The organism is Xanthomonas sp. JL1 (genome assembly GCF_038405005.1).
This window is the reverse complement of sequence record NZ_JBBYGR010000053.1, coordinates 1-55,673: the sequence shown is the minus strand read 5'-3', so window position 1 is coordinate 55,673 and position 55,673 is coordinate 1. Positions and strand designations below refer to the sequence as shown.

Annotated in this window: 52 protein-coding genes, 3 other RNA genes and 6 pseudogenes (1 of these 61 running past the window's edge); 37 read left to right on the top strand and 24 right to left on the bottom strand. The window is 65.2% G+C overall.

Annotated features, from left to right (window positions below; translation table 11 throughout):
* Window positions 1-1,869 carry the 5' portion of a S8 family peptidase gene (locus tag WJW29_RS12710; protein ID WP_011257578.1) on the bottom strand. Its footprint begins 39 nt before the window's first position, so the window shows 1,869 of its 1,908 coding nt (coding positions 1-1,869); it begins with the start codon at window positions 1,867-1,869; the stop codon falls past the left edge of the window.
* Window positions 1,870-1,915: 46 nt separating this feature from the next.
* Window positions 1,916-4,885: a YadA-like family protein gene (locus tag WJW29_RS12705; RefSeq protein WP_041181958.1), complete on the bottom strand. Its 2,970-nt coding sequence runs from the start codon at window positions 4,883-4,885 to the stop codon at window positions 1,916-1,918.
* Between the two features lie 205 nt (window positions 4,886-5,090).
* Here WJW29_RS12705 and WJW29_RS12700 point away from each other — a divergent pair, with 205 nt between their 5' ends.
* Window positions 5,091-6,464: an ATP-binding protein gene (locus WJW29_RS12700; protein ID WP_027703247.1), complete on the top strand. Its 1,374-nt coding sequence runs from the start codon at window positions 5,091-5,093 to the stop codon at window positions 6,462-6,464.
* Here WJW29_RS12700 and WJW29_RS12695 read toward each other — a convergent pair.
* From WJW29_RS12695 to WJW29_RS12685, 3 genes are all read right to left on the bottom strand, one after another.
* The gene (locus WJW29_RS12695) at window positions 6,446-7,174 is read right to left on the bottom strand and encodes a response regulator transcription factor (RefSeq protein WP_011257581.1); all 729 of its coding nucleotides are present in this window, start codon (window positions 7,172-7,174) and stop codon (window positions 6,446-6,448) included. The two genes, WJW29_RS12700 and WJW29_RS12695, sit on opposite strands and share 19 nt — an antisense overlap.
* Before the next feature lie 175 nt (window positions 7,175-7,349).
* Entirely contained in the window at window positions 7,350-7,634 is a 285-nt protein-coding gene (locus WJW29_RS12690; RefSeq protein ID WP_011257582.1) for a DUF4031 domain-containing protein, read from the bottom strand.
* 8 nt (window positions 7,635-7,642) lie between these two features.
* Window positions 7,643-8,209, bottom strand: coding sequence for a hypothetical protein (locus WJW29_RS12685; RefSeq protein WP_011257583.1), 567 nt, complete (start codon window positions 8,207-8,209; stop codon window positions 7,643-7,645).
* A 191-nt stretch (window positions 8,210-8,400) separates the two neighbouring features.
* On the opposite strand from WJW29_RS12685, the gene WJW29_RS12680 reads away from it, so the two are divergent.
* Window positions 8,401-8,478, top strand: a non-coding RNA gene (locus WJW29_RS12680) — sX9 sRNA.
* A 117-nt stretch (window positions 8,479-8,595) separates the two neighbouring features.
* On the opposite strand, the gene motB is transcribed toward WJW29_RS12680, so the two are convergent.
* From motB to msrB, 4 genes are all read right to left on the bottom strand, one after another.
* Window positions 8,596-9,729, bottom strand: coding sequence for a flagellar motor protein MotB (motB, locus tag WJW29_RS12675; RefSeq protein ID WP_011257584.1), 1,134 nt, complete (start codon window positions 9,727-9,729; stop codon window positions 8,596-8,598).
* Between the two features lie 10 nt (window positions 9,730-9,739).
* Window positions 9,740-10,594 (bottom strand): flagellar motor stator protein MotA, encoded by an 855-nt coding sequence (gene motA / locus WJW29_RS12670; protein ID WP_008573335.1) that lies wholly within the window; start codon window positions 10,592-10,594, stop codon window positions 9,740-9,742.
* A 97-nt stretch (window positions 10,595-10,691) separates the two neighbouring features.
* Window positions 10,692-11,183, bottom strand: a complete 492-nt coding sequence (locus WJW29_RS12665; RefSeq protein ID WP_027703249.1) for an MliC family protein — start codon at window positions 11,181-11,183, stop codon at window positions 10,692-10,694.
* A 305-nt stretch (window positions 11,184-11,488) separates the two neighbouring features.
* Window positions 11,489-11,953: a peptide-methionine (R)-S-oxide reductase MsrB gene (gene msrB / locus WJW29_RS12660; protein WP_011257586.1), complete on the bottom strand. Its 465-nt coding sequence runs from the start codon at window positions 11,951-11,953 to the stop codon at window positions 11,489-11,491.
* Window positions 11,954-12,233: 280 nt separating this feature from the next.
* Between msrB and WJW29_RS12655 the strand changes: the two genes are divergently transcribed.
* Entirely contained in the window at window positions 12,234-12,659 is a 426-nt protein-coding gene (locus tag WJW29_RS12655; protein WP_012446162.1) for a hypothetical protein, read from the top strand.
* Between the two features lie 51 nt (window positions 12,660-12,710).
* On the opposite strand, the gene WJW29_RS12650 is transcribed toward WJW29_RS12655, so the two are convergent.
* Window positions 12,711-13,190, bottom strand: a complete 480-nt coding sequence (locus tag WJW29_RS12650) for an Lrp/AsnC ligand binding domain-containing protein (protein ID WP_011257588.1) — start codon at window positions 13,188-13,190, stop codon at window positions 12,711-12,713.
* Between the two features lie 148 nt (window positions 13,191-13,338).
* On the opposite strand from WJW29_RS12650, the gene WJW29_RS12645 reads away from it, so the two are divergent.
* Both WJW29_RS12645 and alr read left to right on the top strand, forming a co-directional pair.
* Window positions 13,339-14,628 carry a D-amino acid dehydrogenase gene (locus WJW29_RS12645; protein ID WP_011257589.1) on the top strand — a complete coding sequence of 430 codons (1,290 nt, stop codon included), beginning with the start codon at window positions 13,339-13,341 and terminating at the stop codon, window positions 14,626-14,628.
* On the top strand, window positions 14,628-15,728 hold the full coding sequence (gene alr / locus WJW29_RS12640) for an alanine racemase (protein ID WP_011257590.1): 1,101 nt from the start codon (window positions 14,628-14,630) through the stop codon (window positions 15,726-15,728). Before WJW29_RS12645 ends, alr begins: the two co-directional genes overlap by 1 nt.
* 402 nt (window positions 15,729-16,130) lie before the next feature.
* On the opposite strand, the pseudogene WJW29_RS12635 reads toward alr, so the two are convergent.
* Window positions 16,131-16,702 (bottom strand): annotated as a pseudogene (locus WJW29_RS12635) (DUF3016 domain-containing protein).
* A gap of 248 nt (window positions 16,703-16,950) precedes the next feature.
* Here WJW29_RS12635 and WJW29_RS12630 point away from each other — a divergent pair.
* The 6 genes from WJW29_RS12630 (at window position 16,951) to WJW29_RS12605 (ending at window position 22,034) form a co-directional block, all read left to right on the top strand.
* On the top strand, window positions 16,951-17,397 hold the full coding sequence (locus WJW29_RS12630) for a hypothetical protein (RefSeq protein ID WP_027703251.1): 447 nt from the start codon (window positions 16,951-16,953) through the stop codon (window positions 17,395-17,397).
* Entirely contained in the window at window positions 17,384-17,692 is a 309-nt protein-coding gene (locus WJW29_RS12625; protein WP_011407559.1) for a hypothetical protein, read from the top strand. Before WJW29_RS12630 ends, WJW29_RS12625 begins: the two co-directional genes overlap by 14 nt.
* A gap of 86 nt (window positions 17,693-17,778) precedes the next feature.
* Window positions 17,779-19,815: a PAS domain-containing sensor histidine kinase gene (locus WJW29_RS12620; RefSeq protein WP_113084372.1), complete on the top strand. Its 2,037-nt coding sequence runs from the start codon at window positions 17,779-17,781 to the stop codon at window positions 19,813-19,815.
* A 280-nt stretch (window positions 19,816-20,095) separates the two neighbouring features.
* Window positions 20,096-20,170, top strand: a non-coding RNA gene (locus WJW29_RS12615) — sX9 sRNA.
* A gap of 129 nt (window positions 20,171-20,299) precedes the next feature.
* Window positions 20,300-20,608: a DUF3247 family protein gene (locus WJW29_RS12610; RefSeq protein WP_011407561.1), complete on the top strand. Its 309-nt coding sequence runs from the start codon at window positions 20,300-20,302 to the stop codon at window positions 20,606-20,608.
* Between the two features lie 88 nt (window positions 20,609-20,696).
* The gene (locus WJW29_RS12605) at window positions 20,697-22,034 is read left to right on the top strand and encodes a sorbosone dehydrogenase family protein (RefSeq protein WP_011257596.1); all 1,338 of its coding nucleotides are present in this window, start codon (window positions 20,697-20,699) and stop codon (window positions 22,032-22,034) included.
* Window positions 22,035-22,038: 4 nt separating this feature from the next.
* Here the strand turns inward: WJW29_RS12605 and WJW29_RS12600 are convergent.
* Together WJW29_RS12600 and WJW29_RS12595 are read right to left on the bottom strand one after the other, a co-directional pair.
* A non-coding RNA gene (locus WJW29_RS12600) (sX9 sRNA) lies at window positions 22,039-22,115 on the bottom strand.
* A 479-nt stretch (window positions 22,116-22,594) separates the two neighbouring features.
* Complete coding sequence (locus WJW29_RS12595; RefSeq protein WP_099051306.1) at window positions 22,595-22,882, bottom strand: hypothetical protein; 288 nt, start codon at window positions 22,880-22,882, stop codon at window positions 22,595-22,597.
* Window positions 22,883-23,027: 145 nt separating this feature from the next.
* On the opposite strand from WJW29_RS12595, the gene WJW29_RS12590 reads away from it, so the two are divergent.
* Genes WJW29_RS12590 through WJW29_RS12580 form a run of 3 tightly spaced genes read left to right on the top strand, consistent with a single transcriptional unit; the run spans window position 23,028 to window position 25,482 of the window.
* Window positions 23,028-24,095 carry a class I SAM-dependent methyltransferase gene (locus tag WJW29_RS12590; RefSeq protein ID WP_041181960.1) on the top strand — a complete coding sequence of 356 codons (1,068 nt, stop codon included), beginning with the start codon at window positions 23,028-23,030 and terminating at the stop codon, window positions 24,093-24,095.
* Complete coding sequence (locus WJW29_RS12585; RefSeq protein WP_011257599.1) at window positions 24,092-24,805, top strand: pseudouridine synthase; 714 nt, start codon at window positions 24,092-24,094, stop codon at window positions 24,803-24,805. Before WJW29_RS12590 ends, WJW29_RS12585 begins: the two co-directional genes overlap by 4 nt.
* Window positions 24,802-25,482, top strand: coding sequence for an HAD family phosphatase (locus tag WJW29_RS12580; protein WP_011257600.1), 681 nt, complete (start codon window positions 24,802-24,804; stop codon window positions 25,480-25,482). Before WJW29_RS12585 ends, WJW29_RS12580 begins: the two co-directional genes overlap by 4 nt.
* Before the next feature lie 135 nt (window positions 25,483-25,617).
* Here WJW29_RS12580 and WJW29_RS12575 read toward each other — a convergent pair whose 3' ends face one another.
* The 6 genes and pseudogenes from WJW29_RS12575 to WJW29_RS12550 all read right to left on the bottom strand — a co-directional run bounded on the left by WJW29_RS12575 (window position 25,618) and on the right by WJW29_RS12550 (window position 30,625).
* Window positions 25,618-26,424: an SDR family oxidoreductase gene (locus WJW29_RS12575; RefSeq protein WP_011407568.1), complete on the bottom strand. Its 807-nt coding sequence runs from the start codon at window positions 26,422-26,424 to the stop codon at window positions 25,618-25,620.
* A gap of 421 nt (window positions 26,425-26,845) precedes the next feature.
* Window positions 26,846-27,406: a DUF1415 domain-containing protein gene (locus tag WJW29_RS12570; RefSeq protein WP_041181961.1), complete on the bottom strand. Its 561-nt coding sequence runs from the start codon at window positions 27,404-27,406 to the stop codon at window positions 26,846-26,848.
* A 158-nt stretch (window positions 27,407-27,564) separates the two neighbouring features.
* Entirely contained in the window at window positions 27,565-28,416 is an 852-nt protein-coding gene (locus tag WJW29_RS12565) for a lysophospholipase (protein ID WP_075250901.1), read from the bottom strand.
* Window positions 28,403-29,540: pseudogene (locus tag WJW29_RS12560) on the bottom strand (response regulator). Before WJW29_RS12560 ends, WJW29_RS12565 begins: the two are co-directional and overlap by 14 nt.
* Window positions 29,536-29,994, bottom strand: a pseudogene (locus WJW29_RS12555) (hypothetical protein); the annotation flags it as partial. The pseudogenes WJW29_RS12555 and WJW29_RS12560, both read right to left, overlap by 5 nt.
* A gap of 145 nt (window positions 29,995-30,139) precedes the next feature.
* On the bottom strand, window positions 30,140-30,625 hold the full coding sequence (locus WJW29_RS12550) for a YajQ family cyclic di-GMP-binding protein (RefSeq protein ID WP_011257604.1): 486 nt from the start codon (window positions 30,623-30,625) through the stop codon (window positions 30,140-30,142).
* A 107-nt stretch (window positions 30,626-30,732) separates the two neighbouring features.
* On the opposite strand from WJW29_RS12550, the gene WJW29_RS12545 reads away from it, so the two are divergent.
* The 5 genes from WJW29_RS12545 (at window position 30,733) to WJW29_RS12525 (ending at window position 35,276) form a co-directional block, all read left to right on the top strand.
* Window positions 30,733-31,629, top strand: coding sequence for a DMT family transporter (locus WJW29_RS12545; RefSeq protein WP_011257605.1), 897 nt, complete (start codon window positions 30,733-30,735; stop codon window positions 31,627-31,629).
* Window positions 31,630-31,747: 118 nt separating this feature from the next.
* Complete coding sequence (locus WJW29_RS12540) at window positions 31,748-32,755, top strand: methionine ABC transporter ATP-binding protein (protein ID WP_113084373.1); 1,008 nt, start codon at window positions 31,748-31,750, stop codon at window positions 32,753-32,755.
* A complete protein-coding gene (locus tag WJW29_RS12535; RefSeq protein WP_011257607.1) occupies window positions 32,752-33,447 on the top strand; it encodes a methionine ABC transporter permease in 696 nt (231 codons plus the stop codon). Before WJW29_RS12540 ends, WJW29_RS12535 begins: the two co-directional genes overlap by 4 nt.
* Window positions 33,448-33,541: 94 nt before the next feature.
* Window positions 33,542-34,342: a MetQ/NlpA family ABC transporter substrate-binding protein gene (locus WJW29_RS12530; protein WP_011257608.1), complete on the top strand. Its 801-nt coding sequence runs from the start codon at window positions 33,542-33,544 to the stop codon at window positions 34,340-34,342.
* A gap of 376 nt (window positions 34,343-34,718) precedes the next feature.
* Window positions 34,719-35,276, top strand: coding sequence for a CcdC protein domain-containing protein (locus WJW29_RS12525; protein WP_011257609.1), 558 nt, complete (start codon window positions 34,719-34,721; stop codon window positions 35,274-35,276).
* A 284-nt stretch (window positions 35,277-35,560) separates the two neighbouring features.
* On the opposite strand, the gene WJW29_RS12520 is transcribed toward WJW29_RS12525, so the two are convergent.
* Window positions 35,561-36,247 carry an OmpW family outer membrane protein gene (locus tag WJW29_RS12520; RefSeq protein WP_011257610.1) on the bottom strand — a complete coding sequence of 229 codons (687 nt, stop codon included), beginning with the start codon at window positions 36,245-36,247 and terminating at the stop codon, window positions 35,561-35,563.
* A gap of 141 nt (window positions 36,248-36,388) precedes the next feature.
* Here WJW29_RS12520 and WJW29_RS12515 point away from each other — a divergent pair, with 141 nt between their 5' ends.
* The 6 genes from WJW29_RS12515 to WJW29_RS12490 all read left to right on the top strand — a co-directional run bounded on the left by WJW29_RS12515 (window position 36,389) and on the right by WJW29_RS12490 (window position 42,648).
* On the top strand, window positions 36,389-36,949 hold the full coding sequence (locus WJW29_RS12515; protein ID WP_011257611.1) for a DNA-deoxyinosine glycosylase: 561 nt from the start codon (window positions 36,389-36,391) through the stop codon (window positions 36,947-36,949).
* Window positions 36,950-37,130: 181 nt separating this feature from the next.
* On the top strand, window positions 37,131-37,889 hold the full coding sequence (locus WJW29_RS12510; protein ID WP_011257612.1) for a DUF2884 family protein: 759 nt from the start codon (window positions 37,131-37,133) through the stop codon (window positions 37,887-37,889).
* Window positions 37,890-38,018: 129 nt separating this feature from the next.
* Window positions 38,019-39,812 (top strand): dihydrolipoyllysine-residue acetyltransferase, encoded by a 1,794-nt coding sequence (locus WJW29_RS12505; RefSeq protein ID WP_011257613.1) that lies wholly within the window; start codon window positions 38,019-38,021, stop codon window positions 39,810-39,812.
* A complete protein-coding gene (locus tag WJW29_RS12500; RefSeq protein ID WP_011257614.1) occupies window positions 39,809-40,456 on the top strand; it encodes a hypothetical protein in 648 nt (215 codons plus the stop codon). Before WJW29_RS12505 ends, WJW29_RS12500 begins: the two co-directional genes overlap by 4 nt.
* Before the next feature lie 16 nt (window positions 40,457-40,472).
* Complete coding sequence (lpdA, locus tag WJW29_RS12495) at window positions 40,473-42,296, top strand: dihydrolipoyl dehydrogenase (RefSeq protein ID WP_011257615.1); 1,824 nt, start codon at window positions 40,473-40,475, stop codon at window positions 42,294-42,296.
* Window positions 42,297-42,357: 61 nt separating this feature from the next.
* A complete protein-coding gene (locus WJW29_RS12490; protein ID WP_011257616.1) occupies window positions 42,358-42,648 on the top strand; it encodes a hypothetical protein in 291 nt (96 codons plus the stop codon).
* A gap of 138 nt (window positions 42,649-42,786) precedes the next feature.
* Here the strand turns inward: WJW29_RS12490 and WJW29_RS12485 are convergent, their stop codons facing one another.
* The gene (locus WJW29_RS12485) at window positions 42,787-43,599 is read right to left on the bottom strand and encodes a hypothetical protein (protein WP_011257617.1); all 813 of its coding nucleotides are present in this window, start codon (window positions 43,597-43,599) and stop codon (window positions 42,787-42,789) included.
* A gap of 532 nt (window positions 43,600-44,131) precedes the next feature.
* Here WJW29_RS12485 and WJW29_RS12480 point away from each other — a divergent pair.
* The 10 genes from WJW29_RS12480 (at window position 44,132) to WJW29_RS12435 (ending at window position 52,387) form a co-directional block, all read left to right on the top strand.
* Entirely contained in the window at window positions 44,132-44,497 is a 366-nt protein-coding gene (locus WJW29_RS12480) for a hypothetical protein (RefSeq protein WP_011407576.1), read from the top strand.
* Between the two features lie 25 nt (window positions 44,498-44,522).
* Window positions 44,523-45,323, top strand: a complete 801-nt coding sequence (gene atpB, locus WJW29_RS12475; protein WP_011257619.1) for a F0F1 ATP synthase subunit A — start codon at window positions 44,523-44,525, stop codon at window positions 45,321-45,323.
* Between the two features lie 72 nt (window positions 45,324-45,395).
* Window positions 45,396-45,698, top strand: a complete 303-nt coding sequence (gene atpE / locus WJW29_RS12470; protein ID WP_011257620.1) for a F0F1 ATP synthase subunit C — start codon at window positions 45,396-45,398, stop codon at window positions 45,696-45,698.
* 114 nt (window positions 45,699-45,812) lie between these two features.
* The gene (locus WJW29_RS12465) at window positions 45,813-46,283 is read left to right on the top strand and encodes a F0F1 ATP synthase subunit B (RefSeq protein ID WP_011257621.1); all 471 of its coding nucleotides are present in this window, start codon (window positions 45,813-45,815) and stop codon (window positions 46,281-46,283) included.
* A 3-nt stretch (window positions 46,284-46,286) separates the two neighbouring features.
* Window positions 46,287-46,814 (top strand): F0F1 ATP synthase subunit delta, encoded by a 528-nt coding sequence (locus WJW29_RS12460; protein WP_011257622.1) that lies wholly within the window; start codon window positions 46,287-46,289, stop codon window positions 46,812-46,814.
* A 47-nt stretch (window positions 46,815-46,861) separates the two neighbouring features.
* On the top strand, window positions 46,862-48,409 hold the full coding sequence (gene atpA, locus WJW29_RS12455; RefSeq protein WP_011257623.1) for a F0F1 ATP synthase subunit alpha: 1,548 nt from the start codon (window positions 46,862-46,864) through the stop codon (window positions 48,407-48,409).
* Between the two features lie 193 nt (window positions 48,410-48,602).
* Entirely contained in the window at window positions 48,603-49,466 is an 864-nt protein-coding gene (atpG, locus tag WJW29_RS12450; protein WP_011257624.1) for a F0F1 ATP synthase subunit gamma, read from the top strand.
* Between the two features lie 144 nt (window positions 49,467-49,610).
* Window positions 49,611-51,017, top strand: coding sequence for a F0F1 ATP synthase subunit beta (atpD, locus tag WJW29_RS12445; RefSeq protein WP_011257625.1), 1,407 nt, complete (start codon window positions 49,611-49,613; stop codon window positions 51,015-51,017).
* 143 nt (window positions 51,018-51,160) lie between these two features.
* Entirely contained in the window at window positions 51,161-51,583 is a 423-nt protein-coding gene (locus WJW29_RS12440) for a F0F1 ATP synthase subunit epsilon (protein ID WP_011257626.1), read from the top strand.
* Window positions 51,584-51,814: 231 nt separating this feature from the next.
* Complete coding sequence (locus WJW29_RS12435) at window positions 51,815-52,387, top strand: chorismate mutase (RefSeq protein WP_011257627.1); 573 nt, start codon at window positions 51,815-51,817, stop codon at window positions 52,385-52,387.
* A 522-nt stretch (window positions 52,388-52,909) separates the two neighbouring features.
* On the opposite strand, the gene WJW29_RS12430 is transcribed toward WJW29_RS12435, so the two are convergent.
* Window positions 52,910-53,293, bottom strand: a complete 384-nt coding sequence (locus tag WJW29_RS12430) for a GtrA family protein (protein WP_011257628.1) — start codon at window positions 53,291-53,293, stop codon at window positions 52,910-52,912.
* A 144-nt stretch (window positions 53,294-53,437) separates the two neighbouring features.
* Here WJW29_RS12430 and glmU point away from each other — a divergent pair, with 144 nt between their 5' ends.
* Complete coding sequence (glmU, locus tag WJW29_RS12425) at window positions 53,438-54,802, top strand: bifunctional UDP-N-acetylglucosamine diphosphorylase/glucosamine-1-phosphate N-acetyltransferase GlmU (protein ID WP_027703258.1); 1,365 nt, start codon at window positions 53,438-53,440, stop codon at window positions 54,800-54,802.
* A 327-nt stretch (window positions 54,803-55,129) separates the two neighbouring features.
* On the opposite strand, the pseudogene WJW29_RS12420 reads toward glmU, so the two are convergent.
* Window positions 55,130-55,288, bottom strand: a pseudogene (locus WJW29_RS12420) (ATP-binding protein); the annotation flags it as partial.
* Between the two features lie 48 nt (window positions 55,289-55,336).
* On the opposite strand from WJW29_RS12420, the pseudogene WJW29_RS12415 reads away from it, so the two are divergent.
* Window positions 55,337-55,510, top strand: a pseudogene (locus WJW29_RS12415) (transposase); the annotation flags it as partial.
* Window positions 55,511-55,527: 17 nt separating this feature from the next.
* Here the strand turns inward: WJW29_RS12415 and WJW29_RS12410 are convergent.
* Window positions 55,528-55,673 (bottom strand): annotated as a pseudogene (locus tag WJW29_RS12410) (IS1595 family transposase); the annotation flags it as partial.

Sequence of the window (55,673 nt, the reverse complement as noted above, 5' to 3'; positions counted from 1 at the left end):
GTCTCCGCCGACCAGCTTGATGAAGTAGGTGCCGGCCTGTGGCGAGGGCAGTCGCAGGGTCTGCGTATTGCCGGGACGGACCGAACGCAGGTCGTAGCTACGGGTGGTGGGCTCGGCGCCGAACGTCAGGTACAGGGCGACATTGCCGCTGCCGCCGTAGGACAGCACGTTCAACGGCGTCCCCGCGGTGGCGGTGAAGCTATACAAATGCTCCTCGTCGACGCCGGCACTTTGCGCGGTGACCGGCGTGCGGTTGCTCAGTGCGGTGCTCACCGGCTTGCAGCTGCTGCCGCTGCAATTGGTGCGGACATAGTCCATCGCCGCCGTCGCATCAACGATGCCGGTACCGATCGGTGTCGCCGTCGGCGGTGGCACCGGGAAGGCGCGCGCGGTCTGTTTCAAGACCGCCTGCAGTTGCGATGGGTTGAGCGGTGTCTTGCCAGTGCTCGCCAGCGAGCTTTGCACCAACGCAGCCACGGCCGCGACGTGCGGCGAGGCCATCGAGGTGCCGGCATAGCCGAGGTACTTATATTGACCGGAGGTCGGCGTGGTCTTGCCGCTATAGCCGGTCGACAGCACCAACCCGTCCCAACCGCCGTTACCGGTGTCCTGGTCCTGGCCGCCGCCGGGTCCTGACAGGTCGACGACCGAGCCGAAGTTGGAATAGAACGCGATGCCGCCGGTGATGCGGGTGGCACCCACGGTGATCACGTTGCTGCAGCTGGCCGGGGTGAATTGCGCCGCATCGATGGCATCGTTGCCGGCGGCCACCACCACCGTGCTGCCGTTGGCGACGGCCGTATTGATCGCCTGCTGCGTATTGCTGTCGCAGCTGCCAAAGCCGCCCAAGCTCATGCTGATCACTTCGGCCGGATGGGTATTGTCCGGCACGCCATCGACGTGCCCGCCCGATGCCCACACGATCGCATCGGCGATATCCGAACTCATGCCGCCGCAGTGCCCGAGCGCGCGGATCGGCAGGATCTGGGCGTCGTGTGCGGCACCAACGCCGCCAATCCCGTTGTTGGTCAGTTCGCCGATCGTGCCGGCCGTGTGGGTGCCGTGCCAGCTACTGGCGCGCGCGCGCTGCAGGCAGGTATTGTCGTCGTCTATCCAATCGCCGTAGTCGAGCGCGCCGGGTACGCGGCCGTCGGTGGCGCGACGGGACACACTTGCGTTGGTGATGAAGTCGTAGCCCTGCAGGATGTGGTCGTTGTTCTTCAGATCCGGGTGGTCGGGCAGGATGCCGGTGTCGATCACCGCCACCACCACGCCGCCGCCGGTGGAGGTCTCCCAGGCCTTGGGCGCGCGGATCCCGCCTGCGCTGTCCTGCATATGCCATTGATATTTCGCGTAGAACTTGTCGTTGGGCACTGCCGGATCGGTGTGCTGCGCTGTTGCACGCGCCTGTGCCGGCAGTGCGGCCGACCCGACCAGGTCGAGCACCGGCTGCATCATCCGATCCAATTGCGCGTATTCGACGGCGGGGTCGGCGCGCAGTTCGGTCAGCAGCCTGGTTTGCTCGGCAGTAGTCAGATGACCGGTCAGGCGCAGCACGCTGGCACCGGTGCCGCTGGTGCGCAGGACGCGCGCGGCCATCGGCGCGCTACGGGCGGCGTTGCTGCTGGGAGGCAACAGGTTGGCGCGGCGTGCGGCCGACGACAGGATGGACGCGCGCAGCGCGTCGGAGCCGATGCTGGGCCTGTATTTGACGATGAGCCTGCCGGCCGCGGGCGAGCCGTCAGGCACCGGGCTGTCGACCAGACCACGCTGTTCCAGCGGATCGTTGGCCGCATGCAGTTGGAAGGGGGCAGTGGCGAGCACAGCGCTCAACAACAGGGTCCGGAGTGGCGGAGAGGCGGTGTTCATGGGCGCAATTCCAAGAAGAAGGGGATGGCGGTGCGTGCGGGCAGGCTCACAAGTCCACACCGAAGCCCAGGCCGGCGGAGGAGTCGTTGCCGCTGAAGGCGCCGCCCAGGCTGAAGGAGGCGCGCTCGCCGATCTTGCGGGCGTAGCCGATCGACAGCGCATGCTCGCTGCTCTGGAAGCCGGCGCCGACGGAGATACGCCCACGTTCGCTTTGTGTGCCGGCCGCATTGATGGCCATGTTGAGCATCGCCGCGCTCATCGCACCGAGGCGGTCGATGCGACGATCCATGTTCTGGAAGCGGCGCATGCTGTCGTCGTGCAGTTGGCTGAAACTGTCGCTCAGGGCCGAGACGCGGCTGTCGGTGTAGCGAGTGGCCGAACTCAAGGTCCGTGCGTCGCCCGCAGAGACCTGGGCGAGGTTGGCCGCGTCGGTATCGGAACGGCCGGCGGCCACGTTGGTGATCTGCCGCTCGGCGCCGACGCTACCCACCGAGACCGTGTTGGCGCGGTCTGCCACCGCGCCTTGGCCCACTGCGACGGCGCCTTGCGCGGTGGCACGCGCGCCCTGCCCGATGGCCGTGGCTGACGCCGCGCTGACCTGTGCGCCTTCGCCCATCGCCACCGCATTGGTCGCCACTGCAGCAATCTGCGTGTTGGCGCCGACTGCGGTGCTGCCATCGGCATTGACGCGCGCATTGCTGCCGATCGCGGTGTCGTTGGGGCCGTGCGCGTACGCGCTGCCACCGATCGCCGTGCCGGTGACATCGTTGGCCACTGCCGCGCTCCCCGTCGCCGTGGACGTGGCGGCCACCGTGCTGGTGCTGGCGACCGCCGGCGTCGGCGTGCCTTTCAGCCCGGGGGCGCTAGCCTCGGCTGTCGCAATTGCGGAGGTTGCAGGCGCCAGTCCTGCCGCCACGCCGGCACTGCGCAACGCGGCCGTCCGCGACGACGTCGTGCCACCCAGGCGACCATCCAGCGCGCTGACCTTGCTGTCCAGCGCGGTCAGTGCGGCGCCGACATTGGTGTAGCTGGCACCCTGGATCACGTAGGTCGGCGCAACGAACACGCCTTGTGCGCCGATGGCTGCGCCACCGCCCAGGACGCTGGCGGCGTTGCTCAGCGACTGGAACAACTGTCCGCCGGTGATCGCCTCGCTGCTGCCGTCGGCGATTGCGCCGGCGCCTAGATTGACGATGCGCCGCGTCGCCGGGCCACCGTGACCGTTGCCGCTGCCCACCGAGACCGTATTGGCCTCGTAGGTGCGCGAACCCGAGCCCAGCGCAACCGAATCGGCCCCGCTGGCGCCGGCATTGGCACCCAAGGCCACACCGTTGACGCCGCTCTGGCGCACGAAGCTGTTGTAGCCCATGGCCGTGCTGTTCACGCCGTTGGCGCTGCTGTCCACGCCCAGTGCGCTGGCGCCGGCGGCGCTGGCACGACTGCCCGCCGCCACGGCCACGCTGCGCGCGCCGCTGGTCGACGCGCCGGCACCGGCCGCCGTGCTGTGCTCGCCGGTCGCGCTGGCAGTGCCCTCGCCATTGGCTTGCAACACGCCGCTGGTGGCCTGCACATCGGCAGCCAACGCATCGAGCTGGCCCTTGTTGACCGCATCGGTGGCTTCGGTGCCGGCCGCCACGCTGGTGATCTGTCGCGTCAATCCGGATGCCACATCGCCCACCGCCACGCTGTAGTTGCGCGTTGCATGCGAAAAGGCGCCCAGCGCCACCGCGCTGACCGGAGCGCGGTTCCAGGCATCGTCCACCCAGCTGCCGACCTTGGCGCCATAGCCGATCGAGGTGGCATCGACGCCGTCGGTGCGGGTGGCCGCACCCAAGGCGGTGCTGTTGGGGTTGAACCACGAACTGATGGCGCCCGAGCCCAGGACCACGCTATTGGCGCTCAAGGCCCAGCTGTTGTGACCCACGGCGATCCCGTCCTGGTTCGATGCCAAGGCATAGGCGCCCAACGAGACCGTGTTGGGGGCGAACGAACCGGCGCTGTGGCCGATCGCCACGGCATCGGTGTTGCCCGGCAGATTGGGGAACACGTTGGCGTTGTAGCCGAGGGCGATCGCGTAATTGGATTGCGTCACCGCACCCGCACCCAGCGCGACGCTACCGACGCCGGTGGCCGCGGTGAGGCTGCTGCTGTTGCCGGCCGCCGCCGCGGCAGTGCTGACGCCGCCGATGGCCACGCTGTCGATCCCGCTGGCCAGGGCGGTGTTGCCGAGCGCCACGCTACTGGTGCCGGTGGCGCGGGCGAAGTAGCCGTTGGCGGTCGACAGATAGCCCGAGGCCACCGACAAGCCGCCGACAGCGGTCGCTCCGTCTTCGAACGCGCGGGCGCGGTAGCCCAGCGCCGTGCTCTGCACGTTGCGTGCTTCGCTGCCGCTCCCTACCGCAGTAGCCAGCGCCGCGGTGGCCTTGGCACCGCCGCCCAGCGCTACCGCGCCGAACTGGCTGGCCTCGGTGGAATCCTGGTGACTGCCGATGATCTCGCCGGCGTCGTTGTAGTCGAATATCTCGGTCGTGCCGCCAATGGCGACGGCCGATTCGCCGCTCGCCGCGGCCGCGTAGCCGGTGGCGATCGCGTGCTTGGCCGTCACCGTGGCACCGGCACCCAGTGCAATACCGCCTTCGCCGAGCGCATTGCTGGCCTCGCCGATGGCCACCGCATAGGGCTCGGCGGCGAATGCGCCGACGTCCTCGGCCGGGTCGCTGCCACCGACGATCTGCAGATGCTTGCCGATGTCGTCAGCCGCGTCTGGTGGCGTGGTGGCGTTGTCCTGCGCTGTGGTGTCGGCGGTGCTGGCTTGGCTGGTCGGGCTTGTCGCTTCTGGCGCAGGTGTGGTGGTGTGTGCAGTTGCCAGACGACTGGCCAGAAACAGGAGGGTGAGCATGGCGCGTGTCAGCGGCCGCCGCGGTGGTGGTGCGATGCAGGCAGTGCTACCGGCGGGGCGGGCAGCGGCGAGGCGGGCGCGGTGCTGGCCCGTTACATGGTCAGGCAGAAGGCTCATCGGTGTCCCCAGAACGTGGTGGGCGGAGCGACTGGCGCCGACCGAACTCCAAGGCATCCCCCTGTCGATGCGGAGTTGTGTCGGCGAACACGAAGTGCGCCAAAAACTTGTCACGCAGATCCCGGGCTGTCACCAAACGACGATTGCATCCACTCACCACCGATGTGAGCATCCAGCGTTGTCTAGGTCGCCTGCTGCCAGTTCTGTGAAATTCATCTCAGTTTTGCCCTGGTTGCAGCCACCGACGTCCGCCAGTGCCAGCGACCATCGGCATGCGGCGTTCCTGCAAGTGTTGCTGGCGGCGATCGTGCTCTATACCGCCGGCGACATCGGCCTGTTTCTCTACGTGGCTGGCGCTGCGCGCTTGCTGAGTCACACGGACCTGTTGTTTGCCCTGGTGGGTAGCGTGCTCACTGCGGTAGGTGCGGCGCTGGGCGTGTGGCGCGTGCGGCGCGGCGACAATGCGGGGGCGGTGCGGACTTACGTGGCCGCGACGTTGATCGGCGTGGTGGTTACCTATGTGCGGGTGGACATTTACGACCTGCTGACCAACCCCATGCCCTTGCTGGCGCTGGTACTCGCCGGCATGGTGCTGGGGAGTCGCGCGCTCTGGCGCGTGTTCCTGTTGCTGGCGGCTGCTGCGTTGCTGGGCGTGCTCGCACAGGTGATCTGGCCGGTGCCCTGGCGCTCGGTGCGCGGCAACATCGGCTTGGGCCTGGTGACCGTCGGTGCCTATCTGCTGATCACTCTCAGCCTGGATCGCACCATCGCCGCATTGCGTGACAGCCTGCTCGAATCAGAACACCGCCGGCGCGAACTGGAACAGCTCAATCGCCGTCTGCTGCAGGAAATGGCCGAGCGCGAACGCGTGCAGGAGCAACTGATCCACATCCAGAAAATGGAAGCGCTCGGGCGTCTGGCAGCTGGCGTCGCGCACGATTTCGATAATCTGATCAACGTGATCATCGGCTACGCGCAACGGCGCGATGCGCTGGAGGGCTACGGCGAAGCGCCGCTGCTCAAAACGCTGGAAAACATCGAGACCGCCTCGCGGCGCGCGTTGACAGTCAGCCGGCGCATCCTCAACTTCGGCCGCGCCGAGCCCGACCTGCCGACCCTGTTCGATGCCCGCGCAGCACTGCGCGATGCCGAACCCACCTTGCGTCAGCTATTCGGGCACGACATCCGGCTGGAGTGCATCGCCGCCGGGCCGCCGCTGTGGGTCCTGATGGATCGCGATGATCTCGAACTGGTGCTGCTCAACATCGCCGCCAACGCGCGCGACGCGATGGAGGAGCAGGGCGTGTTCCGTATCGAAGGCGAGTTGCGCGAGGCCACGGTGTGCTTGCGTTTCTGCGATACCGGTCCGGGCATTGCACCGCATCTGCTGGCGCGAATTCTCGAGCCGTTCTACACCACCAAGCCGGTCGGCAAGGGCACCGGGCTGGGCTTGTCGGTGGTGCAAAGCATCATCGCCGCGGCCGGTGGCCAGGTGGCGGCGTGCAATGGTCCGCAAGGCGGGGCCTGTCTGTGCCTGCAATTGCCGCTGGCGGCGGCGCCTCAGTCGGCCAGCAGGTAGCCCATGCCACGGGAGGACAACAGCGGCAGCGCCGGTGTCCGATCGCTGGAGATGCGTGCGGCCTTGCGCCGCAGACGATGGATCAGCATTTCCAGCCGGTGCAGGTCGAAGTCGCCGGTGGCGGCTTCCAGTGCCGATACCAAGGTTTCGCGCTCGATCGCCTGGCCGCGCTGCGCATCCAGGCAGCGCATCAGACACCGCTCCAGCGAGGTCAGCACCATGACCGTGCCGTCCGGTGCCAACAGACACCAACCGTCTGATTGCAGTCGCCAGGCTTGGCTGGGCGTGGTGACGCTGATGTGGGCCGTGCGTAGACGCTGTGCCAGGTTGCGCAAGGTCAGCGCGAGGATTTCCGGGTCGGTCGGTTTGCGCAGGAAGGCGTCGGCGCCGCCGTGCAAGGCGCGCGCGTGGTCGCTGCGACCGCGATTGCCGGTCAACACGACGATGCCCAGTCCGGCGAACAACGAGCGCAGGTACGTCACCACGCTCAATCCGCTTTCGTCGGGAAGGCCGAGATCGAGCACGACCAGATCGAAGGCCTGTTGCAGCATCAGCCGATACAGTTCGCCAGCGGTTCCGGCGCCGCTGACGCGAAAGCCGAACTCGCGCAACCCGGGAATGAGGATGTCCTCGCGCAACAGCGCGTCGTCTTCCAGAACGGCGACGGATAACAGCGAGTCCGCATCGGGTAGGGAAGCACGGATAGACAAGACACCTCTCCCAAGTCACTTGCCATGGTGACGGGCCGACGGTGTCCTACAACACCACATGCACGCGCGGCGCGCAATGTATGTCTTTCATTGCGACGCGAGGGTTCCATTGGCGGGCCGGCAGGTGTACCGACGGGTGTGACGGTGCGCCGCCTGTCGGCGTCGCAGGCGCCGCTTATGCGTGCTCGCCGCGCGCTTGCGCTCGCGCATTGGCAATCAACGCCTTGAGCAAGGTGCGGTCGGTATGGCGGGAAATGGCGATGGCGCCGAGGGCGATCGCCTCAAGGCGCAGCGGAGCGGGCACGTCGTAGTGCGCACCACTGAGTTTGTTCTGGAAGGCGCGGCGAGGAATGCCCAGCCGCGCCGCCATGGCATGGAGCTCGTCCAGCGTATCGCCCAGCAGGTGCGCCCAGCGCTGATCGCGCCACAGGTGCACCGCATCGTCGACGTAGACGGCCATCGGCCGGGTCAGGCCTTCCTGGCCTTCTTGCCGGCGCTGTCGCTCTCGGCATCGTCGCTGGCTTCTGCGTCGGCCGCACTGTCATCGGTGCTGGCAGTGGCGTTTTCAGCTGCAGCATCTTCAGCGACGGCGTCGGTGCCGGCAGCGTCAGCGGCGTCTTCTGCATCGGCGTCGCCGTCTTCATCCGCGTCGGCGTTCTGGAATTCGGCCACCAGCGTGTTCAGGTATTCCTCGGCGGTCTGGCCTTCGTCGGCGGCCAGGTCGTCGATCATCTGCTGCAGCTGGGTCGAATATTCCAGCCAGATGGTCTTGCCTTCGGCTTGCTGCAGGTTGGCCAGGTGCTTGAGCAGGGCCAGCATCGGCACCGGGTTGTCGGCGCTGCCCATGGTCTGGCCGCCGATCGACAGCATCCACTCGCTGCCGCCCTGCAGGCCGATGGCGGCCACGACACGCCCTTCGGCGTCTTGCAGCACGGCATGGTTGGTGACCTGGGGCGCCTGGCCCAGACGGGCGAAGGGGCGCTTGGGTTGCTGCTTCTTGCGCTTGTCGCGCTTGGCCTTGGAATTGCGGGACACGGTGTTCTCGACGCTGGGAATGGCCAGCCATTCTAGAGCGTGCGCCGCACGATGCGATGCGCGGCGGCGATTGGCATCGCACCAGACAGGGCCGCCAGGGGCGCAGCGTCTGCACCGGCACCGACCTGAGAGCGGCCAACAAAACGACTGCGCTCACCGCCAGGCGGGCGCGGCCGGTGCTCGGAATCGGCATGGACCACGCGTCCACTGCGGTTGTGAGCGGCGCCGCCCGTGTCTACCTGACCGCTGCTCGCGACGTGTTGTTCGCCGCTCTCAACCCCGCCACCGGCGGACCTGGCCCGAAACAGCAGTGGGCCGTTTCCCCGACGCGATTGCCTGGGAAATCGCACATCGCGGTCTGCACATCCAGGCCTGCCGGCCCTGCATTACTGCTTCTCCACCGCGGCTTCCGCAGCCTTGGCAAGCGCCTTGGCAGAGTCCACCTGCGCGCTGGAAGACAGGCGCGGTCCTGCCGGACGGGCAGCGGCAGCTCCGGCCGCCGCCGGGACAGGAGCCGCGGTGGCGGCGACCGGCGAGGCCACTGTTGGTGCTGCTTGCTTGACCGGCGTTCCCACGGTGGCCGCAGCACCGCTCAGATCCGGCACCTGGGTGTCGGCATCGTGCACCGATTTGCCCAGCGCCACGCCTTGTCCTGCACCGGCCAAGGCCGCGCTTTCGGCGTCCTGGGTCATCACCACGATACTGATGCGACGGTTGATCGGGTTCTGCGGGTCGGTCTTGTCGAACAACACCGACGACGACAGCCCCACCACGCGCGTCACCTTGGCGTCGGACATGCCACCGCCCACCAGTGCGCGGCGCGCGGCATTGGCACGGTCGGCGCTGAGTTCCCAGTTGGTGTAGCCGGCATCGCTGCTGTAGGCCGTGGTATCGGTGTGGCCGGTGATGCTGATGTGGTTGGGCACCTGATTAATGAAATTGGACAGCTCGTGCAGGATCGCCACCGTGTACGGCTTGAGCTGGTCGCGGCCGATGTCGAACATCGGGCGGTTCTGCTTGTCCACGATCTGGATGCGCAGGCCATCGGGCGTGAGATCCAGCAGCAACTGATCCTTGAACGGCTCCAGCGCCTGGCTCTTGTCGATGGCCTCTTTCAGTTCCTGCATCAGCGTTTCCAGGCGCTTTTTGTCCTTGCTGCGGCTGTCTTCGGTGGTGTCCGCGGCATTGTCGCGCTTGCGGCCCATTTCGTCCTTCTGCCCCTTGGCCATGTCGGCGGTGCCGCCGAGCTTGATCATCGAGGTGCTGGCGCCGCCAGGCCCGTTCATGCCAGGCGAGGGCGCCATCGATTTGCCCGACAGCGGGCTGGGGTTGCGGAAGTATTCGGAGATCGCCGCACGCTGTTCCTTGGTGGTGGCCGCCATCAGCCACAGCACCAGGAAGAAGGCCATCATCGCGGTCACGAAGTCGGCAAACGCCACCTTCCAGGCGCCGCCATGATGGCCGCCGCCCTGCACCTTCTTGACCCGTCGGATGATGACGGTGGATTTGGCCTCGGCCATGACCGCGGCCCTACTTGATCGTCTTCAGGTGCGTTTCGAAATCGCCGAAGCTCGGACGCACATTGGAGGGCAGGGTCTTTCGCGCGAATTCCAGCGCAATCTTCGGGTTGTAACCACGCAGGCAGGCCAGCAGCGCGGTCTTGACCGCTTCATAGATGCGCCCGTCCTGCTCGGCACGCGCTTCCATTGCCGCCGACAACGGCGACACGAAGCCGTAGGCCAGCAGGATGCCGAGGAAGGTGCCGACCAGTGCGGCGCCGACGTGGTGGCCGATCTCTTCGATCGGACCGCCGATCGAGCCCATGGTAATCACGATGCCGAGCACTGCCGCCACGATGCCGAAGCCAGGCAGGCCATCGGACACCTTGCTCAGCGCATGCGACGGCGCCAGGGCTTCGTGATGGTGTTTTTCCAGTTCCAGTTCGAGCAGCGGTTCCAGCTCGTGCGGCTCGATGTTGCTGCCGATCATCAGGCGCAGGCAGTCGGTGATGAAGTCCAGCAGGTGATGGTCGGCCACCACCTTGGGGTAGTTGCCGAAGATGGTGCTGTCCTGCGGCTTTTCGACGTGGTCTTCCAGCGCCATGAAGCCGTCGCGGCGGGCCTTGTTCAACAGCTCGTAGATCAGGCTCAGGGTGTCCTTGTAGTCCTCGGACTTGTACTGCGGGCCCTTGAACACGCCCATGATGCCGCTGAGCGTTTCCTTGACGATCTTGCCCGGCGTGCTGACCAGGAACGCGCCCAATGCCGCGCCACCGATGATCATCAGCTCGTACGGCTGCCACAACGCGCCCAGCTTTCCGTGCGACAGCACATAGCCGCCGAGGACACTGACGATGACGACGATGAAGCCGACGATAATGAGCATGGCGCAGCCGAGAGCAAACTGGGGTCGCTAATGGTTTCGGCTTGCGCGGCCGATTCTTGAAGCGCGCAGCGTGAAGATGTGCCCTGTCACTGAACGTTTAGCCGATTGTCGTTGTGGCCTCATGCACGCATTTGAGCGCTTCGCCGCCCGCCAGCGATAGCGTCGCTTCGCCGGCATGTTCCCAGAATTGATTGCCCTGGGCATCGGCAAAGCGCGTTCCGGACGCCGCCTGCGCACTGACCAGGATCAGCCTGCGGTCTTCCAACGTCAGCTCTAACGCATCGGCGGCCGAGTCGAACCGGGTGGCGATCATGCGCTGACCGCAGCGCCAGCCCACTGCCTGCGCGGGAAGCGCCGGGGCGGCGGCAGGCGCGGTGTGCGCAGGCGTCCTACCGGGCCTGGGCAGCGGGCCGGCGACGCTGGCGTCGGTGCCCACGGCAGGTGGGTGGGCATCGGCGCTGTTGGCTGTGGCGGGCTCGGTGCCTGCCGGCTTGGCCGCCTCCGTTGTCGGCGGCGGTGAGCCTGCGCTGCAGCCGGCGAGGGCGGTGGCCAACAGGCCGGTGAGCATCAGGGATGAGGACGTGTGCATCTGCGTACTCCTGCCTGGATCGGATAGTCGCCCTGCTGGCGACGGTTGGAATGGCGAGGGCTGTGCCGCGGCGCTGCCCATGTGCGTCTATCAGGAGCGCCGGACCCGGCCAGGCTGCCTGCGGACGGCTGAATAACGACAGCGGTGCGGTGGACCTGCAACTTGGCCTGGGTGTGGCCGCCCGTTTGAAAATCAAGCACTGCGCGTGGCGAGCACTGCCTCGCTTGGCGCGCAAAGCGCAGGGAGGCACTGTTCGACGTCTTCCTGCGCCGTCATGGCCGTCGCCTGGCGAGCAGGCGACGCCATCAGGCCGACTGCGCCTCAGCACCCTCGCGGTGCAATGGGTTGGGCAATGCCTGGCCGTTTTCGGTGAAGCCCAGCGAGACCGAGTTCAGGCAGTGGCGCTCGCCGGTCGGCGGCGGGCCGTCCGGGAACACATGGCCCAGGTGGCTGTCGCAGCGTGCACAGACGATTTCAGTGCGGATCATGCCGTAGCTGGTATCGCGGATCTCGCGCACATGGGCGGGGTCGTAAGGCGCGAAGAAGCTTGGCCAACCCGTCCCGGATTCGAATTTGGCGCTGGACCGGAACAGCGGCAGACCGCACAACCGGCAGGTATAGACACCGTCCAGCTTGTTGTCCAGAAACACCCCGCAGAACGGCGCCTCGGTGCCATGCTGCAGCAACACGCGCTGTTCCTCATCGCTGAGCCCGGCGATCAAGGCATCGCGCTGGGCGGGGGAGGGAGGGGTCAGATCGAACTGGCTCATGAGGCTCTCGCATGCGCTCGCCAGCGGGGTGCCGGCGCCTGTCCCAGTGATGTGGGCATTGTCGGGGGCGGTTCAACCGGTGAGCGCGATCAACATGGTGCTGCGCAGGTGTCATCGCTGCATGCGAACGCGCTGGCGTGCGCCACTGCACTCCGTGGCGACGTTCTTCGCATCGCAACGACCTGGCGAACGCGTTCATCCCCCGGCCGGTCGTGCGCATTGCCGCAGCACATCCGCGCCCCCATCGAGTGAGGACCCTCAAACACGCATGGTGCCTGTCATGGCGATCCATCCATCAACCCGCCGCATTCTGCTGTGCGTTCTGCTGACGATGGCCGCAGCGGCAGCAGCGCAGTCGGCCACCACCACGCACTCGTCCACGCACTTGCAACCCATCACCACACCAACGCCGGTGCAGCCCCCGGTGACGCCGCGCGCGCTGCAGCCGGCACCTGCCGCCGCACCCGTGCCCTCGCAGCTGGGGCAACGCCTGGTCGCGCCGACCATTCCCACGCGTGGCCCGGCACAGACCCCTGTCGCACCTGCCGGCAGCCAGGTGGCGCCGACCAAGCCGATGGTCTACGACCGCAACGGTCGCTTGCTGCAGGGCATGCAGCCGGCCGGCGCCAACCGGGTGCTGGATACGAAGACCGGTCGCTACGACGACGCGGTGCCGGCGGGCGATGGCATGCGCGTGGTGCGCTGATAGCGGCGCTGCGCTCTACTGTTGCCAATTCCCAATTTACAATTTCCCGCCTCAATCGGCGATCGGCAACGCCAGCGTCTCCTTGACCTCTTCCATCACGATGTAGCTCTTGGATTCGCGCACATGCGGCATGGTCAGCACGGTGCTGCCGAGCAGCTTGCGGTAGGAGGCCATCTCGCTGATGCGCGCCTTGAGCAGGTAGTCGAAATCGCCGGAGACCAGATGGCACTCCAGCACGTTGGGCAGCTTCAGCGCGGTGCGGCGGAATTGTTCGAAGATGTCGCCGGATTTGTACGCCAGGCTGATCTCCACGAAGACCAGCAGGCTGGCCTTGAGATAGTGCGGGTCCAGCCGCGCGTAGTAGCCGGTGATGGCGCCATCGCGCTCCAGCTGGCGCACACGCTCGGTGCAGGGCGTGGTCGACAGGCCCACCCGCTCGCCCAGTTCGGTAAACGAAATCCGCTCCTCCTGTTGCAGGATGCGCAGGATCTTGCGGTCGATCTTGTCCAGCTCCCGGGCGCGGCTGGTCATGGAATTTGTCTTGGCAAGGTTTGGCAGGAAGTTTCACTGCAAGGCCGTGCCGATTCCAGAAATGGCACTGCCTGGCTCGCAATATACTGCGTCTAACTAGCCCCCTCGGCGCGTGGTTGTGGGGGAATGCCCTTTTGAGGAGAACGACATGCGTGTGCTCATTCTCGGCAGCGGCGTCATTGGCGTGACCAGTGCGTGGTACCTGGCGCAGGCCGGTTGCGAAGTGACCGTGGTTGACCGCCAGCCGGCCGCTGCGCTGGAGACCAGCTACGCCAACGCCGGCCAGCTGTCGTTCGGCTACACCTCTCCCTGGGCCGCGCCCGGCGTGCCCGGCAAGGCGGTGAAGTGGCTGTTCGAACAGCATGCGCCGCTGTCGATCCGCCCCACCCGCGACCTACGCCAGCTGGCGTGGCTGAGCCAGATGCTGCGCAACTGCACCGCCGAGCGGTATGCGGTGAACAAGGCGCGCATGGTGCGCATGTCCGACTACAGTCGCGACTGCCTCAATGCACTGCGTGCCGAGACTGGGATCGAATTCGAAGGCCGCCAGCTCGGCACCACCCAGTTGTTCCGCACCCAGCAGCAGCTTGACGCGGCTGCGCAGGACATCGAAGTGTTGGCCCAGTACGGCGTGCCGTACGAGCTGCTGAGCCCGGCGCAGATTGCGCAATTCGAGCCCGGACTGGCCGGCGGTGGCGCGCAGATGGCCGGCGCACTGCGCCTGCCCGAAGACCAGACCGGCGACTGCCGCCTGTTCACCCAGCGCCTGGCCGAACTGGCTGCGCAGGCAGGTGTCACCTTTCGCTACGGTTACCAGATCGAGTGGCTGGAACACGCTGGCGGCCAGGTCACCGGCGTGCAAATCGATGGCCGCATCGAAACCGCCGACCGCTACGTGCTGGCGCTGGGTAGCTATTCGGCCGACCTGTTGCTCTCGCTCGGCCTGCATCTGCCGGTGTACCCGCTCAAGGGCTACTCGCTCACCATCCCGATCGTCGATGCGCAGCGCGCGCCGACCTCCACCGTGCTCGACGAAAGCTACAAGATCGCGCTCACCCGCTTCGACGACCGCATCCGCGTCGGCGGTATGGCCGAGGTGGCCGGCTTCGACATGTCGCTGAATCCGCGTCGCCGCGCCACCCTGGAAATGGTGGTCAACGACCTGTTCCCCGGCGGTGGCGATCTGGCCCAGGCCGAATTCTGGACCGGCCTGCGCCCGGCCACCCCGGATGGCACGCCGGTGGTCGGCGCCACGCCGTATGCCAACCTGTTCCTCAACACCGGCCACGGCACGCTGGGCTGGACCATGGCCTGCGGCTCCGGACGCTACCTGGCCGATCTCATGCAGGGCCGCACGCCGGAGATCGATACCGACGGTCTGGATATTTTCCGGTACCTGTCGCCACGCAGTGCGCGCCCGCAGCGGGAGGCCGCCTAGTGCGTCCTGCGCAAGCGTCGATCGATCTGGAGGCGTTGCGCCACAACTACCGCCTGGCCAAGCGCCTGGGTGGCAGCAAGGCGCTGGCGGTGGTCAAGGCCGATGCTTACGGGCATGGCGCAGTGCCTTGCGCGCAGGCGCTGGAACCGGAGGCCGATGGCTTCGCGGTGGCCTGCATCGAAGAGGCGCTGGAACTGCGCCAGGCCGGCATCCGCGCGCCAATCCTGTTGCTGGAAGGGTTCTTCGAGCACGACGAGCTGCGCCTGATCGCCGAGCACGACCTGTGGACGGTGGCGGCTACGCCGCAACAGGTGCGCGCGCTGGCCGCGTTCCAGAGCCCACGACCGTTGCGGGTGTGGTTGAAGATGGACAGCGGCATGCATCGGCTGGGCCTGTCGCCGGAAGACTTCCGCGCCGCATGGCTGCGCCTGCGCGGGCTGCCGCAGATCGCCTCGCTGGTGCTGATGACCCACCTGGCGCGCGCCGACGAATTGGACTGCAGCCGCACAGACGAACAGGCGGTGGCCTTTGCGCTGACCGCCGGCGGCATGCGCGCGGAAACCAGTCTGCGCAATTCGCCCGGCCTGCTCGGCTGGCCGGCGCTGCGCAACGACTGGTCGCGCCCGGGGCTGATGTTGTACGGCGCCAACCCGTTCCCGCAGGACACCGAGAACACTGCGCAATTGCGCCCGGTGATGACGCTGCGCTCGCGCATCATTTTGGTCCGCGACCTGCCGGTCGGCGAACCGGTGGGCTACGGCGCCCGTTTTGTCGCCGAACGACCGACCCGCGTCGGCGTGGTGGCGATGGGCTATGCCGACGGCTACCCGCAGTTCGCGCCGAACGGCACCCCGGTGCTGGTGGATGGCCAGGTCTGCCCATTGATCGGTCGCGTCTCGATGGACATGCTCACCGTGGACCTTACCGACCACCCGCAGGCCGACATTGGTGCCACCGTGCAGCTGTGGGGCCAGGCACCACGCGTTGGCCCACTGGCCACGCAATGCAATGTCAGCGCGTATCAGCTGTTGTGTGGACTCAAGCGCTTGCCGCGGACGTATGTGGGTAGTGCGGCAGTGGGCGAGGTTGCAGCGCGGTAACGTGGATTCCTTCTCCCATCGGGACGTTGTCCTTCGTCATGGGGGAGAAGGTGCCCCGACGGGGCGGATGAGGGGACGGGCGACGTCACATGCAATTGGAAGCACCCGTGAGCTTCGCCCCGTACCCTCACCTCAACCCCTTGTCTCTTTGCGATCTGCCAGATTAGGCGTCGCGAGGCGGCGTGGTCGACCGATAACCCCTGGGTCTTAGCGACCGCGGGAGAGAGGCTCGAAGCGGTCGCCGTACGCCGTGAGTGCGCTAGTCACTTCCATCGCGCCGTTAACCCTTATGGCACGGTGGATGCGTATCACCCGCGCGCCGACACGCAAAAACGGCGCGTTGCCACGCGCCGTTCGCACACACAGCCGGGTTGCTTTTCCGGCGCTGTCAGCACCAACCGGTTACAACCCAGCCGTCCTGTGATCGCTGCGGAACTGCTTGCGCACCCAGTCGTCGATCATCGCTTTCTCGAAGCGCAGTGGGTCGCTGTCGGTGAACCGCGGGCCGCTCATTAGGAAGGCCGAGTCCACCAACTTGCGTTCGCCCTGGTCGATCACCCGGCCATCGGCGCCGGTGAGCGTATAGGTGAAACTGATCCGCGGCGGGTAGATGTCCTTGACCACGCGCACGTCCTGCATGCGCGGCCCGTGCCAGGGCTCGTATTGGCCGGCGCGGCGGATGTCGGTGATGGTGACGCTCAGGTGCTGGCCATCGGGCAGCTGGCGCGCTGCGCTCTGTTGAAAGTGAGTTGCCAGTTGGGTCACCCAGTCGCCGCGCTGCGCCTCCCAACGGTTGCCGCTGAAGCGCACTTCGGAGAACTGCGCCGGGTCGGTCCAGCGCACGTCCACCTTGCCATCGCTGCTCAGCGCGCGGGGTGCGTCGGGGTCGGTGACGTTGCGTCCCCAGGCCTGTGAACCGGTCGCCGCAAGCCAGCCAGCAGCAGGCTGGCGCCGAAAAGATTGGAAAGTTTCATTGAAAGCCTCCAAGCGGAAGGTACGTGACGTACCGGGCATTCCGGCAGTGTGGGGGTGCGTCCGAGCACCTGCAACGCGCGGCACGCCTGGGCTTGCAACCACGTTGCCGCACGGTTAATCCGCCGCCGCCGGCCATGACGGCGGGTTCACTGCGCCTGCGCCCGCCCTTCACGGCACAGCCCGGAAGATCGTCAGCATGGACACTCCTTCTTTCCGCACAAAATCAGCGTCTTCGGCGCCGGCACACCTGCCGTCGGACGTGCGTCTGCAATTCATCGACTGGGCCAAACAGCACGGCCATAACCTTGCATCTGGTGCAGCTGCATTCGTCGCCCTGCACAGCGAGGTGGACCTGGATCTGGCAACCCGTGCGTTGCAGCTGGAGCCAGGCGCCGATCCACGCGCTGCGCTGCGCGAGCATCTGGCTGCGCTGGCGCGGCAGGTGGATGTGGCCGTGCAGTTCCCGCCGGTCTACACCTACACTGCTGCCAACGGCCTGGAGTATCGCTATTCACTGATGCTGGTCATTGCCGAAGACTGCGTCGAGTGGACCGGCCGGGTCTGGCAGGACCTGGATTACCAGGGAATGCTGACCGGGCGTGGACAGGGTCCGCGCGCCAACTACACCCAGCTGGCGCGCATGGCGCTGGAACATGAGCTTGATCAGGAGCGTCCCCGTTATGTCCAGGCATGAACTCGAACTGCAATTGCCGGTGGGCGCGCAGATCGCCAGCGGCGAAGACGGCTTCAGCCAGCGCTGCCGCGACGACTGCGCCGAGATGGGGGCCTCACGGGCCCGCCTGTTGCTGCTGGATTCGGACTCAGCACGCTCTACCGCCTGGCGCGCGGATGCGCAGCGCTGGATGGACGAACAGCTGCGGCGCGAGGGGGAATGGGTGTTGCGCGGTGTGATCGCCGGGATCGTGGTGCTGGCAACATGCATCGGATTCGCTGCCACTACCTTGTGGCGCGTCTGGAATTGGCAATGAATGGGTGAACTTAGGACGCCTGTCGTGCACCCGCTGACGACATCGGGCGTGGTTTCATCTGCCGGTCATCCGCTCCGGTAGCATCCGTGATCTCCGATTTGAGCACTCCTTCTTCCAGCCCTTCGCTGGCTGCCGCCCTGCCGGCCGCCATCGCCGAGCCGTTTCTCGACCCGGCGATGTATCACGAAATCTTCCACAACATCGATGCCGGTTTCTGCGTCATCGACATGGTGTTCGACGGTGAGCAGGCGGTGGATTATCTGATCCGTACCACCAATGCCGCGTTCGAGCGCTACACCGGTCTGTCCACCAACGCACTGAACATTTCCATTCGCGACCTGCTCCCTGAGCATGAGCAGGAGTGGTTCGACCGCTACGGCCTTGTTGCCCGCACAGGCAACCGCATCCACTTTGAAATGCAGGCCAAGGCGCTCAAGCGCTGGTATTCGGTCGATGCGTTCCGCGTCGGGCGGCCGGACCAGGGGCGGGTGGCTGTCTTGTTCATGGACATTACCGAGCGCAAGCGTGTCGAGCGTGAGCTGGCCGAAAGCGAGGCGCGTTTCAGTGCGCTGGCCGACGGGTTGCCGATGCCGGTGTGGGTGCTGGACGCGCAGGGCGTGGTGCGCTTCGTCAACAGCGCGTACGGCGAATTCTTCGGCCTGGATATTTCCAGCGGCACGGTATCGGCGTGGAGCGAATTGCTGCATCCCGACGATTTGCCGACGTTTCAATTCGAGCTGGCGGCATCGCTGCAGGAACAACGCGGCCTGCGTGCACTGGTGCGTGCACGCCGCCATGATGGACAGTGGCGCTGGATCGAGATGACTGCCACGCCGCGCTATTCGGCCGATGGCCGGTTCATCGGCCTGGCCGGGAGCAGCCCGGATGTGACCGAGCAGCGCGAGATCGAGCTGGCGCGCGAGCAATTGCTCGAATCCGAGCGCAGCGCGCGCAACGAGGCCGAAAGCATGGCGCGGCTGAAGGACGAGTTCCTGGCCACGCTCTCGCACGAATTGCGCACCCCGCTGACCACCATCCTGGGCTGGAGCGAATTGCTGCTGCAGCGGGTGGAAGAAGGACACACCACCTACAAGGGCTTGTCGGTCATCGCCAGCAGCGCACGCGCGCAGAAGCGACTGATTTCCGACATGCTCGATCTCAGCAGCATGTTGTTGGGCAAGGTGCAGCTGGAAGTCGAATCGCTGGACCTGGCCGAGCAGGTGCGCGAAGCCTTGAACACCCAGGAACTGGCCGCCGAAGGCAAGGACCAGATACTGGAACTGCATGTGCCGCCCACGCCATGCCTGGTGCTTGGCGATGCCACGCGCCTGCAGCAGGTGGTGTGGAATCTGCTTTCCAACGCGATCAAGTTCACCCCGGCGCATGGCCGTATCGACGTCAGTATCGAGCGCGACGACGGGCATCTGGTGGTGTCGGTCTGCGACTCCGGCGACGGCATTGCAGCCGAATTTCTGCCGCATCTGTTCGGACGTTTCCGTCAAGCCGATGGCACGACCACGCGCCAGCATGGCGGTTTGGGTCTTGGCCTGGCGATCGTGCAACAGCTGGTTGAAATGCACGGCGGCCAGGTCGGTGCCACCAGCGGCGGCCGCGGCAAGGGTGCGACCTTCACCGTGCGCTTGCCCGAACATATTCCCGATCAAGCCAAGCGTCCGCGTCGCGAATTGCGGCGGCGGCTGATGTCCGAACAGATTGTCGAGGCGCGCGCGCTCAACGGTCTGCGCCTGCTGGCGGTCGAAGACCAACCGGACATGCTCGATTATCTGCGGCGTTTGCTCGAAGAGCAGGGCGCCGAGGTGGTCACCGCCGGCAGCGCCACCGACGCATTGGCCTTGCTCGATCATCGCGGCCACGCCCGCTTCGATCTGATGCTCACCGATATCGGCATGCCCGGCATGGACGGCTACGGGTTGATCCGCACTGTGCGCGAAAACCTCGGACTGGATGCAACCGCGCTGCCGGCCGTGGCGGTGACCGCGCTGGCCCGCGAAGACGACCGCAATCGCGCGCTGGAGTCCGGGTTTCAAGAGCATCTCGCAAAGCCGTATAGCGTGGCGCAGTTGGTTGCTGCCGTGCGTGCTGCGCGCGACGCTGTGGAGTAACGCGTGTACGACGTTATTGCCGCGCGTGGGAGGTGTATTGGCCAGTGGGCTACGGCCACACCGTCGGATGCTTGCAGCAGGTCATCCGGATCAGGCGTGCTGAGGCGTTACGGCCGTCACTGCATTGGCAATGGAAACAGCCGACCGTTTCGCAACGGCCGGTTTTTTATTGATCTGTGGTCTCAACTGCCGATCCAGTTTGTCTGCAGCAATCAAGAGCAGCCAACAAAACGACTGCGCTCACCGCCAAGCGGGCGCGGCCGGTGCCCGGAATCGGCACATACCACGCGTCCACTGCGGTTCTGAGCGCGCTGTCCGCGCTCACCTGACGGTTGTTCGCTACGTTTTGTTAGCCGCGCTAAGAACACCTGCCGACGCAGGCACTGTGCGAACGCTAAAAGCAGTCGCCGGCAAGTGACGCGTTTTCTGCCTCTTTCACGCGCGCTGGCCTAGCGTGATGCGCTCTACTCCCAGAGATGGCGCAATGCCCAAATATGCCCCGCACGTGTATTCCGAACAGGTCCAGATCGCCACGCTCGAACCTTGGGTGTCTCTGCTCGATGGTCAGGAACGCGTACGGATCGAGCTCGACGACGGCAGCATGATCAGCGGCACGGTTGCCGTGCGTCCGAGTCTGCAGACCTACCTAGACGAACACCGCAAAGAAGGCGTCAACGGACAACTGCGCCTGGATCAGCTGGATGCCTCGCAAGAGCCGCAATGGATCTGGATGGACCGGATCGTCGCAGTGCACCCGATGCCGCTTGGCGCTGACCCACACGTCATGCCGTAAAGGCTGCGTGTTGACGATGTGTTTACTTCTCATCGTGCCGTTGGCGGCATGATGACCCGCTGCCGCCGCTGTTCAGGATTCCGCCGCAATGAATGCACCCGTGTTGACGTTCGCTCGCTGGCCGCTGTCGTTGATGGCGCTCGCCGTTCTTGCTGCATGTGGCGATACCGCCACGCTGGCCATCGAACAGGGGACGGGGCCGAATCCGCAATTGCCCGAGCCGGTGAAGCGTCTGATTCCCACCGTCAAGATAGCGCCGGTCAAGCGCTGGGCAGCCAATGCCAAGCCCATCGCTGCCGATGATCTGCAGGTTGCGGCGTTTGCGCGCGATCTCGATCACCCGCGTTGGATCTATGTGCTGCCCAATGGCGATGTGTTGGTGGCCGAAACTGCCGAGCCGCCCAAGCCCGAAGATGCCGAAACTGGCGGTGGACTGCGCAAGAAAGTGCAGGGCGCGATGATGAAAAAGGCCGGCGCGGCGGTGGCCAGCGCCAATCGCATCACGTTGCTGCGCGATGCCGATGGCGACGGTGTGGCAGAGGTGCGCACGCAGTTCGTCAGCGGCCTTTTTTCGTCGTTCGGCATGGCCCTCATTGGCGACCGTTTCTATGTCGCCAACGCCGATGCGCTGGTGAGTTTCCCGTACAAGCCTGGCGACACCCACATCACCGCCAAGCCGACCTTCGTGGCCAATCTGCCTGGCGGCATCAACCACCATTGGACCAAGTCGCTGTTGGCCAGCCCGGACGGGAGCAAGCTGTACGTGGGCGTCGGATCCAATAGCAACGTGGCCGAAAATGGCATGGAAGCCGAGTTGAATCGTGCGGCGATTCTGGAGATCGACCCGGCCACCGGCAACAGCCGCGTGTTCGCCAGCGGCTTGCGCAACCCGGTGGGCACTGCGTGGGAGCCGCAGAGCAAATCACTGTGGGTGGTGGTCAACGAGCGCGACGAAATCGGCAGCGACCTGGTGCCGGATTACCTGACCTCGGTGCGCGACGGCGGCTTCTACGGCTGGCCGTATAGCTACTACGGGCAGCACGTGGACGAGCGCGTTAAACCGCAAAATGCCGAGTTGGTGGCCAAGGCGATCAAGCCCGATTACGCGCTCGGCCCGCATACCGCGTCGCTTGGCCTGACTTTCGCCAATGGCAGCGTGCTGCCTGAGCGCTTCCGCCAGGGCGCCTTCATCGGCCAGCACGGCTCATGGAATCGCGATCCGCCCAGCGGCTACAAGGTGCTGTTTGTCCCGTTTGCCAACGGCAAGCCAACCGGTACGCCGATCACGGTGCTGGATGGATTCCTGGATGCCGAAGGCAATGCGCAGGGCCGCCCCGCCGGCGTGGCGTCCGACCATAGCGGCGCGCTGCTGGTGGCCGACGACGTGGGCAATGTGATCTGGCGGGTAACGCCGAAGGCGCGTTAAGAGCGGCGAACAACGCGTCGCCAGCAGCGGTCAGGTGGGCGCGGACGGCGCGCTCAGAACCGCAGTGTCCGCGTGGTACATGCCGATTCCGGGCGCCGGCCGCGCCCGCCTGGCGGTGAGCGCAGTCGTTCTGTTAGCCGCTCTACATGCGGGCCGACAGTCCGCTTGTGCACTGGTTACATCGCCAGGTAAGCCGCCACGATCGCCATGAACATCCCTTCTGCCATCGGTGCATTCTCCTCCTCCCCTGTATGGGGGAAGGTGCTCCGAAGAGGCGGATGAGCGGACGGGCCTGGCTTTGAATGTGTGGGCAGGGAATCAGGCGTTGCTCCACGCGTCGCCTCGCGCGGAACGCAACGGCTCCAACGATACTTCCCATCGTCAGCTTGGAAAAAAGAGCGAAACACCCCTCGGCCGCCGAACGCGCTCTTGTGCGATAAACACAAAAAATCGGGCACAGGCCCGGTCTCTGGTTGATCAGCGTGCCGGCAATCGCCCCGACACGCTGTAGTGAAGAACGTTAGATGACGCTCTCGTCGGAACGTGGCATTGGAAGATGGTTAGCTGGCCCCGCCACTTGAATCGACTTGCCGAGGCGCTTCCGGCGACGCACTGAAGCGGCGCGCATAGCCACGCTCCTCGGTAATACGGCTGATGTCGTCGTCGGCCATTTCCGGTGCGCCGTAGACCGCATAGGCCACTGTGCCATCGTCACGCTCACCGACCTGATGCAGGCGATAGAGAGGTCGACCGGCGCAGGTATTTTCGGGGTAATGCATCGGTGGCGGAGTGTCGTCCAGATCCATCTCGCTGTTGTCGACAACTCCTCCTACGAACAAGGCTCGCATCGCGTCTCTCCGCTGTGGGTTTGGATTCCAGCGTAGGCGGGCGGATGTTGCGTGCGCATCAATAGTCCGTATAGACATTGGAAGGCGCGGGGGCATTTGGCACAGGTCACTTACAATGGCGGCCTGTTCCCGACCCGATGATCCGATGGCTGGCCCGCACGATGCCCCGCTTCAAGCCCTGTTCCTGCCCTTCGCCCAAGGCGTGCTGCCGTGGCCGGAGGGGCCGGTGTTGTTCCTGCGCGCACGCGACGGTTTCCCGCTGCGCGAGCAGGCGGTGGCCGAGACGCTGACCTGCGAGCAGAGCTTCCGCCCGTTCGCCGAAGCGCTGGAGCGTAACGGCTGGAACGTGCGTGAAGAAAGCGAGATCGAGGCCGACAGCACGCGCTATGCACTGGTGCTGGTGCTGCCGCCGCGGCAGCGCGAAGAAGCGCGCGCCCTGTTCGCACGTGCGGTGGCGCTGACTGCGCCCGGTGGCCGCGTGGTGGCCTGTCAGTCCAACAACGAAGGCGCGCGCTCGGGTGAAGCCGATCTGCGCCAGCTCACCGGGCTGGCAGGTAGCCTGACCAAACACCACTGCCGCACCTACTGGACTGCGCCGCTGCCGGCCGACACCGACGCCACGCTGCAGGCGCGCTGGGCAGCGCTGGATGCGCCACGCAAGATCCTGGACGGCCGCTTTGTCAGCCGTCCCGGTGTATTCGCCTGGGATCGCATCGACCCGGCATCGGCGCTGCTGGTCGAGCATCTGCCCACCACGCTGGCTGGTCATGGCGCCGATCTGGGCGCAGGCTTCGGTTATCTATCGGCCGAAGTGCTGGCGCGGTGCCCCAAGGTCACTGTGCTGGATCTGTACGAAGCCCAGACGCGCGCGCTGACGCTGGCGCGGCGCAATCTGCAGGGCATCACGCATCCGGCGCAGCTGCACTACCACTGGCGCGATGTCACCGCCGGGCTGGTGGCGCACTACGATTTCATCGTCAGCAATCCGCCTTTCCATACACCCTCGCGTGCCGACCGCCCGGATATCGGCCAACGCTTCATCGCGGTGGCTGCACAGGCGCTGCGCCCGGGCGGGCAACTGTTGTTGGTGGCCAACCGGCATTTGCCCTACGAACAGGTGCTCAACGAAAGTTTCGGGCAGGTGCGCGTGGCTGCAGAGCGCGATGGTTTCAAGCTGATCTCGGCCATCCGCGGCCGTGGAGCGCGCGCATGAAGCTGGTCAAACATATCGCCAATCTCGGTTATGGCAGCCGTAAGCAGGTGACCCAGCTGTTTCGACAGGGCGCGGTCACCGATGCGCAGGGCGAGGTGCTGTACGCCGACGACCAGGTGGAGCACGACGCCATCCGCATCGATGGCGAACCGCTCGATCCGCCACCGGGCTTCAGCCTGTTGCTGCATAAACCCGGCGGCTACACCTGTTCGACCAAGGACACCGGCCGGCTGATCTACGAGCTGTTGCCGCCACGCTTCCGTTCGCGTGCGCCGGTGCTGGCGCCGGTGGGCCGGCTGGACCGCGAAACCAGCGGCATGTTGTTGATGACCGACGACGGCGCGCTGCTGCATCGGATCATTTCGCCCAAATCCGCCCTGGACAAGGTGTACGACATCACCCTGGCCGAAGACCTGCGTGGCGACGAAGCCGCGTTGTTTGCCAGTGGCAGCTTGCTGTTGGAAGGCGAAACCAAGCCGCTGTTGCCGGCCGAATTGGAGGTCCTTGGCCCACGCGAAGCGCGGCTGACCCTGCACGAAGGCCGCTACCACCAAGTACGGCGCATGTTCGCTGCCGCCGGCAATCACGTGGTTGCTCTACATCGCAGCCGCATTGGCGGCCTGTCGCTGGATGGATTGCCGTCCGGGCAATGGCGTGCGCTGGAAGCGAGCGATCTTGAGGTGTTGTTTGGTCGCGGTGCTGCCGCATGACGCAGATTGCAGCGCTGCCATTCCGCCCGCAGGCGGTGATCTTCGACATGGATGGCTTGATGCTCGACAGCGAGCGCGCCATCACCGCCTGCCTGGTGCAGGCCGCCGACGAGCAGGGCTTGCAGATCGAGCCGGCGTTCTGGTTGCGCATGGTGGGCACCGGCGATGTGGCTTGCCGGCTGTTGCTGGGCGAACGCATCGGCGACGCCTCTGCCGAGGCCATGCTGGCGCACGCGCAACGCTTGTATGCCGCTGCGGTCGAACGTGGCATCCCCCACCGGCCCGGCATCATCGCATTGCTGGAGTATCTGGCCGCGCAGGGCATGCCGCGTGCGGTGGCCACTTCTACCCAGCGCCCGCTGGCGCTGCGCAAGTTGGAAGCGGCCGATCTGCTGTGGCGCTTCGACGCGGTGTGCACGGCCAGCGATGTCGTCCATCCAAAGCCTGCGCCGGATATCTATCTGCTGGCCGCGCGCGCGCTGGCCGTGGACCCTACGCTCTGCCTGGTGCTGGAAGACTCGCCCATCGGCGTGCGCGCGGCATTGGCGGCCGGCATGACGCCTATCCAGATTCCGGACCTGCTCGAACCCGATGCCGCCGTGCGTGCGCTCGGCCATCGCATCCTCCCCTCGCTAGGCGATGCGCAGCGCTTGCTGGAAGCATGCTTGTCGGGTTGATGCGGTTGGTGGTGCTGCGTATCGGTACAACCACGTTGCGACCGGGCTTTTGTCACGGAGGTGCTGCAGCAACGCGCGACGCGCGTCATCAACCAGAGCCCGTCATCCCTTGTGCATCGGCAATCCAGTTTGCACTCACACGTACTGCATCTTGCGCGACATACCGCCGTCGACGATGACATCCTGCCCGGTAACGAAACCGGACAGCTGCGGCGCAAGCAGATAGACCGCCAGCTGTGCGATGTCTTCGGGCGTCCCCACGCGTCCGGCCGGATGCTGCGCATGATCGCGACGCGACAGCTTGGGCGCACGCCGACGTTGCGGCGCGCGCCACGCATCGGTGCTGATCCAGCCAGGGCTGATGCTGTTGACGCGCACCTGCGGGCCTTCGCTCAATGCCAGTGCATGCGTCAACGCCACCAAGCCGCCCTTGGCCGCGGCATAGGCTTCGCTATGCGGCGCCGATTGCCAGGCGCGGGTGGAGGCGATATTGACGATCGCACCGCCACCGGGTGCCTGTGTCAATGCAGGCAGCGCATGCTTGCTGCACAGGAAGGCGCCGTGCAGGCTGGAAAGGCGGCGGTTCCACTCATCCCAGTCCAGTTGCGACAGTGCTGCGCTATGCGGATCCGGCACGCCGGCATTGTTGACCAGGCCGTCGATGCGTCCGAAACGCTTGAGAGCCGTGGTGATCAGGCGCGCGGCCTGCGCTTCGCGCGCAGCATCGCAACGCACGAAAGCGCTATGACGTGGCAGCGCCCATTCCTGCAGGCAGGCCCTGCCGGCGTCGGCATCCAGATCGCCGATCATCACGCTGCCGCCGGCGCCCAGCACCGCTTGCGCAATGCCGCGGCCGATGCCTTGCGCGCCACCGGTGATCACCACCACGCGGCCCTGCAGTGGTGACGGGGTCCATGCGGAAATTGCGGGAGTCAGGGCCATGGCATGCTGCACATCGGTGAAGGTGGCCGCACTGTAGCGTGCGGGCTGTCGTCGTCTCAGCAAGACGGTGCGCGTGGGAGCGCTCAGTGCCCATGATGGCGCGCCCCTTGATGTCGTCATCCACGTTGGGTTTGATGGACTGCGCCTTCGTCTTCGCAATGCCAGGCAAGAGGCGTCGCACACTGTCGCTGCACGCGCAGTGCTGCTCTGCGTCCGTTCAATGGCAGCCCATCGCACGATGACTCGGTGCCACGCGTGCGAGCGCGCCCGGTGCGGCATGGATCACCCAACGACTTCGATGCTGAGCACGTGGCCCACACGCAGCTGATGACGTCCCACTGCGTTTTGCGCCTACTCCCTGCCGATCGCAGATGGGCAAGGATTCGCTGCCGCCCGCAGTAACGCGCAGCAGGCGCAACACTCAGTGCTCGGCCCCGTTCAACACACGTTGCCAACCATCGCTGCCCAGGCGTTCGAGCGTTTGGATATTGCGTTCGACGATCACGTCCGGGTCAGGGAACGCCGCCACCGCCCGCTCTACGCTGTCTTCGCGCAGCAGATGCAAGGTGGGGAAGGGCGAGCGGTTTGTGAAGTTGGCCACATCGTCCAGCGCGGCACCTGCGAATTGGTAATCCGGATGGAAGCTGGCCACTTGCAACACGCCTTGCAGATCCAGCGCATCCACCGCCGCATCGGCGTTGTCGAGGAAGTCGTTGTAGTCCAGGAAATCGGTGAGCACGTCCGGGTGCACGATCAGCGTGGTGTCGATCTGTTCGGCCGGCGTATCGCGCAGCAGGACCAGTTCTTCGGCCAGTTGTTCCAGCAAGGCTTCCGGCGTGCTGGCATCGCTGAGCACCAGCCGCACCTGATCCTTGACGTACACCGCCTTGGCGAACGGGCACAGGTTCAATCCGATCACCGCGCGTTCGTTCCATTTGCGGGTGGCGGCGATTGGATCGGGCGTGGCAGGCGTCGTAGTCATCGTGGCGGCAGCGGGTTGGCAGGTCAGTGTATGCGATCGACATGCAGCAAGCCCGAAGGCAGGGATGGGTGGCAGCAGCAAGCGCTAGCAGCGCGTGTTCACCAGGACGCAAGCACTGCGGTCCGCGTCTGCGGCGACCGTCGCGCACTGCATGTTGCTCAAGCGTTGCCCGTCTGCGGCGCAGCGCCAAGCTGCTCTTGCAAGAACGCGACGGACGCCTGCGCAACGGCATCTGCCAGCGGCGTCTTGTGCGGCGACCCGATCGCATGCGCACCACTGTAGAAGGCAATCGCTTGCTTGTGTGCAGGCGCAGTGCCCAGCGCCACAAACATGTCCAGCATTGCCTGCACCGAGGCGTTCGCATCTTCGCGACCATCGGTGGCGCGGTCATCGCCCAGCAACACCGGGCAGCGCACCCGTGGCCAGGGTGGGTCGGTGGCAACCACCTGAAATAAGCTGCGCAAGGCGCGAAATCTATCCGGATGGATGGTCTCCGCCCAGAACGCGTGCGCGGCAGGTGTGCGCGGGCGCGGGTCCGTCAGCGGCGCCTGCGCGGCACACACCTGGTCGAGCAATGCCGGGTCGGCAGGCTGGATACCCGGCGACCAGGCGACCACTGCGGCAACCGCGTCCGGGCGCTGCGCGGCCAGCCACAAGCCCAGCCACAAGCCCAGCCACAAGCCCAGCGTTGCGCCCATCGACGAACCAATAATCGCAATCCGCTGGCCCATGCGCTGCGCCTGGGCCAGCGCCTCCAGCGCCGAGGTTTGCAACACCGCCGCAGTGAGCCCCTGCATTGCATCGGGGGTACTGAGTCCGTGCCCGGGCCAGCGATGCACGTCGGCATTGGCGGCCAGCGCATCGGCCATCTGCTCCGGTCGCGCGCCTGCTTCGCTCGTGCTGGTGCTGACGCCGTGCAGGTAGAGCAGCGCCAGCGGCGTGCGGATATCCGCCGCATGCTGCCAGTGGCAGCGCGCGGCATTGCCGGGTTTGAGCTCAGGGGCGTGCATGGCTGGCGTGCTGGGCGAGCAATGCCAGCAACTCGTGCGCGTTGATCGGTTTGGGCAGAGAGCCGGCGACACCGGCCGCGCTGGCCTCGCGCATCGAATCGGTACGCGTGTCGGCGGTCAGCACGATGATCGGCGGCAGTGCCGAGATCGCATCGCGTGCTTCGCGCAGCGCGTCCCAGCCGGACGTGCCGGGCATGTGCAGATCCAGAAACATCAGGTCAGGCGCCGCCTCGCGGATGCGCTGCACCGCATCGGACACCGCCAGTGCGATGTACAGCCCCAGGCCCACGCCGCCTTCGACGCGACTGAAACCTGTACTGAGCTGCGTGAACGGGGGGAAGATATAGGCCTTCTGATCGTCGGGCACGCCGACACCGTCACTGCCTGCAGCAGCTCGCGTTGCTGTGCCGGCATTTGCTCGGTGTCGATCAATTGCGCGCAGTTGATCAGCGCATTCAACGGCGTGCGCAATTGGTGACGCATGGTGCTGATGAAGCGGTTTTGCGCATCGCGCGATGCCAGCGCCTGCAGTGCCACTTCCTGCATCGCACGCACGATGCGCGCCGCCAGCAACGGCAGCACGATGATCAGCGCCACGGCATAGACGAAGTACGCCGGCCGCGACAGCCGGTAGCCTGCCGGCGCCGTCAACAGCATCAGCACGACGGTGGTGAGCAACACCGGAAAGATCGCACGCTGCCCATAGCGCGCCACCGCAGCGATAGCGATGGTGATGCACGGCAAAAATGCGTTCAACGGCATCAGCAGGATGAAGGCCAGGTAGGTCTGGACGCCGATGAACAGCACGTTCATCGCAACGCCCATCGCATCCAGCCATTCGCTGGGCGGAACGATCCGGCGGCGCACCAGCAGCATCCACACCACCGATAGCGCCCACAGACCCACCGCGGTGGGAAAGACGTGGTGTGCGTGCGTGACCAGCATTGGCTGCGGCCCGTACAGCCCGCCCAGGCACCACGCAGTCACGATGGTCTGCACGATCACGCGGCCAACGCAGGCGCGGTATTCCAGGAACGACTCGAAAACCGCACCAGTCTGTCGTTGCGCAACTGCCTGGCGGCCAGGATCAGGCCGGGCCTTGCGCCGTTGGGAGTGCGACGCATGAGGGTCCGCGTTGTCGGAGGGCAAGGTACGGCGGTAATGCTTGACCAGTAGACCAGCCGCCTTCGCCATCGCAGTGAAGCGCTGCGCAAGCGTGTCGCCCAGCGCGTGGCGGCTGGCGGCATCGCGTGATTGGTCGCAGGCGTTCAGCACCTGCTGAACGCCGGTCAGCGAGATGGTGTTCTTCAACGAATGGATCTGTTGCAAGGCTTGCGCCTGAGGCGTGCCGGCATCGCCGAGCGTACAGCTGGCGATGGCATGTTCGATCTCGACCACAAAGGCATCGGCAAATGCGGCTGCCGCCATCGGATCAAGCCCGGCCATGGTGTGCAGCGTCGAGCCCATTTCGATGCGTGGTTATGCGTGGGCGAGGCGGTGGCTCGCACTATCGCCCGATGCGTTCGTCGGCCTGTGGATGCGCAGGCGTTGCGACAGGCTGGCAAGTGGGCCGCGCACGCGCGTCCGCTATGCCAGCGCGGTGACGTGACGGTTGCAACCGCCGCGCATGCGCCCCGCAGGCCGCATGCGCCAACCCGGCGCATCCCGCTGCACTGCACGCATGGACAGCGCCGCACCGATCGTTGCAATCACCCAAGCGCACTCAGTCGCGGAAGTTGTCGAACTGCAGCGGCAGCTCGAAATCGGCCTTTTTCAGCAGCGCGATCGCGTCCTGCAGGTCGTCGCGCTTCTTGCCGGTGATACGCAGCTTGTCGCCGTTGATCTGCGCTTCGACCTTGAGCTTGGCTTCCTTCAACTTGGCCACCAGCTGCTTGGCCTGCTTCTGCTCGATGCCTTGCTTGACGGTCACTTTCTGCCTTGCGCCAGCCAGGTTGGTTTCCATATCGCCGAACTCCAGGCAGCGCACATCGATACCGCGTGCCAGCAACCGCGCGCGCAGGATGTCGGTCATCTGCTTGACCTGAAAATCGCTGGGAGCGGACTGGTTGATCACCTTGCCGTCTTCCAGTTCGAACTTGGCCTGGACTCCCTTGAAGTCGAAACGCGTGTCCAGCTCGCGGTTGGCCTGGTCCACCGCATTGGTCAGTTCGTGCTTGTTTACTTCGGACACGACGTCGAAGGAAGGCATGCAAAGCTCCTGCAATTGAAAAGCAGCCGCCATTCTAGGGCATCGTGCCGGCCCGGCCGTCATCCGGGCATTGGCGGGCGTGGCAGCGCCGTGGCGATAATGCGCGCATGCCCACCACCCGCTCTCCGCTTCCCGCCATCGCCTGGATGGTGGTCGCCGTGGCCTGCTTCTCGCTGATGGATGCGGGAATGAAACTGCTCTCGGCGCATTACCCACCGCTGCAGGTCACCTTGTTGCGCGGTGCCGCCTCGCTGCCGTTCGTGCTGGTGTGGGTGTTCGCCACCGCCGGTCCGCGCGCGATCGTGCCGGTGCGCTGGGGCCTGCATCTGCTGCGCGGGGCGCTGGGCATGGTGATGATCGGCTGCTTCGTCTATGGCTTGAAGCGCATGCCGCTGTCCACCGCGTACACGCTGTACTTCGTTGCGCCGCTGCTGGTGGCCGCGCTGTCGGTGCCGCTGCTGGGCGAGCATGTGGGCCCGCGTCGCTGGGCCGCGATTGGCATTGGCCTGGTCGGGGTGATCGTGGTACTGCGCCCGGGCGTGGACGGGCTGATCTCGCTGCCCGGCCTGATGGTGCTGCTGGCAGCCACGGCCTACGCCGTCGCGGCGATCACCGTGAGCCTGCTGACCCGCACCGACACCCCGCAAGCCATGGTGGTGTGGTTTCTGCTGTTCATGGCGATCGGCGCCGGGCTGCTGGCCATCCCCGGCTGGGTGCCGCTACACGCCGGGCACGCCGGGTTGATCGCCGGCATGGGCCTGGCCGGTGCGCTGGGCCAGGTCGCGCTGACCCAGGCCTTCATGCGCGGCGAGGCTTCGATGATCGCCCCGCTGGAATACACCGCCCTGGTCTGGGTGATCGGCTGGGACTGGCTGTTGTGGCAGACCCTGCCCGACAGCTGGACCTGGACCGGCGCCGGCATCATCGTTGCCAGCGGGCTGTATTTGTTGCGCCGGGAGCCGATACGCAGGGCTGACCGTCCACCGCCGCTGGATAGGCTGTGACGACGAGATTCGAGATTCGGCATTCGGGATTGGCAACAGCGGGGACGCCGTTGTCCTTGCGAATCCCCAATCTCCAATCCCGATGGTAGGCTTCACGCCCCCCAGTCGGCCACGCCCGGTGATCGAGTTTCAGCGCCTGCACAAGTCCTATTCCGTCGACGGTCGTCAGATCGTGGCGCTGCATCCGCTCGATTTGCGGATCGGCCCCGGTGAGGTGTTCGGCATCATCGGCCATTCCGGTGCCGGCAAGTCCACGCTGATCCGGCTGATCAACCGGCTGGAAGAGCCCAGCGGCGGTCGTCTGCTGATCGGCGACGAGGACGTGACCGCGCTGGACAGCCAGGGCCTGCGTGCCTTGCGTCGCCGCATCGGCATGATTTTCCAGCACTTCAACCTGCTGTCCGCGCGGACCGTGGCCGGCAATGTCGCCTTCCCGCTTGAACTGGTCGGCACGCCGCGTGCCGAGATCGATGCGCGCGTGGCCGAGCTGCTGGCCCGGGTCGGGCTGCAGGAGCAGGCCAACCAGTATCCGGCGCAGCTATCGGGCGGACAGAAGCAGCGCGTGGGCATTGCGCGCGCGCTGGCCACCGGGCCGCAGATCCTGCTGTGCGACGAGGCCACCAGCGCGCTGGACCCGCAGACCACCGCCTCGGTGCTGCAGCTGCTGGCGCAGATCAATCGCGAGCTCGGTCTGACCATCGTGCTGATCACCCATGAGATGGACGTGATCCGTCGCGTCTGCGACCGCGTGGCGGTGCTGGACGCCGGTAAGCTGGTGGAAACCGGCCCGGTGACCGAGGTGTTCCTGCATCTCAAACACGTCACCACCCGGCGCTTCGTGTCCGAAGCCGAGCATCTGGACGAAGCCGAACTGCATCGCGATTTCGCCGCCGTTGGCGGGCGCATCGTGCGGCTGACCTTCCTGGGCAACGGCACCTACGAACCTGTTTTGGGCCGCATCGCCCGCGACACCGGGGTGGACTACAACATCCTGTCCGGGCGGGTGGATCGCATCAAGGACACGCCCTACGGCCAGCTCATCGTCGCCCTGACCGGTGGCGACCAGACCGCTGCGCGCGCCGGCTTCGTCGCTGCCGGTGTGCAGGTGGAGGATCTGCGCGTATGAACCCGATCGTTGCCGCCGCTGGCGGTTTCTTCCGCAATCTCGATGCCGCCAAGTGGGGCGATATCGGCCAGGCCACCCTGGATACCCTGTTGATGCTCGCCGGCGCGCTGCCGCTGACCTTGCTGATCGGCCTGCCGCTGGGCGTCGCGCTGTTCCTGTGCGGTGCGCCGCAGCTGCGCCGCCGCCCGCTGCTGTACGGGGCGCTTGCGGCGTTGATCAACCTGCTGCGCTCGGTGCCCTTCATCATTCTGATGATCGCCATGATTCCGCTCACGCTGATGCTGATGGGCACCTCGCTCGGCGTGCGCGGCGCAATCCTGCCGCTGGTGGTCGGCGCCGCACCGTTCTATGCGCGCCTGGTGGAAACCGCGCTGCGCGAGGTCGATCGCGGGATCATCGAAGCCAGCCAGGCGATGGGCGCCAGCACCCGCCAGCTGGTGCTGCGCGTGCTGTTGCCCGAAGCGCGCCCCGGCCTGATCGCCGGCGCCACCGTGACCACCATCGCGCTGATCGGCTTCACCGCGATGGGCGGTGCGATCGGCTCCGGCGGCCTGGGCGATGTGGCCTACCGCGAAGGCTATCTGCGCTCGCATTCGGACGTGGCGCTGATCACCGTGATCGCCTTGCTGGTGCTGGTGCAGGTGCTGCAGATGCTGGGAGACCGCCTGGTGGCGTACTACAGCCGGCGGTGAGCGGCGCTGCGTTCGGGGCATCGCTGCCACACGCGGCGTCTGGTAGGTTGAGGGCCTGCGGCACGCCCGCGTTCCTCCTCACACGGATCCCTACATGAGCACATTCGCGTTTCGTTCCCTCCTGGCCGCAGCCACGCTGGCATTGGCGTCCTGTGGCGGAGGTGGCAGCAGCGGCGGCGACACCCTGACCGTTGCCGCCACGGCAGTGCCGCATGCCGAAATCCTGGAAGTGGTCGAACCGCTGCTGGCCAAGCAGGGGGTCAAGCTCGATGTGCGCGTGTTCAACGACTACGTGCAGCCGAACGATCAGGTCGTGCAGAAGCAGATCGACGTCAATTACTTCCAGACCGAACCCTATCTGGACGCGTACAACCGCGACCGCAAAAGCCAGCTGGTAACCGTGGTCGGCGTGCATATCGAACCGTTCGGTGCGTATTCGCGTCACTTCAAGGCACTGGCCGATCTCCCCAACGGCGCCGATGTGGTGATCCCCAACGACCCGAGCAACAACAGCCGCGCGCTGATCCTGCTCGACAAGGCCGGGGTGATCAAACTCAAGGACCCGGGCAACGCGCTGTCCAGCCAACGCGATATCGTCGAAAACCCCAAGCAGCTCAAATTCCGCGAGCTCGATTCGGCCATGCTGCCGCGCGTACTGGACCAGGTGGATCTGGCGTTGATCAATACCAATTACGCACTCGACGCCGGGCTCAACCCCACCCGCGATGCGCTGGCGATCGAAAGCAAGGACTCGCCGTACGTCAACTTCCTGGTGGCGCGCGCCGACAACAAGGACGACCCGCGCGTGCAGAAACTGGCCAAAGCGCTGACCAGCCCGGAAGTGAAGGCCTTTATCGAGCGCAAGTACAAAGGCGCGGTGCTGCCGGCGTTTTGAGAGCGAGGACTGAAACGGCTGCGCTCTGTGTGAGCGGAGCGCGGTCGGCGCCTTTGCGGCATGAACCACTTGTCCACTTCGGTTTCTGCGCATTGGCCATGTCCGTCTGACGGTTGCCCGCTACGTGATTGTTTCGCTCTTGCTTAACGGCGCTCCGAGCAACGCGCTGCGTCAACGTTGGCGATGATTTCTGTGTTGTCGTCGCTGATTTTCCTGCGGATGCGCGTAATCCTTTACAGCGCGCACCAGCCTGCCGCGACCACTGTCGGGTGCGCGCGGTTGCGGTGCCGGAGTTCGGCACTTATCAGCGTCGAACACGTGCCGCTGCACGCCTGCGTAGTAGCGTGATCGGCCATCTGTTTCCGGCAGTCTCCCGATGCCTTTGCTGCTTGCCATTCCGCTGGCCGTGATCATTGCCCTGGCGGTGTTCGTGGTGCTGTTCCCGTTGTCGCTGCTGCAGCGCTTTCGCATGGGCACTGCACCTCGTCAGGCGCGTGGCTGGCTACTGATGATCAATCTGGTGTCGGCTGGCATGTCCAGCGTGCTGTTTTTGATCTTCAGCCTGGTCGCGGCGGCGTTCTGGCCCGGTGCGATCAGCCACGCCGCATTCGGCTGGGCCTGCGGGTTGGCGCTCGGGGTGTTGGCGCTGCGCCTGACCCGCTTCGAGCGCACCACGCAAGGCCTGTTTTACCGGCCGAACCTGTGGTTGATGCTGGCCTTGACCGCGTTGGTCGTGGTGCGGGTGATCGCCGGGATGGTGCATGGCTGGCGCAGCGCCTGGCAGGGCGCAGCCTGGCCGACCGAGGGATGGCTCAGTCATGCCAGTCTGCTCAGCGCTGCCGGCGTCCTGCTCGGTGATGCGCTCGCCTACGCCACCTTGCTGTGGTGGCGCTGGCGCAGCGCACGTCTGCGCGGCAGCGTTTATTGGCGCTGAGTGCGTGTGCAGCTTGCGGCAGGCGATGGTGTTGGACTGACACACAAGATGCGTCTCGCCGCTTGCGCGTGCATGCAGCAAAGAATGGTGATTGGAGCGAAGCGATAGGTCGGATGTCTGGAAGATGCAACGCTTCCCGCAATCGCGTATGGACAGCTGATCACCAGGTCATCGCTTCGTTGCGTGGTTATGCGATCTTGAAGTCGCACACGTCGCGTACAAGAAAAAACGGGCCGTGCGGCCCGTTTTTTCTTCAACTGAACACCCGTCTGGCTGGTGCGTGCTTAGAAGCGCGCGCCGATGCCGAAGCCAACGGTCCACGGATCCAGTTTCAGCTCGCTGCCGGTGCCCTGGCCAGCCACGCGCAGTTCCGGACGCGAACGCATGTAGCGGGCGTCGGCACGTGCGAACCAGGTGGAGTTGATGTTCATGTCCACACCAGCGGTGCCGATGACGCCCTTGGCGGTGCTCAGACCCACGTGATCGCCGCTGGTCGACGCCGCATCGATCTTCTCGTTGCTGAAGTTCGACTCGTAGTAGCCCACGCCCACGAACGGACGGAACACGTTGTCGGCTTCGCCGAAGTGGTACTGACCGCTGATGGCGATCGGCTGCTGATCGACGGTACCGACCTTGCCCACGCCATCGGCGTTGACGCGGTGGTTGATCTTGTCGGCTGCGCCCCACAATTCAACGGCCCAGTTGTCGTTGACGTAGTAGCTGGCGCTCAGCGTCGGTGCCGGGCCGCCATCGACGTCCAGGCCCGGAGCCGGGTTGTTCTTGGGGTTCAGCAGCGCCACGCCGCCGACCACGGCCCAATGCTTCCCCGAAGCAGTGTCGCCGTTGCTGGACATCGTGCTGGAAGAAGTCGAGGAGGCGTCGCCGGTATAGGTGGTGTCCTGCGCGAACGCGGACGGTGCAATCGCAAGTGCAGATACAGCAGCCAGGCTCAGGATGGAAATGGAACGCATGAGGGTCTCCTCAGTTTTGTTGTTAGGCCCGTGGAGTGGGCCGAGCCAAAACTAGTCCTGAAAATATGAATCCACGCCGACCTGTATCCCGCTAAGATTTCGTTCGTTCAGGAAGTCCCTCAAGAAGACCGTCGTTACGTCATGCAGCCTGAAAAAGATATTCACGCAGATGCGATTGCCGTGACGAAAAAACGCGTCAACCAAGGGCTGCCAGCGCACATTCGCAGCGATTGCAGGGTGTTGCTGCTCGGCTCGATGCCCGGTGTCGCATCGTTGGAAGCAGCGCGTTACTACGCACACCCACGCAATCGCTTTTGGCCCTTGATGCATGCCCTTTTGGGCCTTGATGCAGCGGCAAGCTATGCATCGCGCTTGCAAGCATTGCTCGACCATCGTGTGGGTGTGTGGGATGTCATCGGCCAATGCGAGCGGCGCGGCAGTCTGGATACGTCCATCGTGGCGGCGAGCATCGTGGTCAATCCGCTGCCCGCGCTGTTGGTCACGCTGCCGCAGCTGCGCTTGGTGGCTTGCAATGGCGCTGCGGCAGCGCAGGCGTGGCGCCGGCATGTGCAGCCGCTGCTGTCGGCGAAGCTGCGCGCGCTGCCAGTCGTCGCTTTGCCGTCCACCAGCCCGGCCAATGCCGCCTGGTCGCTGCCGCGGCTGGCGACAGCCTGGCAACCGGTGTGCGATGCGGTGCGCTAGCTCATGGTGAGATGACGTACGGTCATTGTGGAATGCGAGCGCCGTGCATTGGACGACGCGACTGCAGCACCACCTGGCTCTGATTGCGGATGCACACCGCTGGCACAGCTGCAGACGCGCGCGCTGCGTGCATCGGGGCCGCAGGCCGGACGTCATGCCAGCGCACAACGCAAGTGGCGATATGACGATCAAGCCCGCAATCACGATGGCAGCCCGCGTGCTGCTAGGCCTGCTGGGCGCCGTAAGCGCAGCCAGTGCAGACGACACGCACTGCGAGGTCAGCAGCGATGACGACCTCACGCTCAACCCGCGCAGCCTGATCCTGATCCGTGAATCAGGCACGCCGCAACGCTTGGTCATGCGCCAGGGCGTCTTGTGCGTCGACGACCGCTGGGTGGAACCGAAAGCCGACGATCGCACCCGCCTGATTCAGTTCGAGCGCCAGATCCGGGATGGCGTGCCGCTGGCGCAGGCAGTGGGTCGCGCAGCGGCCGATATCGCAATCACTGCACTGGGCGAAGTGGCCGCTGGCTTCAGTCGCAACCCGGAGGCCACGCGTGCGCAGCTGGCAAACGTGCGCGAGAAGATCGACATACGCTTGAAGCAGAGTTTCAGCAAAAGCCAGCTGACCCTGGTCGAGATCGACGACGCCATCGGCGCGCTGGTGGCCGAGTTGCTGCCGCAGCTGATCGGCGATGTGGTGGCCGGTGCGGTGCAGTCCGCAATCACCGGGAACGACGTGCAGCTGCGTTCGCTCGATGGCCTGGAAGCGCGCATCGAGCGCCTGGTCGAACCGCAAGCGCGTGCATTGCGGCCGCGCGCGCAGCAGTGGTGCCGGCGCCTGGAAGCACTCGATGGGTTGGACAATGCGCTGGCGTATCGTTTGCCGTCGGGCGAGCCACTGCAACTGTTGCGGGTCGATCGACGCACGGTGAAATGATCGGTGCACGCACGCATGCGGGCACTGCATCCCGCCGGCCGAGCGATTTTTGCACGGCAATGGTTGGCGCTGCGGCCCGCAGCCGGCCACAATAGGGGTTTCCCCATTCTGTTGCCGGAGTTCCCCCGTATGGCCGAAATCAAGGAAGCACTTGTCCCCGATATCGGTGACTACAGCGACGTCCCGGTAATCGAGGTGCTGGTGTCCGTCGGCGATACGGTCAGCAAGGACCAGAGCCTGGTCACGCTGGAATCGGACAAGGCCACCATGGAAGTGCCGTCGTCGGTGTCCGGCGTGGTCAAGGAGATCAAGGTGAAGCTGGGTGATTCGCTCTCGCAGGGCGCGCTGGTGGCATTGATCGAAGTGGCCGATGCCGGCGTCGATGCCGGCGCTGCTGCTGCAGCCAAGCCCGCAGCTGCTGCTGCTGCGCCCGCCGCGCCGGCCAAGGCCGCTCCTGCGTCTGCCCCGGCACCCGCGGCCAAGGCCGAAGCCGCTGCGCCTGCTGCCTCCTCGAACGGCGGCCTGACCGAAGCGCGCGTGCCCGATATCGGCGATTACACCGACATCCCGGTGATCGAAGTGCTGGTCGCTGTCGGCGATACCGTCGCCAAGGACCAGAGCCTGGTCACCCTGGAATCGGACAAGGCCACGATGGAAGTGCCGTCCTCGGCGGCCGGCGTGGTCAAGGAGCTCAAGGTCAAGGTCGGCGACCTGCTCTCGCAGGGCAGTGTGGTGGCAATCATTGCAGCCAGCGATGGCGGTGCGGGGGCGGCGCAGTCGTCCGTCAAGCCCACCACCGACACCGCCGAGACGGCGGGCAAGGTCGAGCCGGTCGCCGTGCCGGCCGAGCCGGACAAGCTGGCCCAGCGCGAAATTGCGCAGGTGCAGGGCGCCCGTTCCGGCGCAGCTGCGCAGTCCGCGCAGGTCAGCCAGCCGTCGGCCGGCAACCCGAGCAGCCCGCCGGTGACCTTCGATGCCGACAGCGTGCTGCCGTCCAAGGTGCCGTACGCCAGCCCGGTGGTGCGCGTGTTCGCACGCGAACTGGGCGTAGACCTGAACCAGCTCAAGGGCAGTGAAAAGGGCGGCCGCATCACCCGCGAAGACGTGCAGCGCTTTGTGAAGGCGGCACTCAGCGGCGGCGCACCTGCCGCCGCCGGCGCTGTGCCGGCCGGTGGCGCCAACGGCCTGAACCTGCTGGCCTGGCCGAAGGTGGACTTCAGCAAGTTCGGCGAGACCGAAACCCAGCCGCTGTCGCGCATCAAGAAGATTTCCGGAGCCAACCTGGCGCGCAACTGGGCCATGATTCCGCACGTCACCCAGTTCGAGTCGGCCGACATCACCGACCTGGAAGCCCTGCGCGTGGCCCTCAACAAGGAAAACGAGAAGGCGGGCATCAAGCTCACCATGCTCGCCTTCCTGGTCAAGGCCAGCGCCGCGGCGTTGAAGACGTTCCCCGAGTTCAACGCCTCGCTGGATGCGGCCGGCGAAAACCTCACGCTGAAGAAGTACATCAACATCGGCTTCGCGGCCGATACACCGAATGGCCTGGTGGTGCCGGTGATCCGCGACGTCGACAAGAAGGGCGTGCTGCAGATCGCGCAGGAAAGCGGCGAACTGGCCAAGAAGGCGCGCGACGGCAAGCTGGGTCCGGCCGACATGAGCGGCGGCTGCTTCTCGATCAGCTCGCTCGGCGGCATCGGCGGTACCGCGTTCACGCCGATCATCAATGCGCCGGAAGTGGCGATCCTGGGCGTGTCCAAGTCGGCGATGCAGCCGGTCTGGAACGGCAAGGAGTTCGTGCCCAAGCTGATGCTGCCGTTGTCGCTGAGCTACGACCACCGGGTCATCGACGGCGCGCTGGCGGCCCGTTTCACCACCTACCTCAGCCAGGTGCTGGCCGACATGCGTCGCGTCCTGCTGTGAGGGCTGCGCTGCTGACCATCGCCGTGCTCGGTGTACTGCCGTGGACAACGGCAGTTGCACGCGAATGCGGGAGCACGCTCGGGCGCGGCTGGCCGCCGGCCGTGGGCAACGACGGCACTGCCGTCACCACGCTGCTGGATGGCAGCACCCAGCCGGCCTTGGCGTTGCTGACGCTGCCCACACGTGGCGTGGAGAGCGCGGTGTCGCTGGTGCCGGGCAAGGACGGTGCCGACCGGACCCTGCGGCATAGCCGCGCCGATGAGCGCGTCTACAACTGGGTCAGCCAGACCGACCGCGGCAGCGTGCAGTTCCGCACAGAGCAGCCCCCGGAAACGGTCGAGATCCCGATTCTGGCGGCTCTGGCGAAGCGCCTGGTCAGCAACTGGACCAACACGCTGACCCAGCTCGCACCGATCGGACGCACTGCGCCGGTGAGCGAGGGCGAAGTGCTCTCATTCCAGGTCGATGGCGTGCGCTACAGCGGCGCGCGGCCGAGCTGCGGCGGCGGCGCGTTGCTGCTGCAACAGGCCGCGCTGCTGATCGAAGCCAGCGAAGGCAATGAAAAGAAGCGCGACAAGCGCTGGACCCAAATCGAATCGTCGCTGGATGAACTCCAGCAGACGCTTGCCGGCACGGCCGGTTGAGCTACAGGAGAAGCAAATGGCGGTCATTGAAATCAAGGTTCCCGACATCGGCGATTACAGCGATGTCCCCGTCATCGAAGTGCTGGTCGCCGTTGGCGACAGCGTGGCCAAGGACCAGGGCCTGGTAACGCTGGAATCGGACAAGGCCACGCTGGAAGTGCCGTCCTCGGCCGCGGGTGTTGTCAAGGAACTCAAGGTCAAGGTCGGCGACATCTTGTCCGAAGGCGCGCTCGTGCTGCTGCTCGAAACCGAAGGCGAGGCTGCCGCGCCGGCCAAGGCCGAGACCAAGGCCGCACCGGCCGCTGTCGCGCCTGCTGCCGCGCCGGGCAGCAAGCCGCCGGTGACGCCGTCGCATCGCGCCCCGGCCGAACCGGCGCCGTCCAAGCCCGCACTGGCCAGCGACAAGCCGGCCGATATCGCATGCAAGATGGTGGTGCTCGGCGCCGGCCCCGGTGGCTACACGGCCGCATTCCGCGCCGCCGATCTGGGCCTGGACACGGTGCTGATCGAGCGCTACGCCAGCCTCGGCGGCGTCTGCCTCAACGTTGGCTGCATCCCGTCCAAGGCGCTGCTGCATGCCGCCGCGGTGATCGATGAAGTGGCCCATGCCGGCGACTTCGGCGTGGACTTCGGTCAGCCCAAGATCACCCTGGGCACGCTGCGCGAGTACAAGGAAAAAGTGGTCGGCAAGCTCACCGGCGGCCTGGCCAGCATGGCCAAGCAGCGCAAGGTACGTACCGTCACCGGCGTGGCAACGTTCGTTTCGCCCAATGAGCTGGAAATCGTCGGCGACGACGGCAAGACCCAGCTGCTGCGCTTCGAGCACTGCATCATCGCGGCCGGCTCGCAGGCGGTGAAGCTGCCCAACTTCCCATGGGACGACAAGCGCGTGATGGACTCCACCGACGCGCTGGAGCTGCACGACATTCCCAAGACCCTGCTGGTGGTCGGCGGCGGCATCATCGGTCTGGAAATGGCCACGGTGTACAGCGCGCTCGGCAGCAAGGTCACCGTGGTCGAATTCATGGACCAGCTGATGCCGGGCGCCGACAAGGACCTGGTCAAGCCGCTGGCCGACCGCCTGAAGAAGCAGGGCGTCGACGTCCATCTCAAGACCAAGGCCACCGACGTCACCGCCGGTAAAAAGGGCATCACCGTGTCCTTCGAAGCGGCCGTGGAGGGCGACAAACCCGGCCTGCAGGCCACTGCGTACGACCGCGTGCTGGTCGCCGTGGGCCGCTCGCCCAACGGCAAGAAGATCGGTGCCGACAAGGCCGGCGTCACGGTCACCGAGCGTGGCTTCATTCCGGTCGACCGGCAGATGCGCACCAACGTGCCGCACATCTTCGCCATCGGCGACATCGTCGGTAACCCGATGCTGGCGCACAAGGCCACGCACGAAGGCAAGCTGGCCGCCGAAGTGGCTGCCGGCGAGAAGAAGGAATGGGTGGCGCGGGTGATCCCGTCGGTGGCGTACACCAACCCGGAAATCGCCTGGGTCGGCGTGACCGAGACCGAAGCCAAGGCCAAGGGCCTGAAGGTCGGCGTGGCCAAGTTCCCGTGGGCTGCCAGTGGCCGCGCGATCGGTATCGGCCGCACCGAGGGCTTCACCAAGCTGATTTTCGACGAAGAAACCCATCGCGTGATCGGTGGCGCCATCGTCGGTGTGCATGCCGGCGATCTGCTGGCTGAAATTGGTCTGGCGATCGAAATGGGTGCCGAGGCCGAAGACATCGGCCACACCATCCATGCGCATCCGACCCTGAGCGAATCGGTCGGCATGGCTGCCGAGGTGTACGACGGCACCATCACCGACCTGTACATCCCCAAGAAAAAGTGACGCCGCTCTGCACGACCGTGCCGCCACGTATGGCACGGTCGCCGCGGTGCTGACTCGACGCATGGAGGTCGCCGTGTGGTGGGGGGGCAATCTGTGTCCCGAACTGCAGGCGTTGCTGCAGCGCGAACTGGCCATCGGCAACCGTATTGCCGAGCCGACGCGGCGGAGCGACGGGACACATGCGGGCTCGGTGGCCGTCTCGCTGAAGCGCGACTTGCGCAGCGACGTGGCGTCGCTGCCGGCGACGGTGCCGCATGCGATCTGCACCGATCCGCACCACGGGTGGCACGACGAGTGCGACTGCATCACGCACCAGCATCTGTTGGTAGCGGGTGCGACCAAGCCGCCCTGAGCGTGTGTCCGCCGCAGCCATGTGGCCGCTGCCGCGTCGGTGACTTGCCACGCATCGGTTAAACGACAGAACCCCGCATCGCTGCGGGGTTCTGCATGAAGCTGCTTTTCGGATCCCGTGCCCCGGGACCGGAAAGAATCAGAACGCGAACGTCACGCCTGCCACCGGCCCCTTGAACTCCTGCTTCAGGCCGATCAGGCCATCGCTGCTGCTCTTGTCGACGTCCAGCTTGAACCAGTCGTAGCCGGCAAAAATGCCGAAGTTCTTGGTGAAGCGGTATTCGGCAATCGCGTTGGCGCGGCTCAGGTCGCCGTCGTAGTGGCTGAAGTCGCCCCAGCTGGTGTTGAGGTACTGGCCCTGCACGTTGAACAGCCAGTGTTCGCTCGGACGCGCCGTAAAGCGGATACCGACGACCGGCGCAGCGCCGTCGTCGCTTTCGTCCACGACATTGCCGGTGAACATGCTCCCCAGGTCGGCATACGCATTGGCTTGGACCTTGGCGTACTCGGCACCGATCTGCAGGCCCAGGCTGAATTCCGGCGAGTCGACCACCGAGTAGTCGTACAGAAAGGTCGCAACCTGATACTTCAGCTCGCCCTTGATGAAGCTGCCCGACGGCACGGTGACGCCACCGGCGCTCAGATCCTGGGTCAGGGTCTCGCGGCGATCCTTGTCGTACTTGAAGTAGTCGAAGATCAGGCGCTGACGGGTGCTGATACGGAACACGCCATCCACGCGCGGCTCCCATTCCTTGCCGCCCAGCTTGAAGTCTTCGTTGACCGACACATCGTTGCCAGCCAGCAACGTGTTGCCGCGGATGGTGTTGTCGTTGTCGACATTCATCGCGCCCAGACGAATCTGGAAGCGGTCATCGGTGTCTTCGGCATGCGCGGGCGCGGCATACGCGGCAGCCAGGACGCACGGAATGGCCAGTGCGAGCAGGTGTTTCATGGGGGGCTCCGAATTCTTAAGAATGGTCAGGCAGTTCGGCCTGCGCCGCGCATGTTCGATAAGACGGCGTCTCTCAAAAGTGAAAGAACTGTCCAGTCACCGTGAAAGCAGTCATAGCAATCGGACAAAACGGTCCGCTTTGCGGCGCTCTCATCCTTTAGTCGAGTCGCATGCCCTCGCAGGCGCCAACGCCAACGTCATGCAGAGTCGGCCAAGCGGCGTATCGATTGGAGGACCGCCAATGGGAAGGTCGTGGGATGCACAAAATGCTTACAAAAAGCAGGAGCCCCGGTCTCCCAGGGCTCCTAGACGCGGCCTGCGGCGATACCTTTCGACGAGGATGTGCAGGCGCCGCCAGTTCTGACCATCGGTTTGTGGCAAAGTTCCCACCCTTCGTGGCAGCAACCACGTGGTGCATCGCAGCAACCGATGACCTCTGCCGGTTGTCTCGCAATTTGTCCCATTGCTATACTTTCGCGGCTCGACGAGGCGCAACTGCGCTTCCCACTCATTCACACGTAAGGTAACCGTAGTGCTGAACTCCGTTGACGCGGGTCGGCGGTTGATGCTGCGCGCTGCGGTATATCCGCTTGCCGCCGTAGCTATAACCAGTCTGGGGTTGCTGTTGGTCGGTCCCGGTTACTCTGCAGGTCTGGCATTGACCGGATTTGCAACGGTGCTGGGCGGTTGGGTTGCGGCACGTACCGCGCTAGGTGGCGGTATCCAGACAGCCGGCATCGCCATGGTGCGGCTGATTCTGGCGATGGTGCTGAAGTGGGTGTTGGTTTTCGTGGCGCTGGCGCTCGGCTTCGGCCTGTGGCGGCTGCCTCCTCTGGCTTTGTTGGCAGGTATCGCCATCGGGCTGATTTTTCAGGTTCTGGCTCTGGCCAGACGCTGATTCGAACTTAAAGGGCTCCGGACACATGGCGGGCGAGGCAGCAACACCTACCTCCTATATCCAGCATCACTTGCACAACCTGATCCTTCCGGTTCGCGATGGTGGCGGCACGTTTTGGACCATCCACCTCGACACCCTGATCATGGCGGTGTTGATGGGGTTGGTCATGGTCCTGGCGTTCTGGACGGCGACCCGGAATGCCACCTCCGGCGTACCAGGCAAGTGGCAGGCGTTCGTGGAAATCTGCCTGGAGTTCGTCGACCGCCAGGCCAAGGACACCTATCACGGCAGCAGCAAGCTGGTGACGCCGATCGCGATCACCATCTTCTTCTGGATCCTGTTGATGAACCTCATCAAGATGATCCCGGCCGATTTCATCGCCATCCCGCTGAGCTGGGTCGGCGTGCACGCCTGGAAGCCGGTGCCCACTGCCGACGTCAATGCCACCTTGGGCATGTCGATCAGCGTGTTCTTCCTGATGATCGTGTTCTCGCTGCGCTCCAAGGGCGTGGGCGGCATGACCAAGGAATTCCTCACGGCGCCGTTCGGCAAATGGATGATGCCGTTCAACCTGCTTTTGAACATCGTCGAGTGGCTGAGCAAGCCGATTTCGTTGGCGATGCGACTGTTCGGCAACATGTTCGGCGGCGAGATCGTCTTCCTGCTGATCTGGGTGCTGGGCGGTGCGGGCATCGCCGGCATGGTCGCTGGCGGCGTATTCGGCCTTGGCTGGATGCTGTTCCACCTGCTGGTGATTCCGCTGCAGGCCTTCATTTTCATGATGCTGTCGATCGTGTATCTGAGCCTGGCCGAAGACAGCCACTGAGTTTGCGTCACCCTTCATCTGCTTCATTCCGCTTCATCCATCACCCTTAGAAACTTTCGTTCGGAGATCACCATGAACCTCGCCGTCCTGACCAACCTCGCTCAAGTCCAGAGCTCCACCGTCCTCGCCGTCGGCATCATGATCGGCCTGGCCGCGCTGGGTGCCGGCCTCGGTCTGGCCATCATGGCTGGCAAGTTCCTGGAATCGGCTGCGCGCCAGCCGGAACTGATCCCGGTGCTGCAGGTGCGTATGTTCATCACCGCAGGCCTGATCGACGCGGCGTTCATCATCAGCGTCGCTGTCGGCCTGCTGTTCGCCTTCGCCAACCCGCTGGCCCAGGTGTTCATCGAGCGTCTGTCGCAGGCTGCCGGCTGATCCAGCGGTAGCAGGATGTGGATGCAGCCCTCAGCGGTTGCATCCGCGGATGAAGGTCGGAAAGTGCCGCCCGTGCGGTGGCGCTTTCACCCCTAAACAGCGATTGAGCGACCCATGGATATCACCCTTACCATCTTTGCCCAGGCGCTGGCCTTCGCCGGTCTGATCTGGATCGTCGCGACCAAAATCTGGCCGCCGCTGCTGCAGGCGATCGAAGAGCGTCAGCAAAAGATCGCTGAAGGTCTGGCTGCGGCCGATCGGAGTCAGAAGGATCTGGCGCAGGCACAGGAAAAGGTCAATGAAGTACTGAAGGACGCCCGCACCAAGGCCAACGAAATCATCGATCAGGCCCATGCGCGCGCCAACCAGATCATCGAAGCGGCCAAGCTGGAGGCAATTGCCGAAGCCAACCGTCAGAAAGAACTGGCGCAGACCGAAATCGACGCATCCGCCACGCGTGCCCGCGAGGAGCTGCGCAAGCAGGTCTCGGTGCTGGCCGTCAGCGGTGCAGAAAAGCTGCTCAAGCGCGAAATCGACGCCAACGCCCACAAGGCGCTGCTCGACGAGCTGGCGGCGGAGATTTAAGCGATGAGTCAGGCCCTCACCCTTGCCCGTCCCTACGGCCGTGCCGCGTTTGCGATCGCGCGTGAGGGCGGCACATTCGCGCCCTGGTCCGATGCGCTGGCGTTTTCGGCGCAGGTGGCCGGCGACCCGCGCGTGGCCGCATTGCTGCTCAACCCGGCCCTGGGCCAGGAACAGGCAGTGACGCTGCTGGCGCCGCCGCAGGCGGGCGAGGACTATCTGCGTTTCCTCGGCGTGCTTGCCGATGCGCAGCGGCTGTCGCTGCTGCCGGAAGTGGCAGGCTTGTACGAACACCTGCGTGCCGAGGCCGAACATGTCGTCAAGGCGACGGTGACCTCGGCCGCTGCCATGAGCCAGACCGAACTGGACACGATCGCTGCTGCTCTGAAGAAGCGCTTCGGCCGCGACGTGGATATCACCACCGCAGTCGATGCGTCGCTGATCGGCGGCGCGGTGATCGACACCGGCGACGTGGTCATCGACGGCTCGCTGAAGGGCAAGCTTGCGCGTCTGCAAAGCTCGCTCGCCCACTGAATTCACATAAACGCACGGCCCCCGCGGCCGGCACCTAGGACTGAACGATGGCAACCACGCTCAACCCCTCCGAAATCAGCGACCTGATCAAGACCCGCATCGAAGCGGTCAAGCTGTCCGCAGAGTCGCGCAACGAAGGCTCCGTGACCAGCGTGTCCGACGGCATCGTGCGCATCTTCGGCCTGGCCGACGTGATGCAGGGCGAAATGATCGAACTGCCGAACAACACCTTCGCGCTGGCACTGAACCTGGAGCGCGATTCGGTCGGCGCCGTGGTGCTGGGCGATTACGAAAACCTGCGCGAAGGCGACGTGGCCAAGACCACCGGCCGCATCCTGGAAGTGCCGGTGGGTCCGGAACTGCTGGGTCGCGTGGTCAACGCACTGGGCGAGCCGATCGACGGCAAGGGTCCGCTGGGCGCCACCCAGACCGCACCGGTGGAGCGCGTTGCGCCCGGCGTGATCTGGCGTAAGTCGGTCGACCAGCCGGTGCAGACCGGTTACAAGTCGGTCGATGCGATGATCCCGATCGGCCGTGGCCAGCGTGAGTTGGTCATCGGCGACCGTCAGACCGGCAAGACCGCGTTGGCGATCGATGCGGTGATCAACCAGAAGGGCACCGGTATCAAGTGCGTGTACGTGGCGATCGGTCAGAAGGCCTCGACCGTTGCCAACATCGTGCGCAAGCTGGAAGAAAACGGCGCGCTGGCGCACACCGTGGTGGTGGCTGCGACCGCGTCCGAATCGGCCGCGATGCAGTACATCAGTCCGTACGCCGGTTGCACCATGGGCGAATACTTCATGGACCGCGGCGAAGACGCGCTGATCGTGTACGACGATCTGTCCAAGCAGGCTGTGGCCTACCGCCAGATCTCGCTGCTGCTCAAGCGTCCGCCGGGTCGCGAAGCCTATCCGGGCGACGTGTTCTATCTGCACTCCCGCCTGCTGGAGCGTGCAGCGCGCGTGTCCGAGGACTACGTGGAGAAGTTCACCAACGGTGCGGTGACCGGCAAGACCGGTTCGCTGACCGCGCTGCCGATCATCGAAACGCAGGCCGGCGATGTGTCCGCGTTCGTGCCGACCAACGTGATCTCGATCACCGACGGCCAGATATTCCTGGAAACCGACCTGTTCAACGCCGGTATCCGCCCGGCCGTGAACGCCGGTATTTCGGTGTCGCGCGTCGGTGGTGCAGCCCAGACCAAGATCATCAAGAAGCTGTCCGGCGGCATCCGTATCTCGCTGGCGCAGTACCGCGAGCTGGCGGCGTTCGCGCAGTTCGCCTCGGACCTGGACGAAGCCACCCGCAAGCAGCTCGAGCGCGGTCAGCGCGTCACCGAACTGATGAAGCAGAAGCAGTACGCGCCGATGTCCATCGCCAACCAGGCGCTGTCGATCTACGCCGTCAACGAGGGTTACCTCGACGACGTGCCGGTCAACAAGCTGCTGGCGTTCGAAGAAGGCCTGCACGCGCACTTCGCCAACACCCAGGGCGAACTGGTCTCCAAGATCAACAGCACCGGCGGTTGGGACAACGACATCGAAGCCAGCTTCAAGAAGGGCATCCAAGAGTTCAAGACCACGGGCACCTGGTAAGGGCGCCGGGATTCGGGATTGGGCATTCGGAATTTGCAGAAGCGGTGGTTCGGGGCGTTGGCTGATGCCCAGCCCCGCTTCTGTTTCCCAGACGTTAGGCATCCGGGGTTCTCGGAAGCGGTGAGGTAGGGAGGCGTTAGCCAATCCCGAATCCCGATTCCCGAATCCCACTAAGCGAGCGAAGCGAGCGAGTATGGCAGGCGGACGCGAAATCAAAACCAAGATCAAGAGCGTGCAGAACACCCGCAAGGTGACGCGCGCGCTCGAAATGGTCTCGGCCTCCAAGATCCGCAAGGCGCAGGAGCGCATGAAGACCTCGCGTCCGTATGCGCAGGCGATGAAGCAGGTGATCGGCCATCTGGCGCAGGCCAGCACCGATTTCCAGCACCCGTTCCTGATCGAGCGTGAGCAGGTCAAGCGGGTCGGCTACATCGTGATCTCTTCCGACCGCGGCCTGGCCGGCGGTTTGAACAACAACCTGTTCCGCAAGATGCTGGGCGAAGTGCGCCCCTGGCAGGGCACAGGCGCTGAGATCGACGTGGTGACCATCGGCCAGAAGGCGTCGGCGTTCTTCCGTCGCATCAAGGTCAACATGGTCGGTAGCGTGACCCACCTGGGCGATAGCCCGCAGGTCGAACAGCTGATCGGTGTGATCAAGGTGATGATCGATGCCTTCATCGAAGGCAAGGTCGACCGCGTGTATCTGGTCTACAACCGCTTCGTGAACACGATGACGCAGAAGGCCAGCTTCGATCAGCTGCTGCCGCTGCCTGCCGCCGAGCACAAGGTGGCGCACCACGATTGGGATTACCTGTACGAACCCGATGCCGCCAGCGTGCTGGAGCACGTGATGACGCGTTACATCGAGTCGCTGGTGTACCAGGCCGTGCTGGAAAACGTGGCGTCCGAACATGCCGCGCGCATGGTGGCGATGAAGGCCGCCAGCGACAACGCCAACAAGATGATCGGCACCTTGCAACTGGTCTACAACAAGGCACGTCAGGCGGCGATTACCCAGGAGATTTCGGAAATCGTCAGCGGCGCGGCCGCCGTATAAGTACCGCCGGGATTGGGGATTCGGGATTGGTTGGAGCGCAGCGAATTGCGCCCTTGCGAATCCCCACTCACGAATCCCAAATCACAAAATTCCACGAGATGGCATCGGCCACTCGGACAGAACAAAGCTAACCGGAGCAGCAAAATGAGTCAGGGCAAGATCGTTCAGATCATCGGCGCGGTCGTCGACGTCGAATTCCCGCGCAATGAAGTGCCGAAGGTGTATCACGCGCTGAAGGTCGAAGGCACCGAAATCACCCTGGAAGTGCAGCAGCAGCTCGGCGACGGCGTCGTGCGCACGATTGCGCTCGGCTCCACCGACGGCTTGAAGCGCAACCTGCTGGCCACCAACACCGAGCGCGCCATCTCGGTGCCGGTCGGTGCCGGTACGCTGGGCCGCATCATGGACGTGCTGGGTCGTCCGATCGACGAAGCCGGCGACGTGCAGGCGTCGGACCATTGGGAAATCCATCGCGGCGCACCGTCGTACGAAGACCAGTCCTCCAGCACCGAATTGCTGGAAACCGGCATCAAGGTCATCGACCTGATGTGCCCGTTCGCCAAGGGCGGCAAGGTCGGCCTGTTCGGCGGCGCCGGCGTCGGCAAGACCGTCAACATGATGGAACTGATCAACAACATCGCCAAGGCGCACAGCGGCTTGTCCGTGTTCGCCGGCGTGGGCGAGCGTACCCGCGAGGGCAACGACTTCTACCACGAGATGAAGGACTCCAACGTTCTGGACAAGGTCGCGATGGTGTACGGCCAGATGAACGAGCCGCCGGGCAACCGTCTGCGCGTTGCGCTGACCGGCCTGACCATGGCCGAGTACTTCCGCGACGAGAAGGACGCCAACGGCAAGGGCAAGGACGTGCTGCTGTTCGTGGACAACATTTACCGCTACACGCTGGCCGGTACCGAAGTGTCCGCGCTGCTCGGCCGTATGCCGTCGGCCGTGGGTTACCAGCCCACTCTGGCCGAAGAAATGGGCGTGCTGCAGGAACGCATCACCTCGACCAAGAGCGGTTCGATCACCTCGATCCAGGCGGTGTACGTGCCTGCGGACGACCTGACCGACCCGTCGCCGGCGACCACCTTCGCCCACTTGGACTCGACCGTCACGCTGAGCCGTAACATCGCTTCGCTGGGTATCTACCCGGCTGTGGATCCGCTGGACTCCACCAGCCGCCAGATGGACCCGCTGGTGATCGGTCACGAGCATTACGACACCGCCCAGCGCGTCCAGCAGACCTTACAGAAGTACAAGGAACTGAAGGACATCATCGCCATCCTGGGCATGGACGAGCTGAGCGAAGAAGACAAGCAGTCGGTGTCGCGCGCACGCAAGATCGAGCGCTTCTTCAGCCAGCCCTTCCACGTGGCCGAAGTGTTCACCGGCTCCCCGGGCAAGTACGTCTCGCTGAAGGACACCATCCGCGGCTTCAAGGCGATCTGCGACGGCGAATACGACCACCTACCGGAGCAGGCGTTCTACATGGTCGGCAGCATCGAAGAAGCCGTCGAGAAAGCCAACAAGATGAGCGCCAAGGCGTAAGAGCCGGAATTTGGCATTGGGGATTTGGGATTAGGTACGGCGGTAATTGGGGAGCGGAAACGAGGTAAGTGACCACAGTGAAAGCTGCGGTTGCGAATCCCGAATCCCGAATCCCCAATCCCCGCCTCACAGAGTGAGGCAGCATGAGCACTATCCGTTGCGACATCGTCAGCGCCGAGAAGGAAATCTTCCACGGTGAGGCGACGCTGGTCGTGGCCACCGGCGAGCTGGGCGAGTTGGGTATTGCGCCCAAGCACGCGCCGCTGATCACGCGCCTGAAGCCGGGCAAGGTGGTGGTGATCACCGCCAATGGCGAACATCTGGATTTCGCTATTTCCGGCGGCATCCTGGAAGTGCAGCCGCAGGTGGTGACCATCCTGGTCGACACCGCGGTGCGTGCGCAGGACATCGAAGAGGCGGCCGTGCGCAAGGTCAAGGAAGAGGCCGAGCGGCTGCTGGCCAACCGTGGCAACACGGTGGACGTGGCCGAGGCGCAGCGTCGGCTGACCGAGGCCACGGTGCAATTGCAGGCACTGGAGCGCTTGCGTCGCAACCTCAAGCACTAAGCGGTTGCATGCCGGCCCGATGGGTGGGCATGCATTGCCAGCAGCTGCAAGTTCATCTGCAGAAGAGAACGTCGGAAACGCCGACCATCGTGTCGGCGTTTTCGTTTTTGGAGATGCGTCTGCGGGTCCGCGAATCGACCGTGGCCTGTGGTAGGCACACTGCGTGCCTTGGCGCAGCGCTGCCCGGCAGTGGTGCATGGCAAAGTGATCCAGGTACGTTGAGGAACCTGTATGGCCCGCTCGATCGATGGCATTCGCGCTTACATAGTGACCGGCCTGTTGGCCGCCGGACTACTGCTGGGGTGCGCATTGCCGGCGCGCAGCCAGCCGCCGCTGGATCTGTTGATGGACCGCATCGTGCAGCGCAATGCCATCGGCGATGCAGTGGCGCTGAGCAAGTGGGACAGCGGCAAGCCGGTGCTGGATCAGGCGCGCGAGGCGGCGGTGTTGCAAAGGGTGCGCGATCAGGCGCCAGCGCACGGGCTAGATGCCGACGACGCGGCGCGCTTCTTTGGCCAGCAAATCGAAGCCAACAAGTCGGTGCAGTACGCGCTGTTGAACCGTTGGCACGAGCGCGGACGTGCGCCGGACACCGCACGTCCGGATCTCGCCGCGCTGCGCACACGCCTGGATCAACTGCAGGGCGAACTGCTCGATGCGCTGGCCGATGTGGCATCAGCGCGCAGCGCGCCCGACTGCCCCGCCAGCACGGCGCGTGCGGCATCGCATTACGCAAAGCAGTGGCAGCTGGATGCACTGCATCATGCAGCACTGGTGCGCGGCCTGGGCGATTTTTGCCACTGATCCAGCGCGGTCGAACCGGTCTGCGATGCGCCACTCGCCGTCGTGCTGTTCAGAGCGGCTGACAAAACGGATAAGCGCTCTCCCAGTGGTGCGTTCGCTGGTGTTGTCGGCCGCATCTTGGTGAATGCAGTCAGACGTCCGCATCAAATGCTGGGTGTGTCGAAGGCGCGGTGTCCTCACCGCTCGCGGGACACACCGTAAAACCGTCCTTGGGGGCTCGATGGCGGTATCCATGCCGCCAATCGTCCCGCAATCAGCGAGGACACCACATACAAAGTTGCCGGCTGCTTGACTGAAAGCCATGTACACCGGCCAACTCGACTGGCACTTGCCCGCCTACCGGCACAGGACCTTGCGCGGTATGGATGCCGCGTCAGAGCTTACAAAGACGGACTTGCGACCGATCAGCACGTGAGACGATGCAGTTACTCCGCTGCGGCATATCTGCGCGCAAGCGGTGCTCCACTCGGCGTCATGTCGCCAGACAGCCGAACAACCGCTGGCTGTGTGCGCATGCCCCGATCAGCGGTACACCACATGCCGGCCCAGGAAGAACGACACGATCGCCAAGCCGCCTTCGACCAGCGGTTTTGCCAGCCACGCCTGGCGTAGGCCGAGCAGATCCACCGTAGTCGAGAGCAGCCAGGTGCTGATCACGGTGAGCAACAGCCACATCAGCGCGAAGCGGCGGAAGCGTTGCCAACCCAGCCGCGCATTGCCCTGCTGGGCGAAGGTGTAGCGGCCATTGAGCCAGAAGCCGAGCATGGCGCCGCCGATGCGCCCCAGCAGATTGGCTGGCACCGCGGGCATGCCTGCGGCGGTGGCGGCAATGAAAATGCTGCAATCCACCGCCAGCTGCAGGGCGCCGATCATCATGAACTGGCTGCCTTGGCGGAACAGACTCATGCGTGCTGCAGCGAGGAAAGGGGCGCCTATCCTAGCGGCAGTGAGGCGCAAACGCCGTTATCGCAGACCAACACTGCATCCGGGCAACGACGCGACGGGGTGCAGCGACTAGAATTTAGCCATCTATATGCCTGGAATGTCTTGATGACTCTGCCCCTGCACGTTGTGATCCTGGCCGCGGGCGAGGGCAAGCGCATGCGCTCGTCCCTGCCCAAAGTCCTGCAGCCGCTGGCGGGCCAGCCGATGCTGGCGCACGTGATCGCCACCGCGCGGCAGCTGCAGCCGGCGGCGATCCATATCGTGTACGGGCACGGCAGCGATCAGGTGCAGGCCGCCTTTGCCGATCAAAGCGATCTGCAGTGGGCCGCGCAGCGCGAGCAGCTGGGCACCGGACATGCCGTGCAGCAAGCGATGCCTGCGATTCCCGACGCGGCGAGGGTGCTCGTGTTGTACGGCGATGTGCCGCTGATCCGCAGCGAAAGCCTGTTGCAGTTGCTGCATGCACCGGGCCGCATGGCGGTGTTGGTGGCCGAACTGGCCGATCCCACCGGCTATGGACGCATTCTGCGCGATGCGGAAGGCAAGGTGGCCGCCATCGTCGAGCAGAAGGACGCCAACGACGAACAGCGCCGCATCCGCACCATCAATACCGGCATCCTCACCGCCGAATCCACCGCACTGCGCCGCTGGTTGGGTGGCTTGTCCAACGACAATGCGCAGGGCGAGTTTTATCTCACCGATGTGTTCGCCAGCGCCGCTGCCGATTTCACACCGGCCGACATGGTGCATGTGGCCGACCCGCAGGACGTGGAGGGTGCCAACGACCCGTGGCAACTCGCCCAGCTCGAACGCGCCTGGCAGCTACGCACTGCGCGCGCGCTGTGCCTGCAGGGCGTGCGCATGGCCGACCCGGCGCGTGTGGAGCAGCGTGGCAGCGTGCAGGTGGGTCGCGATGTGCAGCTGGATATCGATGTGATCCTGGAAGGCGAGGTGACGCTGGGCGATGACGTGGTGATCGGCCCGTTCGTGCGGCTGCGCGATGTCACGCTCGGTGCCGGCACGCAGGTGCGTGCGCACAGCGACCTGGAAGGCGTGATTACCGAAGGCGCGGTGCAGATCGGCCCGTTCGCGCGGCTGCGCCCGGGCACCGTGTTGGCCGATGGCGTGCATATCGGCAATTTCGTGGAGACCAAGAAGGTCACCATGGGCGTCGACAGCAAGGCCAACCATCTGACCTACTTGGGCGATGCGGTGATCGGCAGCAAGGTCAACATCGGTGCCGGCACCATCACCTGCAACTACGACGGAGTGAACAAGTCGCAGACCACCATCGGCGATGGCGCGTTTGTCGGCTCCAACAGCGCGTTGGTGGCGCCGATCGAAATTGGCGCCAACTCCACCATCGGTGCCGGGTCGGTGGTCACGCGCGATGCACCGGCGGGCCAGCTCACGGTGACGCGTGCGCGGCAGACCGTGATCGAAGGCTGGGAACGGCCGACCAAGAAATAGGCTGCACGCTGCATCGCAGAGAACAGCGCCGCTCTGGCGCTGATGGCGCTTGGCGGCGCGACCCATCCAAGCGCGCGACAGTTCCGCCGTTCTCGGCGCGTCGAGGCGGCTGGCGTGCCCTGTGTGGCTCAGCCGCCGGTGCAGCGCCGCAACGCATCGAACGTGTAGGAGCGCACCTGGGCGCGACAGGCATTCCCGCGGTAACGCCGATCGCACCCCGGGGCGCTGCGACGACGTGCGCGACGCGCGTCCGCTACCGGCGGTCTGATGCAGCGCCTGGGTTGCATGGATCCCAAGCGTTATTCCGTCCTGAGCGCCTTGCTGCTTTCACGCCGCCAACGGCAACAGCAAGGTCACGCACAATCCGCCGTGTTCGCGGTTGTGCAGCCAGATGCGGCCGCCATGCGCTTCGGCAATTTCGCGGGTAAGTGCGAGGCCAAGGCCGGTGCCATTGCGCTTGGTCGAATAGAACGGCATCAGTGCGTTATCTAGGGCCTGTTAACATTAATGTCTCGAGCGATTAAACTATTGGGCATGGAGATCACGCCAGCACAATTTGCACTCATCGAGCATTGCCTACCTTTGCAACGCGGCAATGTCAGCATGACCAACCTGCAGGTAGTCAACGCCCTTCTTTACGTCGCAGAGCATGGCTGCAAATGGCGCGGTCTGTCCGAGCGCTTTGGCAACTGGCATACGGTGTACACGTGCATTAACCGTCCTGATTAGCACGCACTTTCAGCGGTGAACATGGTGACATCACGCAGGGCCCGCTCGGACCACGGCTTGCTGGCGGCTGCTGCGGCCAGCAAGCTGGGCACCAGCCGGGTCAGATCGAAACGGCGGTTGAACCGCCACATCGTCTCTGCCA

Bases quoted from the DNA above. Each gene is read 5' to 3' on its own strand.
- atpG (WP_011257624.1), top strand. From the start codon at position 48,603: ATGGCAGGCGGACGCGAAATCAAAACCAAGATCAAGAGCGTGCAGAAC.
- WJW29_RS12435 (WP_011257627.1), top strand. From the start codon at position 51,815: ATGGCCCGCTCGATCGATGGCATTCGCGCTTACATAGTGACCGGCCTG.
- WJW29_RS12665 (WP_027703249.1), bottom strand. From the start codon at position 11,183: ATGCACACGTCCTCATCCCTGATGCTCACCGGCCTGTTGGCCACCGCC.
- WJW29_RS12705 (WP_041181958.1), bottom strand. From the start codon at position 4,885: ATGAGCCTTCTGCCTGACCATGTAACGGGCCAGCACCGCGCCCGCCTC.
- WJW29_RS12650 (WP_011257588.1), bottom strand. From the start codon at position 13,190: ATGACCAGCCGCGCCCGGGAGCTGGACAAGATCGACCGCAAGATCCTG.
- WJW29_RS12440 (WP_011257626.1), top strand. From the start codon at position 51,161: ATGAGCACTATCCGTTGCGACATCGTCAGCGCCGAGAAGGAAATCTTC.
- WJW29_RS12510 (WP_011257612.1), top strand. From the start codon at position 37,131: ATGACGATCAAGCCCGCAATCACGATGGCAGCCCGCGTGCTGCTAGGC.
- WJW29_RS12430 (WP_011257628.1), bottom strand. From the start codon at position 53,293: ATGAGTCTGTTCCGCCAAGGCAGCCAGTTCATGATGATCGGCGCCCTG.
- WJW29_RS12585 (WP_011257599.1), top strand. From the start codon at position 24,092: ATGAAGCTGGTCAAACATATCGCCAATCTCGGTTATGGCAGCCGTAAG.
- WJW29_RS12545 (WP_011257605.1), top strand. From the start codon at position 30,733: ATGCCCACCACCCGCTCTCCGCTTCCCGCCATCGCCTGGATGGTGGTC.
- WJW29_RS12580 (WP_011257600.1), top strand. From the start codon at position 24,802: ATGACGCAGATTGCAGCGCTGCCATTCCGCCCGCAGGCGGTGATCTTC.
- WJW29_RS12590 (WP_041181960.1), top strand. From the start codon at position 23,028: ATGGCTGGCCCGCACGATGCCCCGCTTCAAGCCCTGTTCCTGCCCTTC.
- msrB (WP_011257586.1), bottom strand. From the start codon at position 11,953: ATGAGCCAGTTCGATCTGACCCCTCCCTCCCCCGCCCAGCGCGATGCC.
- WJW29_RS12550 (WP_011257604.1), bottom strand. From the start codon at position 30,625: ATGCCTTCCTTCGACGTCGTGTCCGAAGTAAACAAGCACGAACTGACC.
- WJW29_RS12505 (WP_011257613.1), top strand. From the start codon at position 38,019: ATGGCCGAAATCAAGGAAGCACTTGTCCCCGATATCGGTGACTACAGC.
- atpA (WP_011257623.1), top strand. From the start codon at position 46,862: ATGGCAACCACGCTCAACCCCTCCGAAATCAGCGACCTGATCAAGACC.
- atpD (WP_011257625.1), top strand. From the start codon at position 49,611: ATGAGTCAGGGCAAGATCGTTCAGATCATCGGCGCGGTCGTCGACGTC.
- WJW29_RS12570 (WP_041181961.1), bottom strand. From the start codon at position 27,406: ATGACTACGACGCCTGCCACGCCCGATCCAATCGCCGCCACCCGCAAA.
- WJW29_RS12485 (WP_011257617.1), bottom strand. From the start codon at position 43,599: ATGAAACACCTGCTCGCACTGGCCATTCCGTGCGTCCTGGCTGCCGCG.
- WJW29_RS12605 (WP_011257596.1), top strand. From the start codon at position 20,697: ATGAATGCACCCGTGTTGACGTTCGCTCGCTGGCCGCTGTCGTTGATG.
- WJW29_RS12690 (WP_011257582.1), bottom strand. From the start codon at position 7,634: ATGGCCGTCTACGTCGACGATGCGGTGCACCTGTGGCGCGATCAGCGC.
- atpB (WP_011257619.1), top strand. From the start codon at position 44,523: ATGGCGGGCGAGGCAGCAACACCTACCTCCTATATCCAGCATCACTTG.
- WJW29_RS12565 (WP_075250901.1), bottom strand. From the start codon at position 28,416: ATGCACGCCCCTGAGCTCAAACCCGGCAATGCCGCGCGCTGCCACTGG.
- WJW29_RS12525 (WP_011257609.1), top strand. From the start codon at position 34,719: ATGCCTTTGCTGCTTGCCATTCCGCTGGCCGTGATCATTGCCCTGGCG.
- atpE (WP_011257620.1), top strand. From the start codon at position 45,396: ATGAACCTCGCCGTCCTGACCAACCTCGCTCAAGTCCAGAGCTCCACC.
- WJW29_RS12520 (WP_011257610.1), bottom strand. From the start codon at position 36,247: ATGCGTTCCATTTCCATCCTGAGCCTGGCTGCTGTATCTGCACTTGCG.
- WJW29_RS12655 (WP_012446162.1), top strand. From the start codon at position 12,234: ATGGCGATCCATCCATCAACCCGCCGCATTCTGCTGTGCGTTCTGCTG.
- WJW29_RS12610 (WP_011407561.1), top strand. From the start codon at position 20,300: ATGCCCAAATATGCCCCGCACGTGTATTCCGAACAGGTCCAGATCGCC.
- lpdA (WP_011257615.1), top strand. From the start codon at position 40,473: ATGGCGGTCATTGAAATCAAGGTTCCCGACATCGGCGATTACAGCGAT.
- WJW29_RS12595 (WP_099051306.1), bottom strand. From the start codon at position 22,882: ATGCGAGCCTTGTTCGTAGGAGGAGTTGTCGACAACAGCGAGATGGAT.
- WJW29_RS12515 (WP_011257611.1), top strand. From the start codon at position 36,389: ATGCAGCCTGAAAAAGATATTCACGCAGATGCGATTGCCGTGACGAAA.
- WJW29_RS12530 (WP_011257608.1), top strand. From the start codon at position 33,542: ATGAGCACATTCGCGTTTCGTTCCCTCCTGGCCGCAGCCACGCTGGCA.
- motA (WP_008573335.1), bottom strand. From the start codon at position 10,594: ATGCTCATTATCGTCGGCTTCATCGTCGTCATCGTCAGTGTCCTCGGC.
- WJW29_RS12645 (WP_011257589.1), top strand. From the start codon at position 13,339: ATGCGTGTGCTCATTCTCGGCAGCGGCGTCATTGGCGTGACCAGTGCG.
- WJW29_RS12490 (WP_011257616.1), top strand. From the start codon at position 42,358: ATGGAGGTCGCCGTGTGGTGGGGGGGCAATCTGTGTCCCGAACTGCAG.
- WJW29_RS12575 (WP_011407568.1), bottom strand. From the start codon at position 26,424: ATGGCCCTGACTCCCGCAATTTCCGCATGGACCCCGTCACCACTGCAG.
- WJW29_RS12460 (WP_011257622.1), top strand. From the start codon at position 46,287: ATGAGTCAGGCCCTCACCCTTGCCCGTCCCTACGGCCGTGCCGCGTTT.
- WJW29_RS12465 (WP_011257621.1), top strand. From the start codon at position 45,813: ATGGATATCACCCTTACCATCTTTGCCCAGGCGCTGGCCTTCGCCGGT.
- glmU (WP_027703258.1), top strand. From the start codon at position 53,438: ATGACTCTGCCCCTGCACGTTGTGATCCTGGCCGCGGGCGAGGGCAAG.
- WJW29_RS12625 (WP_011407559.1), top strand. From the start codon at position 17,384: ATGTCCAGGCATGAACTCGAACTGCAATTGCCGGTGGGCGCGCAGATC.
- motB (WP_011257584.1), bottom strand. From the start codon at position 9,729: ATGGCCGAGGCCAAATCCACCGTCATCATCCGACGGGTCAAGAAGGTG.
- WJW29_RS12535 (WP_011257607.1), top strand. From the start codon at position 32,752: ATGAACCCGATCGTTGCCGCCGCTGGCGGTTTCTTCCGCAATCTCGAT.